Below are 54,439 nucleotides of genomic sequence, written 5' to 3'. Positions count from 1 at the left end.
CATGAGGCTGGTCGAGCGCGACGCGCCTTAGGTGCGGCGGTGCGCCTACACGGCCATCCGCGCTTCGCGGAACGATACCAGCTTGCTGCGGGTCTCGTCCCACAGCGCCAGCTTGACGCAGCGCAGGCTGTCGAGGAGCGTGACGCGGCCGATCTCACGCAATTCCGGATAGTCCCTCAGCACTTCCGGAAGCCGGTAGCACGGCACCTTGGCCGAAAGGTGGTGCACGTGGTGGACGCCGATATTGCCGGTGATCCAGTTCAGCACCGGCGGCAGGTCGTAATAGGACGAACCGTGCAGGGCAGCGTGCTGGAATTCCCACTCTGAGTCCTTTGTCCACTCCGTCTCCTCGAACTGATGCTGGACATAGAACAGCCAGATGCCGGCCGATCCGGCGAGGATGACGATCGGCAGATGCACGACCAGAAACGCGCCGGGGCCAACGAACCAGATAAGCAGCGCGGCGATGACGGCGATGGCGAGGTTGGTCGACATCGACGACACCCAGGGGGTGAAACCGCCCCGCATCATGCCCAAGGGCAGTCTCTGCTCGAACATGAAAATCCATATCGGGCCAAGGCCGAACATCACCAGCGGATGGCGATAGAGGCGATAGGCGAGCCGGCCTCGCCACGACAGTTGCCGGTATTCAGCGACGGTCAGTGTCTTGATGTCGCCGGTGCCGCGCTCGTCGAGATTGCCTGCGCTGGCGTGATGGGTTGCGTGGGCGCGGCGCCAGCAATCGTAGGGCGTCAGCGTTAGCACGCCAAGCACACGGCCGATCCAGTCGTCGGCATAGCGATTGGCAAAGAAGGAGCCGTGACCGCAATCGTGCTGGATCATGAAGATCCGCACCAGAAAGCCGGCGGCCGGAAGGATGAGGACCAGACCCCACCAATGGCCATAGGCATAGGCGGCCGAGGACAATGCCCACAGCGTGGCGAAAGGGATGAGGGTGATGGCGAGTTCGACGGCGCTGCGACGCCTGTCGGGCTTTTTATAGCGCGACAGGATTTTCAACCAGGCGCGCTTGCTGTTTGCCACAGCTTCGGGGGAAATCATGTTCATCATGAAACATAGGCGGAGCAGGGCGCTGCCGCAAGACGGAGATCACGCAAAGTTACTGCGGGTAAATGTCGCGCGATGCGACGAATCCCGGCCACAGTCGCCGGGCGCGTCGCCGGCAACGGCGCCTACCGACGGCGCCCGCCTGCGACCATGTTGGTTTCGATGCCATCCAGGCGGTCGAGCAATTTCTTCAGGCGGTCGGGAATATCCGTCTCCGTGCGGAATGCCGGCAGGGTGCGCAGGAAGCGCTTGGTGGTCTCATTGCCGAGCTGGCGCCGGATATCGACGGCGAGCGCGTCGTGCTTTTCGCCATTGGTGCGGGACATCTTCCAAAATCCTGTGTCGGCTTCGAAACTCTTCCACAGGAGGAATGGTTCCCGCATTGTAGTAGCCTGGCAAGCAAAGCCGTCGGATACGGTAAAGTTTGAATTAAAATCGAAAAGTCTCCGCTGTTCGCCCTCAAGCCGTGGCCAGCGGCTGCAGTATCGCTTGCCCCTTGATTTTTGGCCGCCAAACCTCGATATCGGGCGCAAATCCACACCATTCGAAAATGACGGGAAACGGCGATGAGCGACCAGGCAAAAGACGAACGCGCGCCCGATGAAGCCGAGAAGACCGAGGCTGCCGCGGAGCCAAGGGAAGGCGGCGTCGACAGCGACTATGAAGCGCTTGTGCGGCTTCTGAAGGAAAACGAAGAGCTGAAGGATCGCGCGCTGCGCGTCGCGGCCGACATGGAGAATTTGCGCCGCCGCACCGCCCGCGACGTGCACGATGCGCGCGCCTATGCGGTTGCCAACTTTGCCCGCGACATGCTTTCGGTGTCAGACAATCTGCGCCGCGCTCTGGATGCCATCCCGGAGGAGGCCAAGGCTTCGGACGATGCCGGTTTCAAGGCGCTGATCGACGGCGTCGAGATCACCGAGCGCGCCATGCTGTCGGCGCTTGAACGTCACGGCGTGAAGAAGCTTGAGCCCGAGGGCGAGAAATTCGATCCGAATTTCCACCAGGCGATGTTCGAGGTGCCCAATCCCGACGTACCGGCCAACACAGTCGTGCAGGTCGTGCAGCCCGGCTATTCGATCGGCGAGCGTGTGCTGCGGCCGGCCATGGTCGGCGTCGCCAAGGGCGGCCCCAAGCATGTGGCGAGCGAAGCGCCGGTGGAGCCGGGGCCGGTGAATGAGCAAGCTGAGAAGGATGCGTAAGTTAGGAGAGTAGGGGAATAGGCAGTACGGGAGTAGGGAATACCGCTACGTCGGGTAAAATAGAGCAGAGCACTTGCCTACTCCGGCCGTTGCCTTCTCTCCCCTACTCAGGCCGCAAACCGCTGCGCTTCTCCGCCATAATAATTGACGTAGCGGGCACCGATCTCCTTGACCGGCATCACCACGAACACGTCGACGGTCGAGAATTCACGGTCGATGACGCAGCCGTCGCCGATGCGCGCGCCGACGCGCAGATAGCCCTTGACCAGCGGCGGCATCGCGGCGATCGCCGCCTTGGTGTTGACGGCCTCGATCGGCATCAGGTCCATGGAACAATAGCGCCCGGCGACGGCGCGCACGTCCCAGGATGAATTCGTCCGGCAGTGGTGGGCAAGATAGGTCAACGCCTCGGCATGTGCCGCCGGCACGGTGCCGTGGAACGACGCGCAGCCGGTCATCACGCCGATGCCGTAATGGTTGATATAGGCCCAGATGCCTTGCCACAGCGCCTCGATGGTGCGCTTCGAGCGGTATTCCGGCAGAACGCAGGAGCGGCCGAGCTCGAGGAACCGCTGGCCGGGATGCCGCGCGATCAGCTTGGTCAGCTCGAATTCGCCTTCGGAATAGAAGCCGCCGGCCGCTGCGGCAATCTCCTGCCGCAGCAGGCGGTAGGTGCCGACGATGCGGCGATGCTCGGGGCCGGAAAGCGAAGTATCGAACACAAGCAGATGATCGCAGAGGGGATCGAAGCGATCGGCATCGCGGCGGTCCTGCATCTGGAACAGGTCCTTCCTGGCACCAAGCTCGTCGTAGAACACCCGGTAGCGCACTTCCTGCGCGGCAGCGATCTCGGCCTCGTTGCGGGCGAGCCGCACTTCGAGATTGCCGATGCGGCCGAGCGATGCGCCTTTTATGACGGCATCGGCGTTCCGGCCGACGAGCAAAGGCCCGCTGGCGTTCGGCCGAGCATCACATTCCGGCATGACTGTATGCACGAGTGATTCTCCTTCGAGCCATCCCTCTTGGCACGGGGATACGGTGTAGGTGCAACAGGATTGTGACAGTACCGTGATACGGCTCTGCGGGCAATACTTCGTCGGCTGGGTAATCTATCAACCGTCTATGTTGTGCCTCAGGCGGCCACTTGCCCCTCGACGGCATGAACCAGGGCATCGGGGTCGAGCGGCTTGGTGACGAAGCCGCTGGCACCGTGAGCGAGCACGGCGTGGCGGGTCTTTTCCTGGCTGTCGGCCGACAGCACCATGATCGGCACCGGCGGCACCGCGGTCTCCTCCTCATGGCGGCGGATGGCGGCGATGGCGTCCAGGCCGTCCATGACAGGCATGTGCAAGTCCATCAGCACCACGTCGTAGCGGTGCTTGTGGCCGGTGCTGATGACCGCCTCGACCGCGGCCTTGCCGTTGCCGACCACTTTCACGCGATGCCCGGCCTTCAGCAGCGTGGCGCGGGCCAGCATGGCATTGATGTCGTTGTCCTCGGCGATCAGCACCGACAGGCCCTGCTGGCGGGCGCCAATGGCATGCCCCGCCTGCGCGCCGCGCCTTTGCAGTTGCGGCTCGGCGATGACCGGCGCGTGGCTGGTCAAAAGCACGCGCAGCAGTGTCTCGCCGCGCACCGGCCTCGCCAGGAAGGTGGCGTAACCATTGGCACGGAATTCGCCAAGCATGCCGCGGTCGGTCGGCGCGATCAGCGTCACTGCCTCGCACTCGGCAAATCCGCTCTGGCGCAGGCGCCTGAGCAGCCTGCCGTCGCTTTGCTCCATGGCAGCATCGATCAGCAGCACGTCACAGCCCTCGGCGAAAGCGGTGGCCTGGGCGGCGGCGGTGGCCAGATCGACCGTGCCGCCATTGGCGCGAATGGTGCGGGCGATGGCTTCGGCCTCGACCGGGTTCTTCGACACGATCACCGCATGCCGGCCCGACAGCGGGTTCTCGCGGATCTGCGGCGCCTCGACGGCGGAAATAGCGGGAATCTCGAAGACGAATTCAGATCCCTGGCCAAGGCGGCTCGACACAGAGATGGTGCCGCCCATGGCGGTCACCAGGCGCTTGGAAATGGCAAGACCGAGGCCGGCACCGCCATGCGCACGGGTCGAGGTGCCGTCAGCCTGTTCAAAGTCCTCGAAGATACGCTCCATGTCCTCCTCGCGCAGACCGGGGCCGGTGTCGGTGATGGTGAAGCGGATGCGGTCGGTGATTTCGGTGCGGACGCGGGCGATGCTTGCCAGGACGCCGCCGCTGTCGGTGAACTTGACGGCGTTGCCGATGAGGTTGAGCAGCACCTGCCTGACCCTGCCGGGGTCGGCGGTGATCAGCTGCGGCACGTCGGGTTCGACATGACAGCCGAGGCCGATATCCTTGGCAAAAGCCCGCGCCGCCAAAAGCTCGACGACATTGTCGGCGATCTCACGCACCGACATCGGCTGCGGTTCGGGATCGAAGCGGCCGGCCTCGATCTTGGAGTAGTCGAGCAGGTCCTCGATTAGCGCCAGCAGCGCGCTGGCCGAGGTCGAGATGGCGCCGACATAGGTCCGCTGCTCGGGCGAAAGGCTGGTGTCGGCGAGAAGCCGGGCCATGCCCATGATGCCGTTCATCGGCGTGCGGATCTCGTGGCTGACGGTAGCGAGGAAACGCGATTTGGCCTGGCTCGCATATTCGGCCCGCTCGCGGGCGGTGATCAGCGAGGATTCGGCGCGCTTGCGGGCGGTGATGTCGCGGGCGATGGCGCGATGCGAAACGGCGCCGCTGTCCTTGTCGCGCACCGACAGCTCGATCCAAGAGAACCAGCGTGGACCGTCCGGCGTGCGAATGGCGACGTCGGTGGAACTCAGGCATTCATGGTCGGAAAAGGCGGCGTCGGGGACGATGCCGACATCGATGCCTAGTTCGGCCAGGGCCTTGCCGGCAAGCTCGCGCTGGTCGGTTTCGACAAGGTCGGCGAAAACCTTGTTGGCGTAGACAATGTGGCCGTCGCGGTCGCGGTGGACGACGAGATCGCCGAGTGCATCGATCAGACCGCGAAAGCGCTCCTCGCTCTCCTGCATCTCCCACATGCGGTCGGCCAGCGTCTCGATTTCGGCGCGGCTGCGGGCGGTGGTGGCATCGAGCAGGGCCACTGCGCGGCGCTCGGTGCGCCTGTTGCGCAGATGCATGGCGAGCCCGGCCATGGCTGTCGCCAAAAGGCCGATGGTGATGAAGATCGGCGCTCCGGTCAAATGCGACAGGCCCGCCAGCACGACGATGGCGACCAGCGTCAGGAAGGACAGGCCTTCGCGGTTGGCGTCGGGCAATTCCGGCGCCAGCGGTGGCGCGGCGACAAGCTGCCGTGCTGGCGTATCGGGGGCCGTCCCGTCGGCCCGTTCGGCTGGTTCCGCCGCTCTGATGCCGGGTTCCGCAATCATACGGAACTCCTGCCAGACAGAGCTTATCGAAGGTTGTGATTGATCGTTCGAATTTTAGCGGTCGCGCTCTTTTTCCCCAAGAGGCTCACATGTCCACCACCACACGGCCGCGGATCTTGCCCTCGACGATGTCATGCGCGGCGCCGATGATGCCGTCGAAGCCGATGCTCGTCGACAGACTGGCAAGCTTTGCGTGATCGAGATCGGTGCCGATGCGGCGCCAGGCCTCGAGGCGGACCGCCTTGGGCGCCATCACCGAATCGATGCCGAGCAGCGAGACACCGCGAAGGATGAAGGGGGCGACGCTGGCCGGCAGGTCCATGCCGCCGGCGAGGCCGCAAGCGGCGACGGCGCCGCCATAGGAGGTCATCGACAGAACGTTGGCCAGCGTGTGGCTGCCGACGGCATCGACGCCGCCGGCCCAGCGTTCCTTGGCGAGCGGTTTTGCCGGCTGCGCAAGCTCGTCGCGTGAAATCACTTCCGCGGCGCCGAGGTCGATCAGATAGGGGCTTTCGGCAGCGCGGCCGGTCGAGGCAATGACGTGATAGCCGAGGCTGGACAGGATCGAGATCGCGACCGAGCCGACGCCACCGGCAGCGCCGGTCACCACCACCGGACCACGATCGGGCACGATGCCGTGGCGCTCCAGCGCGATGACGCAAAGCATGGCGGTGTAGCCGGCGGTGCCGATCGCCATCGCATCGTGCGGGCTCATTCCGTCCGGCAGCGGCACCAGCCAGTCGCCTTTGACACGGGCGCGCCCGGCAAAGGCGCCGAAATGCGTCTCGCCGACGCCCCAGCCGTTCAATATGACCTTGTCACCCTTGCGCCAGTCAGGATTGGAGGACGAGATGACTGTGCCGGCGAAATCGATGCCCGGCACCAGCGGCCAGCGGCGGATTACCGGCGCCTTGCCGGTAATTGCAAGGCCGTCCTTGTAGTTCACCGTCGTCGCCTCGACCGCGACGGTGACGTCGCCCTCCATCAGGTCTGCCTCTGTAAGCTCGGTCACCGCGACCGACTGGTTTTTCTCGGCGTCGCGCGAAACGAGGATGGCTTTGAAGGTTTCGGGCATGTTTTCTCCTCGGGCTTGCAGATCAGAATGTGCGGCGCCAGGCGAGTGAGGTCAATCGCTCGACATTCCGCGCCGCCAACCAATGAGCTCATCGAAGACGACCAGCACGGCACCAACGGAAATGAAGGCATCGGCGAGGTTGAAGACGGCGAAGGACCAGACCGGCGTATGGAACAGGACATAGTCGATGACATGGCCGTAGATTGCGCGATCGATCAGGTTGCCGAGCGCGCCGCCAACGATCAGTGCGAAGCCGATGCGGGCAAGCAGGTGGCCGGGCGGCGTGCGGGCCGCAAGATAGAGCACGAAAGCGACCACCAGAACCGCGACGACCACCAGGCCGGTGTCGCCGAAGGACGAAAACAGCGAGAACGCGATGCCGGTGTTGTAGGTGCGGTACAGCGCCAGGAACGGCAGCAGGTCGAGCCGTTCCTGAAAGGCGAGGCCGGTTTCGACCAGGTATTTCAGCCACTGGTCGAGCGCTATCGCGGCGACGACCAGAAGAGCGTACGGCCTCCAGGACTTCATGGTTTGCAGTTTCACGGTTTGAGATGTCACGATCTGGCGTCCTCCGGGCCGAGCTTCAGCGCGTCGCGCCGGATCTCGAACAGCATGACGCCGGTGGCCACCGCAAGGTTGAGCGAATCGGCGCGGCCGGCCTGCGGTATCCGCAGCAGCTTGTCGCAGCTTGCGGCAAGCTCGTCAGGCAGGCCTTGCTGCTCGTTGCCCATCACCAAAAGCACCGGGCCTTTTGAAAAATCGACCGAGCGGTAGTCGACCGCACCCTTCAGATGAGTGCCGGCGACGAGGCCGGGAAAGCTCGTTCGCCAGGCGAGAAAAGCCTCGGGCGACGCCTTGGCGACGGGCACGGCGAAGATCGAGCCCATTGTGGCGCGCACCGTCTCGACCGAAAAGGGATCGGTGGTCTCGCCGACCAGGATGACGCCCCTGGCGCCGACAGCGTCGACCGTGCGGATGACGGTGCCGAGATTGCCGGGGTCGCGAACGCGGTCGAGTGCTACCCAGACATCGCTGTCCTCGACGCGGATGTCCTTCAGCGACAGCAATTTCTGCGAGAACACGCCGACGACCATTTGCGGATTGTCACGGCGGGTGATGGCGACCAGCACCTTTTCCGAGACTTCAAGTACCGTGCCGCCGGCGGCGACCGTGCGCGCCGCGACCTTTTCGACTGCCGCGTTGCCACGTCCGGCCTTGGCGAAGACCAATGTCCTGATCGACCAGCCGAGATCGAGCGCGTCGATGACCAGCTTCAGGCCTTCGGCCATGAAGGCATTCTGCTGGTCACGGAATTTCTTCAGCGCGAGCGCCTTGATGTCCTTGATCAGCGGGTTGGCGAGGCTGGTGACTTCCTTCACCTGCCCTGGCGCGCCTGCGTGCCGTTCGTACGCACTCATTCAGGCCACCCAGCGCGAGAACAGCGAGGTCGAAAGCGCCCGACCGGCAGATTTCTCGCGGATGATCAATTCGCCCGACTCGACCGTGCCGCCCATGCCGGCGAAGGTGTCGCGCATCAGGGCATGGATCGCGAAAAAAGAGGCGCGGATCGAATAGGCGGTCAGTACCACGGCGAGCGGCTTCGGCGTCAGGATCGCGCGGCAGATATCGGTCAGCGCCGGCAGGTCCTCGAACAACTGCCAGACCTCGCCTTTCGGTCCGCGGCCATAGGCGGGCGGGTCGAACAGGATGATGTCGTAGCGGCTGCCGCGGCGCTCCTCGCGTTCGGCGAATTTCACGGCATCGTCGACGATCCAGCGGATCGGCTTTTTCGATAGGCCCGCCATCTCCTGGTTTTCGCGTGCCCAGCCGATCGCCTTCTTGGAAGCATCGACATGGGTGACCTCGGCGCCGGCATGCGCCGCCACCAGGGAGGCAAGGCCGGTGTAACCGAACAGGTTCAGCACCTTCACCGGCCGTTTTGCCGCCGCGATCAGTCCGGCCATGTGGTCCCAGTGCGAGGCCTGCTCGGGAAAGACGCCGACATGGCGAAACGAAGTGAAGCGGCCGAGATAGTCGATGCCGTCATGCTTCATCGGCCAGGTCTCGCCGAGCGGCGTCTTGGGGAAGCGCCAGCGGCCGATGCCTTCCTCGTCGGTATCGCCGGTGAAGATGGCGTCGGCGCGTTCCCAGTCCCTGGCCGCCAATGCCTTTTGCCAGATCGCCTGGCCCTCCGGCCGAACGATGCGGTAGGGGCCGTATTGCTCGAGTTTTTCTCCGGCACCACTGTCTAGCAGCGCGTAGTCCTGATTGGGGCCGACTTCGAGGATCAGCGGCAGATGTTCGGCGGGCAGCGCGCCATCGCGGCGCGAGAGCATGCGCGGCGCGGCTTTTGGCTCGGACCGGTCTTGCGGTTTAGGCTCCGGACCGGCGGTTGGGCTGGCGTCGCGCCGCCGGACATGCTCCGCCCCGCCTTTTGCGGGCGGTCGGCTGTCGCGGCGTCTGTCGCGAAAAGGTTTCAAGAAGGCGCATCTCCGGACGGCGGCTTGGCCGCTTCTGCCACAGCACATTGACCGGCGCAACAAAAGGGCTGCCGACGTGCGCAGCCGGATCAGCCGCGCCTGATCGACAGCAGGCCGATTGCGAGCGCTATGAAACCAACGGCCTTGAAGCCGGTGACGACCATATGGCCGGTTTCCCAGCGGCTCCGGATGGTTTCGAAATTGCCTGGGATCGGTCCAGGTACCCAAGTGGCCAGGACATCGTTTGCCGGTTTGACCAGCGCAAACCACGCCCCAAGCGCTAGCAGGTAGAGCACGGTGGCGGCCAAGACCCACCAGAATGCCGGACGATCGCTGCGCAGCATCCAGGCGAGGAGGCCCGGACAGACGATTGCCGCCAGGTCCAGCGGTGCGCCGATAATCGCGAAGAATTGGAACTGAGCGTTAAAGACAGTGGTTTCACGCCAGAGCGAAGGCCGCCATCTGGTCAGCCGCGGCACCGATTCCAGCACATGGGCGAAAGACGGCCCAAGGCTGAGCGCCGCGACGATGGCGGTCAAAACCGACCAGAACAACAGAAAACCGCGTATATCCATAATGGCCAGACAACGGCGTCAGGGCGCAGACGTTCCGGTCGGCGATCGTCTTGCTTGCCGTCGAAAGGGCAGGCGCACTATCGTCCATTCAAATTGGGCATCCATCAAACCGGGTTGCGATCCATGTCCCGCGCCGAACGCCTGCTCGACCTGATCCAGATCCTGCGCCGGCATCGCCGGCCGGTCAGCGGCCGCAGCCTCGCGGACGAAATGGGTGTGTCGATCCGCACGCTCTATCGCGATATCGCCACGCTGCAGGGGCAGGGTGCGCCGATTGAGGGTGAGGCGGGGCTGGGTTACGTGCTCAGGCCAGGTTTCATGCTGCCGCCCTTGATGTTCACCGATGAGGAGATCGAGGCGATCGTTCTCGGTTCGCGCTGGGTGGCCAAGCAGCCGGACTGGCGGCTTGCGAACGCCGCCACCGACGCGCTGGCCAAGATCGCGGCGGTGCTGCCGGACGATTTGCGCGAGGAACTCGATGCCTCGACGCTGCTGGTCGGGTCGCGCACCGAGGTCACAGAAGGCATCGATCTCGGCGTGGTGCGGCAGGCCATCCGCGAGGAGCGCAAGCTGAGCTTTGTCTATCGCGACGCCGGCGGCGCTGCCTCCGAGCGCACCGTCTGGCCGTTCGCACTCGGCTTCTTCGACAAGGTGCGCGTCGTCGCGGCCTGGTGCGAGATGCGCCAGGATTTCAGGCACTTTCGCGCCGATCGGATATCCGGCCTCAACGCCACCGAGATGCGCTATCCGCGCCGCCGTCAGGTGCTGCTCAAAGAATGGCGGGCGACGCTCGACACGCCAAGCTAAGGCTGCTGCTCAGTTGAGACTGCTGCCAGAATCTGGCAGTGGCATACGCTATGCTCCTCCAGTCGAAACCATCTGGAGAGCAATTCATGACACCGCCCAATTTCGTCATCCTCTATGTCGACAAGCCTGAGCAAAGCGGCGCCTTCTATAGCGCGCTGCTTGGGCGGCAACCGGTCGAGACCTCGCCGACCTTCGTGCTGTTCGTGCTCGACAACGGCTTCAAGCTCGGCCTCTGGTCGCGTCACACCGTGGAGCCGGCTGCCGCGGCAGCGGGCGGCGGCGCCGAGATCGTCTTTGCGCTGGACACGCCGGGTGCCGTCGACGCCACCCATGCCGAGTGGGCCGGCCGCGGGCTGAAAATTCTGCAGACGCCGACCGACATGGATTTCGGCCGCACCTTCGTCGCGCTTGATCCCGACAGCCACCGGCTGCGGGTTTATTGGCAAAGGGAGTAGGGCAGTAGGGCAGTACGTGACAGGAAACATAGCTGGCGCGGCGCCGCACGATCAGTGCGGTTCCTACTCCCCTACTCCCCTTTCGCTTGCCCGATACACGGCAATGCCGGCGGCGAGGTCCTCGAGGGCTGCGCCGACCGACTTGAACAGCGTGATCTCGTCGTCGTTCTGCCGGCCTTTTTTCTGGCCGCGCGCCAGTTCATAGAGGTCGGCGACAATGGCTTCCGGCTTCAGAACGCCGGAGGCCAGCGGCTGGACGATATCGCCGGCTTCCTTGGTGGCGCCGGCGCGGGTGTCGACATAGACGCGGGCGCGTGCAATCGCGTCGTCGTCGCTTTCGCGCATCGCCGGCGTGAAGCCGCCGACCAGATCGACATGGGTGCCGGACTTCAAGAGTGCGCCCTTGATCAGTGGCATGGTGGTGATGGTCGCCGACGATACGATATCGGCCTTTCCGAGTTCGGCGTCGAGATCGCCTGCTGCTTCGGCCGCAAAACCCTCGGCACGCAATTTTGCCGCGACCTTTTCGGCATTCGACGACGTGCGGTTCCAGATGCGGATGTTCTTGATCGGACGCACCGCCGAATGAGCCTTTGCAAGGAATGGCGACAGCGCGCCGGCGCCGACCACCAGCAGCCGCGATGCATCCTCGCGGGCCAGATAGGAGGCAGCCAGCGCCGAGGCACAGGCCGTGCGCCACTGTGTCAGCCTCTGGCCATCGATCAAGGCCTGAGGCTCGCCTGTGGCGCCGTCGAGCAAGAGGTAAAGCCCCATCACCGCGGGCTTGCCGACAGCATTGTTGTCAGGCGACACGGTGACGATCTTGACGCCGATATGGCCATCGGCCGAGGTGCCGGCTGCGTTGAAGTCGGTCCAGGCCGGCATCAAAAGCAGCGTCGAGGCGGCGCCATCGGGCCGCTCGACAGTGTGATGGTGCCTGACCGGCTGCACGGCGCCATCGCGAAAGGCGGTGCGTAACGTCTCGACCAGCCCGGAAAAGGTCAGCGCGCGGTCGACCTCGGCGGCGGAAATGGTCAGCATGAAAGGCTCCGTGGAGGACTAGGCCGGTTGTGCCTCAGGCCCGAGCCGCGGCTCAGTTCGTCGGCTTCGGCAAGACTGGGCTCTGCGACGCGGTGGGCGCGCGGCTGACCGCGCAGGTTCTCGGCCTCGGCGCCGCGCTGGCGCGCCAGCTTGCGGTAGCGGCCCTGCTTGATCCAGGTCGCCAGGCTGCCGACGATCATGCCGATAGCCAGCGCCAGGAACAGGAAAATGAAGAGCGGCACGGTCAGCGTCAGCGCCGGATTGCCGGGATTGAACGGATCGAGTGTGAAGGCTACCGGTTCGCGGTTCGCGACGGCCAGCGCAATCAGGATGACGGCCAGCGGCACGAAAACCACGATGAGAATGAAGCGATTGAACATGTTTTTCCGTTCGGAAGAAAAGGCAGGAGCGGTGGCGCGTGCCGCGCCTATTTGCCTCCGTTCAGCCTTTCACGCAATTCCTTGCCGGTCTTGAAGAACGGTACCCATTTCTCCTCAACCTCCACGGATTCGCCGGTGCGCGGGTTGCGGCCGGTGCGGGCAGGGCGGTTTTTCACCGAAAACGCGCCGAAGCCGCGCAACTCGACCCGGTTGCCCTCGGCAAGCGCGTCGGTGATTTCATCGAAGATAGCGCTGACAATGTTTTCGACGTCGCGCAGGAAAAGATGCGGATTACGCGTGGCGATGATCTGAACAAGTTCGGATTTGATCATGAAAAGGCTCCCCGTGAAAGCAGTGCCGCCGAAATTATCAGAATGATTTTATTTGGTTTTTCACTCGTCCCAAGCGGTTCCTCAAGGGTGCCAGACGGAAACGAGACCGTCAAGAAACAAGCGGTCCGCTCCAATTTCGTGAAGGACGTCGCCGCCATGGCCGGGCAGGCCAAGCGCAGCGCCGACGGTCTGCGCCATCGCCTTGGAGAACAGGAAACCACCGCGTTTTTCCGTGTCCTTCCATTCCAGCACCTTGAGCTTGGCATCGACCCCCTTGCCTGCAAGCCAGTCGATCGCTTCGGCTTCACCGCCGACCGCGTCGATCAATCTGTTGGCGACCGCCTGCCGGCCGGTGAAGATCGACCCGTCTGCGAGCGCCAGCGCCTCCGGCTTGGTCATGTTGCGGCGCTCGGCGACGATGCCGACGAACCAGTCGTAGCTGTCGAGGATGAGCTTGCGGACCATGGCGCGCTCATCGTCATTGGTCGGCTTGAAGGGAGAAGGCGACGCCTTCAAGGGCGAGGATTTCACCTCCTCCAGCTTGACGCCGAGCTTGTCCATGAGGCCGCTGACGTCCGGGTACTGGATCAGCACGCCGATCGAGCCGACGATCGAGGATTTGCGTGCGACAATATGGTCGGCCGCGGTGGCGATCATGTAGCCCGCCGAAGCCGCGAGCGTGCCGACCTCGGCCACCACCGGCTTGTCGGCGGCGAGCTTGCGCACTGCCTCATAGATCGACTCGCCACCGACGGTGGTGCCGCCGGGTGAATCGATCGACAGGATCACAGCCTTGACGCGCGGCGACTGACGGATGGCCTCCAGCCGCTTGATCAGTTCTTCGTCTTCGGTGATGGTACCTTCGATCTTGACCTTGGCGATGTGGTCGACTGCCGCGCTGGTGAAGTCGTCACCATAGATCCACGCCGAAAAGGCGATCAGCCCGGCTGCGGCGACGATAATCGCCGCGGTACGCCAGAATGTCAGCTTGCGGCGCAAGCGGCGGCGGTCGATCAGGTCGTCGGCTCTCAATGCCATGGTCAGCCTCGTAGTCGGTGGGAGCAGATGCTTTTAAAGCAACCATTCGCGCCCGGCTACCGTTTCCTGACGGGCTTGCGACAAAGGCCTCAGGCATTCGCGGTAAGCCTCAACCTGTCGCGTTCCACAGGCTCTAACACTGTGCGCCTATATCTGGTATGAGGTACAGGCTGCGCTGGGGCCATTTTCGTTGTACAGGGGCGGCTGTCACATTTTTGCGGTTTTCCTCGGCTTTTGCTTGCTTGAGGGCGCCGGCATCCCACCTATAGGGCGGCCTGGCGGGCAGGGGTTTAGAAGAAGCAGTCATGTTAGCGGGACCAATCGAACCGACCAACACCGAGACGGAGTTGGCTCCCAAGGCCGCAGGCCGGGCGCGGGTCGACGCGTTTGACATTGCGCAGCGTCATTCGCGCCGGGTCCGGATCCTGAAGCTGGCCGTACCGCTGGTCGCCGCCGTGATCGCGGTCGCGTTTCCGGTCTATTCCTATCTCATGGCACCCGCTGCAATCGAGGTGCAGGCCGACGGCGGCGCCTTTGCCGATGGCAAGCTGGTGATGGCCAATCCCAAGCTCAACGGCTTCACCAAGCAAAACCTGCCCTATTCGATGACAGCGCTCCGCGCCATACAGGATGTCAGCAAACAGGGCATCATCGATCTGGAAGGTATCAAGGCCAAGCTGCCGATTGCGGCCGACAACACCGCCGCCATCGGTGCTGCGCACGGCACCTACGATCGCGACGGCAACACATTCAGCCTGACCAGCGACGTGACCGTGTCGACCACGGATGGCGTGCTGGCAAAATTTAAATCAGTCTATCTCGACATGGCCGAAGGCACTATGAAGACAAGCGAACCTGTCGATGTCAGCCGCGGCGGGTCGCGGATCAGGGCGGATTCGATGTCGGTCCAGGACAATGGCAAGGTCCTGATTTTCGAGAACAAGGTGCGCGTCGACATCGATCCCGCCAGTTTGAAGGCGGCAGAGGCAAAGAGCGGAGAGACCAATGCGGTTCAGTAGTTCGGCACGGCGCCTCGCCGCGATCTCGGCGTTAACGCTTGGGTTGCCCTTGGGGCTGACCTTCGGGACGGCGCCGTCGCTGGCGCAATCCAGTGCCACCAGCCAAATGTCCGGCCTCAGGCTGTCGGGCGACAAGCCTATCCAGATCGAAAGCGACAAGCTCGAGGTGCGCCAGGCGGAAAGCGTCGCCGTCTTCACCGGCAACGTCAACGTCGTCCAGGGTCCAACCGTGCTCAAGGCCGGCAAAATGACGGTCTATTACGTCAGGGATGCAGGCGCCGCCAAAGGCGCCCAGCCCGCGGGTGCCGCGGCAATGACCGGATCCGCCAACATCGACCATCTCGAGGTCGACGATAAGGTCTACATCAAATCGGACGATCAGGTTGCCACCGGCGACCGCGGCACCTTCGACATGAAGACCGAAGTGCTGGTGCTTTCGGGCAGCAAGGTCGTGCTCTCGCAAGGCGACAACGTGCTTGTCGGCTGCAAGCTTACCGTGCAGATGAAGAGCGGCCTTGCCCAGGTCGACGCTTGCGGCGGCCGCGTCATGATGTCGATCACGCCGCCGGCGAAGTCTGGAGCAGCGAAACCCTGATGACCGGCATATCGTCGCTGCTGGCGCGTCTTCCAGGGCGCGCCGCCAGCAAACTTGCGGCACCGGCCAGGGTCACCGTCGAAGCGGCAAAGTTCAAGGGAACCTTGATCGCCAAAGGGCTGACCAAAAGTTACAAGGGCCGCAAAGTCGTCAGCGGCGTGACGCTGGGCGTGCGCGCCGGCGAGGCGGTTGGGCTGCTCGGCCCCAACGGCGCCGGCAAGACGACCTGTTTCTACATGGTGACCGGCCTGGTGCCGGTCGATGAAGGCACCATCGAAATCGACGGTTTCGACGTCACATCGATGCCGATGTATCGCCGCGCCCGTCTCGGCATTGGCTACCTGCCGCAGGAAGCGTCAATTTTTCGCGGCCTGAATGTCGAGCAAAACATCCGGGCCGTGCTCGAAGTGGTCGAAAAGAGCCGCAAGGAGCGTGAGCGGCTGCTCGACGAATTGCTCGAGGAATTTCACATCAGCCATCTGCGCAAGGCTCCGTCGCTGTCGCTCTCCGGTGGTGAGCGGCGACGCCTCGAAATTGCCCGTGCGTTGGCAACCCGCCCTGCCTACATGCTGCTCGACGAACCGTTCGCCGGCATCGATCCGATCGCCGTCGCCGACATCCAGCAGCTCGTGCGCCATTTGACGGCACGTGGCATCGGCGTGCTGATCACCGACCACAATGTCCGCGAGACACTTGGCCTGATCGACCGCGCCTACATCATCCATGCCGGTCAGGTGCTGACCCATGGCCGGGCCGACGAGATAGTCGCAAATGCCGATGTGCGGCGGCTTTATCTCGGCGAGGGATTTACGCTCTAAGTGCGAAATTCCGGTTCGAGCGGGATTTCCGGCGTAGTCCAGCAGCTTTTTCTTCAATTTTCTGCCTGAAAACGTGTCGGCAGGCGAGTTTTACCGCTCCTCGCCTTGACAAGCAAAAGCCGGGCCAGTTTCTATGCTGGCCTGGAAAATTCCTTCCAGCAGTGCGGGTGTGTAGACGGAGCGTTTGAAACCGAACCATGGCGTTGGCGGCAAAACTACAGCTACGACAGTCGCAGTCGCTGGTGATGACGCCGCAGCTGATGCAGTCAATCCGCCTGCTGCAGTTCACCCATCTCGAGCTGGAACGCTTCATCGACGACGAGATCGAACGCAATCCACTGCTGGAACGTGCCGAACCGCAGGAGGACGCCGCCAGCGACCAGGCGCAGAAGGGCGACGCTGCACCAGAACCAGCTGCCGACGGCGACTGGTTCGAAGCGGAGACGGCGTGGAGCGCCGAGGCGATCTCGGAAAAGCTCGATACATCGCTGGAAAACCTGTTTCCCGATGATCCTGGTACGAGCGAGCGGCTGGGGCCCGACCTGACGGCGCAATGGAAATCGGCGTCCGGCAACGGTTCCACCTCTTCCTCCGACGGCTTTGACGTCGCGGACATGGCGGCGGCTGCCATCACGCTGCGCGACCATGTCGGCGAGCAGGTAGCGCTCGCCTTTGCCGATCCGGCGGCCCGCCTGATCGCCAGCGAGCTTGCCGACGGCCTCGACGAGGCCGGCTACATGCGTGCCGACATGGCCGAGATCGCGGCCCGCCTCGGCACGAACGCCACGGCGGTGGCAAGGGTCCTGGCGGTCTGCCAGACATTCGAGCCCGCCGGCATCTTCGCCCGCGACCTCGCCGAATGCCTGTTGCTGCAGCTTGCCGTGCGCGACCGGCTCGATCCGGCGATGAAGGCGCTGATCGCCAATCTCGAACTCCTGGCACGGCGCGATTTCCAGACGCTGAAGCGGATTTGCGGCGTCGACGAGGAGGATCTGCTCGACATGCTGGCCGAGATCCGGGCGCTCGACCCGCGGCCAGGAATGGCATTTTCGTGCGGTGCCAGCGACGCAGTCGTGGCCGACGTCGAGGTGCGCGCAGCCAATGACGGCAGCTGGACGGTCGAGCTCAATGCCGAGACGCTGCCGCGCGTGCTGGTCGATCACATCTATTTCGCCCAGGTCACGCCACATGCGAAAAACCAGGCGGAAAAGGATTTCCTCGCCGAATGCCTGCAGAACGCCAACTGGCTCACGCGCAGCCTCGACCAGCGGGCGAAGACCATTCTCAAGGTGGCCTCTGAGATCGTGCGCCAGCAGGACGCTTTTCTCGTCCACGGCGTGCGGCACCTGAAGCCGCTCAACCTGCGTACGGTGGCGGACGCCATCGGCATGCACGAATCAACGGTCAGCCGGGTCACGGCAAACAAATACATGCTGACGCCGCGCGGTGTGTTCGAGCTGCGCTATTTCTTCACCGCCTCGATCGCTTCGTCAGGTGGCGGCGATGCGCATTCGTCGGAAGCGGTGCGCGACCGCATAAAGCAGCTGATCGACGAGGAGAAAGCCGTCGATGTGCTTTCCGACGATGCCATCGTCGACATGCTGCGGGAAAGCGGCGTCGACATTGCCAGACGCACGGTGGCCAAATACCGGGAAGGCATGAACATACCCTCTTCGGTGCAGCGGCGGCGCGAAAAACGCGCTTTGGCCAGCGCCGGCCGTTGAGCTCCGACGGAATTTCCACAGCTTTCGCAGTTCATTGACAAGCGGCAACGAAGTGGCTAGAAGCCCGCCCGCATGAGACGGGCTAGCGAGTGGATTTGAGTTCGCCGATGCCCGCACGAGAGATGGTCCGTCACGACGTAGGCCACGGGACGGCCAAGAAGGCGGCTTGTGATCAACCGGAAAGTTCGGATCTAAAATCGGCGCAAGTGACGCCGCAAAAGCTTGTGCGCGCGGACCACGAGTATAAACTCGGGACAGTTTGAAGCCTGAGCAAGGAAGGTCAGTTTTCAGATGACACTGCGCATATCGGGAAAACACATGGATATCGGCGATGCGTTCCGTACGCGCATCAACGACCGTGTCGGGGAAGTGATCGGGAAATATTTCGATCGGGGCTTTTCAGGGCAAATCGTAGTCGTCAAATCGGGGTCGCGCTACACGGCCGATTGCATGATCCGGCTGGACTCCGGTGCTTCGCTGCAGGCGACCGGCGATGCCCAGGATCCAACGCTTGCCTTCGATACCGCGGCAGACCGTCTGGAAACACGACTCAGGCGCTACAAACGCCGGCTGAAGTCGCACAATTCAGGCAATAGCAACGGCGAGCTCACCGACGTCGCCTATACGGTGATGGCGCCGCTTACCGACGACGAGGAGGACATACCGGAGAATTTCGCGCCGGCCATCGTCGCCGAATCGACCATGACGCTGCGGACCATGTCGGTGGCGTCAGCGGTGATCGAACTCGACACCAAGGACAGCCCGGTCCTGGTCTTCCGCAATGCCGGAAACGACCATCTCAATATCGTCTATCGCCGGCCGGACGGGAATATCGGCTGGATCGACCCGTCCACGGCCAAGGTCGCGCAGGGGTAAAAACCAGCCGCACGCGAGCGTGGGGACTGGCGACGGCAGGCGAACAAGGGATTTCAAGCATGGATCTGAGCGATCTCGTCAGCGTTCCGGCAATCATGCCGGCGTTGAAGGCGAACTCCAAAAAGCAGCTGCTGCAATTGCTGTCCGAACGGGCGGCGGCGATTTCCGGCATTCCGGAGCGAGAGGTGTTCGACACCATCCTGCAACGCGAGCGCCTCGGCTCGACCGGCGTCGGCAACGGCATCGCTATTCCGCACGGCAAGCTGGCTGGGGTGAAGCGGATCGCCGGTGTCTTTGCCCGGCTGGAGACACCGGTGGACTTCGAGGCCCTCGATGATCAGCCGGTCGACCTGGTGTTTCTGCTTTTGGCTCCCGAAGGTGCCGGCGCCGACCATCTCAAGGCGCTGTCGCGCATCGCGCGGGTGCTGCGCGATGCCGACACGGTTGCCAAGATCAGAGGCACGCGCGACGCCGTAGCCATCCACGCGCTGCTGTCGGACACGCAGGCCTCGCACGCCGCCTGAGGTTTTGATTAAATCCCTTGAAGGGCCGCCGTGTGCGGCCCTGTCCGTCTCCAACCAGATCGCCGCGCCATATTTGTCAGTTGATGGCGCCGTTGTCAGTGGATAACGACGTTAGTGGATAGCGACCGGGGTCAGATCGTTTTCCAGCGCGCCAGCCAGTGCCCGATCGCGAGCGTCCGAAAGCAGGATCGGCTGGCCATTGGCGGCAAACAGGGCCCACAGTTCCAGCCCGGGCGCGATTTCGCCGAGGCCCGGGAAACGGCCGCGCAGATCGTCGCTCGACACTTTCCTGAGATAGGCGACCGAACCTTCGCCGAGATGGGCGAATTCGCCGCTGGTCATGATGATATTTTCGTTAGTTCTGGTCATTTCAAGCCTCCTTGCCGCGAGACGCCGCTCAAGGCCATCCCGCATGAGAGCTATCGGCAAAAATCAGTCTTTCACCGATATGTTTATTTTTCGTACCAGCCGTTCGGACTCCGGCCGATCGAGATCGATCGACAGAAGGCCGTTCTTCAATTCCGCCGCAATCACCCGCATGCCGTCGGCCAGCACGAAACAGCGCTGGAACTGGCGCGCAGCGATGCCGCGGTGGAGAAATTCGCGCTCGGTGTCGTCGTTCTGACGGCCGCGCACGACCAACTGGTTCTCCTCCGTTGTGACATCGAGATCGCTTTCCGCGAAACCGGCGACGGCGAGCGTGATACGCAGCCTTTCGGTTTTGCCGTCGGCACCGCTGAGGCGCTCGATGTTGTAGGGAGGATAGCTGTCACCGGACTTTGCCAAGCGCTCCAGCGTCTTTTCCATGGAATCGAAACCGAGGAGAAGCGGGCTGGAAAAAGGCGTCATTCGGCTCATGTTACAGTGTCCTCTCAAGAGCGACATAAAGTGGAAAAACCCGGATGGCATTTTTCCCGATGGTCTTGATATGGTCCGCCGCCCGGCAGACTTCAAGCCGTCACACGTCCCGCCCAAAAAGACTTGCCAAAACAAGGAATTGAAATGCCCCAATCCCGCAGGATCATCATCGACACTGACCCCGGCCAGGACGATGCCGTTGCCATATTGCTGGCGCTGGGCAGCGCCGAGCTGGAGATCGTCGGCATCACCGCGGTGGCCGGCAACGTGCCGCTGAAACTTACCGAAAAAAACGCCCGCAAGATCTGCGAACTGGCCGGCCGGACGGACGTCCAGGTCTATGCAGGTGCCATCCGGCCACTGGCGCGCGAACTCGTCACCGCCGAGGAAGTGCATGGCAAGACCGGCCTCAATGGACCGCAACTGCCCGAACCAAAGATGAAGCTGCAGGACGAGTATGCGGTCGATTTCATCGTCGAGACGCTGATGAGGGAGGAGAGCGGCACGATCACGCTGTGCGCGCTCGGACCGCTCACCAATGTTGCGCTGGCGCTGATCCGCGAGCCCAAGATCGGCCCGCGCATCAAGGAGATCGTGCTGATGGGCGGCGGCTTCTTCGAGGGCGGCAACGTCACGCCGACCGCCGAGTTCAACATCTATGTCGACCCGCATGCCGCCGACGTCGTGTTCAAATCCGGCATTCCGATCGTAATGATGCCGCTCGACGTCACCCACAAGGCGCTGACCACCGCCAAGCGCACGAAGGCCTTCCGCAAGCTCGGCACCCGGGTCGGCACGGCCACCGCGGACATGCTGGAATTCTTCGAACGGTTCGACGAGGAAAAATACGGCACCGACGGCGGCCCGCTGCACGATCCTTGCGTCATCGCCTATCTGTTGAAGCCGAAGCTGTTCAAGGGCCGCAACTGCAATGTCAGCGTGGAAACCGCCTCGGAGCTCACCATGGGCATGACGGTGATCGACTGGTGGGGAGTGACCAAGCGGCCGAAGAACGCCATGGTGATGCGTGACATCGACCACGATGCGTTTTTCGCGCTGTTGCTGGAAAGGCTGGGGCGGCTTTAGCGCCGTCTTTCATTCCCCCTTGATGGGTTGGGCGGAGTGCAGTCATTGCCAAGCTGGAACACCCCTCATCCAACCGAGCTTCGCTCGGCCACCTTCTCCACAACGCGAGAAGGGAAAGGTGCCGTTACTTCGCCTTGGAAAATGCCAGCCACAGGCCGCCGCCGACCAGGAAGCTGCCGCTGATCCGCGACAGCAGCTTGACGCGGCCGGCCGACAGCAGGCGCCCGGCGCGGCCGGCGGCCAGCGCGTAGGTCGAATCCGAGACGGCGGCGAAGATCATCGCGGTGAGACCCATGACGCCGATCTGTAACGCATAATTGCCTTCAGGCGCAATGAACTGCGGAAAGAAGGCGCCGAAGAACACCAGCGTCTTCGGATTGCTGATCGCCACCAGCAGGCCCTGCAAAAAGAAGCCGCCGCGCGGTCTTTTTGCCGATCCGTCGGCGTTCAGCTTGCCTTTCGAGCGGAACATCTGCACGCCCATCCAGATCAGGTAGGCAGCGCCGATCAGCCTGACCAATTCGAACCAGTGGCCCATGCCGGCGATCAGCGAAGTCAATCCGATGCCGACGATGGCGATCATGATGGCTAGCCCGGCCTGGGTGCCGGCGACGTTGGCGAGGCCGGCGCGGGAGCCATGGCGTATGCTGTTGGCGATGATCAGCGTGACCGTCGGTCCAGGCACCAGGACGATGACGATGCAGGCGACGACGTAGGTGGCGTAGAGTTCCAGCGACATTTTTCCCTCCGCAGAATGCCGCTCGTGCGGCGTGCTGTCGCGATCAATGCATGGCGATGAGCTGCGTGCAAGTCGGCGAGGCGCCGACAATGCGGAGCTGATTTCAGCAGGCGCCGGCCTGCCATGGCAGCGTTGCCTCATAGGCGGCAGCCGCCCTCAGCACGGAGAGGTCACCGCGCGGCCGCCCGATCAATTGCATGCCCATTGGCCTGCCCCTGGAGTCGAAGCCCGCCGGCACATTGATCGCCGGGCAGCCGCCCAGCGTGGCGAGCGCTGAGACCTGCATCCAGCGGTGATAGCTGTCCATGGCACGCCCGGCCACTTCCCTTGGCCAGAGGGTGGCGACGTCGAAGGGAAAGACCTGTGCGGCTGGCAGCGCAATCAGGTCGAAACGCTCGAAGAGCGATAGCAGCATTCGATGCCAGGACGAGCGCCTCACAGTTGCGGCATGGATTTGCGGCGCGGTGAGGCGAAGCGCATGTTCCACCTCCCACACGGCCTCCGCCTTCAGCAGACTGCGTTTCAAGGGATCATCGTAGTGCACCTTGAGCGCACAACCGCTGCTCGCCTGCCGAAGCGTTACAAAGGCCTGCCACAGCGCTTCGAAGTCGAATTCCGGCGTCAGCGGCTCGGCCTCGAAGGACACATCCGCGAACCGGCCGAGTGCTGCCTCGCAAAGCTGTAGAATGCCTGCTTCAACCGGCAGATGACCGTCGAGATCGCCGAGCCAGGCGATACGCCCGCCGGCCGCCGGCGTTTCCACCCCTTGGAGAAACGAGCCTGGCTTATCATGCGACAGCGGCGCGCGAGGATGATAGCCGGCCTGCACGTCGAGCAGCAGCGCCATGTCGCGCACGTTACGCCCCATCGGCCCTTCGACGCCCATTTGCGCATGAAACACATCAAGGTCAGGGCCAGCCGGCACCAATCCCTGCGACGGGCGGAACCCATAGACATTGTTGTAGGCAGCGGGATTGCGCAACGAGCCGCCAAAATCGCTGCCATCGGCAACGGGAACCATGTCGAGCGCCAGCGCGACCGCCGCGCCGCCGCTCGAGCCGCCGGCGGTCAGCGTCGGGTCGAATGCGTTGAGCGTCTGGCCGAACACGGTGTTGTAGGTGTTGGAGCCGAGCCCGAATTCGGGAACGTTGGTCTTGCCTATGATGATGGCGCCGGCCTTGCGGACGCGCTCGACGAAGAAGTCGTCTTCCTCAGGCACGAAATCGGCGAAGATCGGCGAGCCGAAGGTGGTTCTCAGGCCTTTTGTCAGCGCAAGATCCTTAATCGCGATCGGCAGGCCGAACAGCGATCCGGTATCTCCTCCTCGCGCCAGATGGGCGTCAGCGCTGTCTGCCACGCGCAGGATGTCGGCATGTTCGCGCAATGAAACGATAGCGTTGACCAGCGGGTTCACCGCCTCGATCCTGTCGAGGAATGCCGCGACCACTTCGCGTACCGAAAGTTGCCGGCGCCTGATCCTGTTGGCCAGTTCCACGGCGGACAGGCGGCAGATGTCGCCGGCGGGCGGCACCGCATGCTTCGTTGTCGGGCGCGCGGCTGTCATCCCGCTTTAGCCTGCGGATTTCTGCAGGGCGGCATCGACGTCCCTGGCCAGCGGGATGGCCGGCTGTGCACCGGCTTTCAGGCAGGCCAGCGAACCGGCTGCGGCAGCGCGGGCAAGCGCCTGGTCGAGCGGCAGGCCGGCTGCCAGCCCGGCTGCAAAATAGCCGCAGAACGTGTCGCCGGCGCCGACCGTGTCGAGCGGGGTGATCTTCAGCGCCGGAACCATCAGAAGATCGTCCGGCGTTGCTGCCAAAACGCCGTCCGGGCCAAGCGTGACGACGATGGTGCGGCCGGTTCTCGAGGCATAGTCGCGCATCCGCGCCGGGCGGTCGCGGCCACTCAACGACAGCGCCTCGCCATAGAGGTCGAACTCGGTTTCGTTGGCGACGAGATAGTCGGCCTTGCCGAGGAAGCCGGCGGCGTCGCTATGGAAAGGGGCGGTGTTGAGCACGGTGACCGCGCCGGCCGTCCTTGCCGCGTCAAGCGCCGTCTCGACCGTTTGCAGCGGGACTTCCAACTGCAACAGCACGACATCGCCGTTTTTCAGGAAAGCCTTGGAAAGGTCACCCGGCACGACCGAATCGTTGGCGCCCGGCACAACGGCGATCACGTTCTCGCCGTCGGCGCCGACCATGATCAACGCGGTACCGGTCGAGGCAAAAGTCTCGCCGACGCCGGACAGGTCGATCTTGCCCTCGCGCAGCAGCGCCAGAGCCTCGCCGGCGAAGCTGTCCTTGCCGACTGCGCCGACCATGCGCACCTTGGCCCCGGCGCGGGCGGCGGCCAGCGCCTGGTTCGCGCCCTTGCCGCCGGGGGCAGTAGCGAAACCGGAGCCGCGCACCGTCTCGCCGGGACCGGGCAAGCGGTCGACACTGGCGATGAGGTCGAGATTGATGGAGCCGATGACGACGATCAAGAAGTGCCTCCCGCTAACGCATGCGGGAAGCTACTCCGTAAGATCGCTGCTTGTCACCCTAGCGGTCCTGACATCGCTCCTATCGTTCCATTCTTTGGCTATTCACGAAGAGACCTGTCCCGCCTCCCAGCCGAGGATGGCGCGTTTGCGGGTCAGGCCCCAATGGTAGCCGGTGAGCGCACCGGACTTGCCGAGAGCCCGGTGGCACGGGACGACGAAGGACATCGGATTGGCGCCGACCGCGGCACCGACAGCCCGGCTGGCGCTCGGTGCGCCGATGCGCGCGGCGATCGAGGAATAGGTGCAGGCCTGGCCCATCGGAATACGCAGCAAGGCTTCCCAGACGCGGACCTGGAAGTCGGTGCCGATCATGACGACGCGGAGCGGCTGGTCGGCGCGCCACAGCGTCGGATCGAAAATGCGCGCGGCATAGGGCGCCGTTGCAGCCATGTCCTCGACATAGCTAGCGTTCGGCCAGCGGCTGGACATGTCGGCAAAGGCCGCACGCTCGCCGCCCGGGTCGTTGAAGGCGAGGCCGGCGAGGCCGCGGTCAGTCACCATGATCAGGGCGATGCCGAAAGGCGAGATATGGTAGCCGTAGCGGATGGTGAGCCCGGCGCCGCGCGTCTTGTAATCGCCCGGCGACATCGCTTCGTGAGTGACGAACAAATCGTGCAGCCGGCCTGGGCCGGACATGCCGAGTTCGAACGAAGTTTCCAGCAGCGGCATGCCGGCATCCAGCAGTTTGCGCGCATGATCGAGGGTGACGGCCTGCAGAAAAGCCTTGGGCGACAGGCCGGCCCAGCGGGTGAACAGCTTCTGCAGCCCGGTCGGCGTCTCGCCGACCTCCTCGGCCAGCACTTCCAACGAAGGCTGGTCGCGATAGTCGAGGCTGATCTTTTCGATGGCACGACGGACGATTTCGTAGTCGCCGCCTTCAGGCGTGATGTCTTTCTGAAGGATTGCTGTCGTTTTGAGAGGCATTTGGGCGTTCATGGCAGTATCTCCTTGAGTGCGAATATCGTCCTTCGCGGCGCCGATCACCACCCGAAACTTGCTTTCCCGCGGCATGTACCCAGATAGAGCTGGGCTTTGAATGGGGAGGACGGTCGTGGCTGGTGAAAAAGTAAACCTGACCGGGGCAAAGGAGACTTTGCTTTTGACACTTTACGGCAAGGCGCTGGAGAGCCGGCTGCCCAATTCGCTGCTCAGGGACTACTTTGCCGACAAGGCGGTGCGCAACATCGACTATGATTTCTCACGGCTCAAGGTCGACAACAATCTCGGCATCGGTCTAGCAATCAGGGCAAAGACGCTGGACGTCTGCGTTCAGGACTTTCTCGCCCGAAATCCTGACGCCATCGTGCTGCATCTGGGGTGTGGGCTCGACACGCGCATATTCCGTATCGACCCGCCAGCCGGCGTGGACTGGTTCGACGTCGACTATCCCGAAGTCATCGACCTCAGGCGCAGGCTCTATCCCGTGCGGGATCGCTACCACCTGATCGCTTCGTCGCTCACCGAACCTGGATGGCTGAACGAAGTACCTCGGGATCGCCCGGCCATAGTCGTGGCGGAAGGCCTGACTCCCTACCTGGCCGCCGAGGACGGGCAGCAACTGTTTTCTCGTTTGGTGGGACATCTTTCGAGCGGCGAACTGGTTTTCGATGCCTATAGTCGCCTGGGCCTGAAGATCATTCGCCTCAATTCCTCCTTCCGCGCCACCGGCGCCGAGGTCCATTGGAGCATTGAGAACCCGCATGAATTGGAGCGAGCCGTTCCGAAGCTGCGGTTCATCGAGGACATCCCTGCCTATAAGCCGGAACATGCCGCTCGCATGCGCTGGCTCGCGAAACTGTTTGTTCGCTTTTGGAAATACATTCCAGCATTGCGCAAGATCGGCAGGCTGTTGCGCTATCGGTTCTGAAACGCTGGCTCAGCGCGCCTTGGCGGTCGCCAGAGCGCGCGAAAATGCGGTGGCAAAACTCTCGCGGTCGTCGGGGTTGAGAAAGGCGCCGATCGAGACGGTTTTTCCTTGCGCCTCGACCGCCATTCTGGTGATGCCGATCTCGGCGTGGCGGGCGATCGAAAAGCGTGCCCAGAACGGATTGAAGCGGTGTGATTCCGATTTGCCTGACGGGGCAGTCTTGCGGATATCGAGGCTGGTGCGCGACACCGACACCTCCTCGCGAGCCCGGGCGGCGCGATAATTCGCACGGAAGGCGATATAGACGCCGATCACGTCGAGGCCGAAGAAGCCGAACACCGGCCAGGCGCCGCGCGACAGAAAAAACGCTCCGGTCACCAGCCACCCGAACAGCAGTGCGCCCATCAGGATGGCAAAGCCGGTCTTGCCCAGCGACCGGTGCGGTGTCAGCAGCGCCTGGAAGAATGGCTCGTCGGCCTGAAATGAGGCGTTTGTGTCGCTCATTGGGGAATATTATAGGAAGGCAATGACAAGCCCCAAGCCCAAAAACTCTTCCGCGCTCAAAAAAGACCTGCTGCCCGGCCGCCGCGATGACTCGAACGCCAAGCCGCGTCCGCGGCCGGCGAGATCGCGGGCGCTTTACAGCCCGGCCGAGGTGCATGAGATTTTTCGCCGTTTTTCCGTTCAGCGGCCGGAGCCGAGAGGCGAACTCGAACATATCAACCCCTTCACGCTGCTGGTGGCAGTGGTGCTTTCGGCTCAGGCAACGGACGCCGGCGTCAATAAGGCGACGCGGGCGCTGTTCAAAATTGCCGACACGCCGCAAAAGATGCTGGCGCTGGGCGAGGCCAAGCTCGGCGACCATATCCGCACCATCGGGCTATGGCGCAACAAGGCCAAGAACGTCATCGCGCTGTCCGAGGCGCTGATCCGTGACCATAGCGGCGAGGTGCCTGAGGATCGCGATCAACTGGTCGAGCTGCCGGGTGTCGGCCGCAAGACCGCCAATGTCGTGCTCAACGTCGCCTTCGGCCAGCACACGATGGCAGTCGACACGCACATCTTCCGCATCGGTAACAGGCTCGGCCTGGCGCCGGGCAAGACGCCGGAACAGGTAGAGCAAGGTTTCCTGAAGATCATTCCGGATGAATATATCCGGCATGCGCATCATTGGCTGATCCTGCACGGCCGCTATGTCTGCAAGGCACGCAAGCCGGATTGCCCGGCCTGCGTCATCGCCGATATCTGCAAGGCCAAGGAAAAGACGACCAGCGTGCCTGCACCACTGGTCGAGATCGGGCCGCTCGGGCCAGTGGAAGCAGCTCAGGACCGAGCAGCGGCAACCACTGCCCGCTAGCTGAATCTAAAGTTCCTTTTATGCGGCGACATCCATGTTCAGGAACTCTCCTCGACGAACACCTCTTCGCGCTTCTTCTTGACCGCGGGGAGAAAGACGATGACGAGCACGGCGAGCGCGATGAGGAGCAGGCTGGCGCTGATCGGCCGCATCACGAAGGTGCTTGGGTCGCCGCGCGAGAGGATCATGGCGCGGCGCAGGTTTTCCTCAAGCAGCGGGCCGAGCACGAAGCCGAGCAGCAGCGGCGCAGGTTCGCAGCGCAGCTTGGTCAGGAGGTAGCCCAGCAAGCCGAAGAAGGCGACGGCATAGAGGTCGTAGACATTGGTGTTGACGCTGTAAACGCCGATCGAGCAGAACGCCATGATGATCGGGAAGAGCACGTAGTAGGGGATGGTAAGGAGTTTCACCCAGAGCCCGATCAGCGGCAGGTTCAAGACAATCAACATCAGATTGCCGATCCACATCGAGGTGATGATCCCCCAAAACAGCGCGGGCTGTTCGATGGCGACATTGGGGCCGGGCACGATGCCCTGGATGATCATCGCGCCGATCATCAGCGCCATTACCGGGTTGGCCGGAATACCGAGCGTCAGCATTGGGATGAAGGAGGTTTGGGCGCCGGCATTGTTGGCCGATTCCGGTCCGGCGACGCCTTCGATGGCGCCCTTGCCGAATTCCCCCGGGTTTTTCGAGACGCGCTTTTCGACGGTGTAGGACGCAAAGGCGGCAAGGATCGCGCCGCCTCCGGGCAGGATACCGAGCGCCGAACCGATGATCGTTCCGCGCACGATGGGAGCCGCCATGCGGCGAAAATCTTCTTTACCCGGCATAAGGCCGGAGATACTTCGGATCAGCACGGAACGCTCATGCTCGTTTTCGAGGTTGCGCAATATCTCGGCGACGCCGAAGACGCCGACCGCCACCGCGACGAAATTCAGCCCGTCGGCATATTCGCGGATACCGAGTGTGAAGCGGGGCGTACCGGTGTAGATATCGGTGCCGACAAGTCCCAGCAGCAGGCCGAGCACGACCATAGCCAGCGCCTTGACGACCGAGCCGTGGGCGAGCGCGACGGACGAGACCAGGCCGACGATCATCAGCGAAAAATACTCGGCCGCGCCGAATCTCAGCGCTATCGCCGTCAGCGGTGGGGCAAAGATGGCGACGAGGAAGGTCGACACCGTGCCGGCAAAGAACGAGCCTATCGCCGCGGTCGCCAGGGCTGCTCCGGCGCGGCCGTTCCTGGCCATCTGATAGCCGTCGATTGCGGTGACGGCCGACGAGGATTCGCCGGGCATGTTGATGAGAATGGCGGTGGTCGAGCCGCCATACTGCGCGCCGTAATAGATACCGGCGAGCATGATGAGAGAGGAAACCGGGTCGCCAATCTGGAAGGTGATCGGCAACAGCATGGCGATGGTTGCGGTGGCACCGATGCCGGGCAGGACGCCAATCAGCGTGCCGAGAAGGACGCCGATCAGGCAGAAGCCGAGGTTTGCCAAAGATGTGGCTGTCGAAAAGCCGAGTGCGAGGTTGCTGAGGAGTTCCATTTCATCTCCTCACAACGATAGGGGCAACCACGGGCCGAAACGCCGGAACGGCAGGCCGAGGGCGTAGCTGAAAACGACGAATGCGAACAGCGTCAGGCCGGCCGACAGCACGAGTGCGGTCAGCGGCCTCATGCGGCCGCTACCGAACGATGCGATCAGCGCCGTCAGGAAGATCGACGGGATGAAGCCGAGGCCGCGCACCGTCAGGCCGAAGAAGATCGGAGCAGGCAGGATAAACAGCATGCCGCGCCACGCGATGTAACCGATCGGCTCGCTCTCGAAACGCACCGCTTGGACAAGGATGGCGGCGCCAAGCAGGATCAGCACGATCGCCAGCACCAGCGGGAAATAGCCCGGCCCCATGCGAAAGGCGGTGCCGATTTCGAGGCCCAGCGACTGCAGCGCGAAAAAGGCGCCAATAAAGACCAACAGCGCGGCGCATATGCCGTTGGTCCTGTCGATTGCGAAAGGTTTCATTGCGTCCTCCCGGCTCGCCTCATGGGCGTGCCGATGCCGGTGTAAAAAAACGGGGCGCTGGCGGCGCCCCGTTAAAACCTTAGTCGGCGTACTGGCCGGCCGCTTCGATGATCGGCTTCCAGCGCGCGATCTCACTTTCCAGCTTGGCTTTGAGCGCGGCCGGCGTGGCATCGGCCTCCGGCGACGGCTTGGTGCCGAGTTCGGCAAATCGGGCGACGACATTCTGGTCCTTCAGCGCCACCTGCAGCGATTTCGAAAGGCGTTCGGTGATCTCGGCCGGTGTGCCCTTGGGGGCATAGATGCCGTGCCAGATGCCGACCTGCACCTGGGGAAGGCCGGCTTCTATCGTCGTCGGCACGTCCGGCAGCACATCGAGGCGTTGTGGCGAGGTTACGGCATAGGCCTTGATAGTGCCGCCCTGGATCTGCTTGGTGGTATTGGTCGTCTGGTCGCACATGATATCGACCTGGCCGCCGAGAAGATCGGTCATGGCCGGGGCAGTGCCCTTGTAGGGTACGGTGACCAGCGGCGTGCCGATGGCGCTCATGAACAGCATGCCGCACAGATGCGAGGCGGCACCGATCCCGGCATTGGCAACGGTGATGCTGTCCTTGTTGGCCTTGGCATAGTCGACCAGCCCCTTCAGATCGGTCGGCTCGAGGTCCTTGCGGCCGACGATGGTCATCGGCACCTCGGTGACGAGGCCGACATATTCGAAGCCGTTCAGTGTGTCGTAGGCGAGCTTTCTATAGAGCGTAGCACTGGTAGCCATGCCGATGTGATGGAGGAGCAGCGTGTAGCCGTCAGGCTCGGCATTTGCGACGCGGCCGGCGCCGAGCGTGCCGCCGGCGCCGCCGACATTCTCGACGGTGACCTGCTGGCCGAGGTCTTTCGACATAGCTTCCGCGACAAGACGCGTGACGGTGTCGGTCGGGCCACCGGCCGAAAACGGCACGACAATGGTGATGGTGCGTTCGGGGTAGGTCTGCGCGCCAGCGGCCGACGGATAAAGCATGGCGGCCGCAGCGGCAGCCAACGCGGCGATGAGTTTTCGCATCGTGTTTCCTCCCAGGATATGATTGCCAACCGCTGCGCGGGTTCCTCTAAAACCGACTGTAGATAGAGCAATAACTAGCGCAACCCGACAAATGACAATCGCGCTCAAACGGCAAACCGCACGTTTCTCTGCGCAAATGAGTGGCAAGGTTGGGCCGTGCGATGCCCTTCCTCCAACCTATTCTAGTAGCCGTAGCCGCGCGCCATCGCCGCCGCGAACACCGGGATCAATAGGAAGATCGATGCCTCGGTGCGGACATAGGTGCGAACGGACGCCAGCTCCGCCGCAGGAACCTGGTAGCCGGGACTGATGCTCGCCTGCGTGTTCCAGGATAGGAAACGGATGGTCGGGATAATCGACAACAGGCCGACAATGGCGAAAGCGGCAATCTTTGCCCAGAACATCCAATTGTAGACGTAGAATTCCCAGCCTTTCAGACCATAGACGACGCGGCCGATGCCAACGACGATGATCAGCATGGCAATAATGCCGTAGTGGCGGTCGATGCCGACGAGCCGCTTCAGCGTCGCGGCGGACAAGTCGCTGCGGATCAGGACGAATTCGGCGCCGATGATGCCTGCCAACGAAAACACCAGCAGATGATGGAAGATGGCAAGCACAAGGTCGGTGGTGTCCATGCTGGATTCCCTCTGTCGGACGGCAGCGCCGAAACCCAACGCGCCTGAACCAATACCGGAGAAAAACTAACACCGCCTGGCAGGATTCACATCAGCCTGGAAGATGATCTACACAGCCTTGGCTCTTGTTTTTCACAACGGATTGGATTTCCCGTCTCGTGCGTGTCGCTGTCCCCCTTTTGGAAGACCTGCGTTAGGCACCGGCAACACAAACGAGACATGACCATGGCCAGTCCGCATACAATTGTCGCCCCAGTGCTTGAGACCTCGCGCACGGTCCTGCGGCCGCACCGGCTTGACGATTTCGACGCCTATGTCGCTATGTGGGCCGATCCCGTCGTCACCCGCTTTATCGGCGGGAAGCCGCGCACGCGGGAGGAAAGCTGGATGCGCTTCTTACGCCACGCCGGCCTGTGGTCGCTTCTGGGCTACGGCTTCTGGGCGATCGAGGATAAGGCGACCGGCTGCTTCATCGGCGAGGCCGGCTTTCACGATCTGAAACGCGACATGACGCCGTCGATCGAGGGCATTCCGGAGACCGGCTGGGCTCTGGTTTCGGGCGCGCATGGCCACGGGTTGGCCAGCGAAGTCGTCGCACGGGTGCTTGCCTGGGGCGACGAAACGTTCGGCGCCGCGACGACCGTCTGCATCATCGATCCGGAGAACACCGGATCGCTAAACGTCGCGGCAAAATGTGGTTATGGCGAAGTGCTTCGAACCGTCTACCAAGGCAAGCCGACCATCCTGCTGGAGCGGCAGCCCTGACGGACACCGTCTGGCCTCTGCCTGCCACGTCGTCCGGCGTCAAGTTCGCCTGCCTGAAGATCGCACAGTCCGATTGTGCCGCATGCGGCGTGTTCTGTCTTTGACAGGAGGACGCAAACTCTGCATGAATTTTATCGAGCGGGTCTGAAATCAGGCCACGTTTCTGGCAGGCACCGGAGGAGGTGTCGCGATTTGGAGGAATCCCATGCTGAACAGACGCCGATTCTTGATGAGCACCGCGGCAGCAGGTGCTGCCGGACTCACGGCATCGCATTTTGTCCCCGCCTTTGCGCAGGACGCGCCGCAGCTGCAGATTTTCGTGCCGGCGGCGCCGGGCGGCGGCTGGGACCAGACGGCGCGCGCCATGGACCAGGTGCTGCGCAGCGAAAAACTGATTTCCGGGTCGCAGATCACCAATGTCGGCGGCGCCGGCGGTACTGTCGGCCTGCCGCAATTCGTCAACCAATGGAAGGGCAAGGGCAATGCGCTGATGGTGGCCGGCATGGTCATGGTAGGCGCCATCATCGCCAACAAGGCGGCCAACAACCTTACCGAGGTCACGCCGATCGCCCGCCTCACCGGTGAGTTCGAGGCGCTTGTGGTGCCGGCCGCCTCGCCGTTCAAGACGGCCGCGGACTTTGTCGCGGCTCTCAAGGCTGACCCGACGCAGGTTCCGGTTGCTGGCGGTTCGGCCGGCGGCTCGGACCATATATTGTTCGGCCTCATCGCCAAGACCGTTGGTGTTCCGGCCACCAATCTTTCCTATGTGCCGTTCGCCGGCGGCGGCGAGGCGCTTTCGGCGCTGCTCGGCAACCAGGTCGCGGCCGGCATCTCCGGCTACGGCGAGTTCGCCGAACAGGTCAAGGCGGGTGCGCTGCGGCTGCTGGCCATCTCCGCGGACAAACGCCAGGAGGGGATCGATGCGCCGACGATGAAGGAAGCAGGCATCGATGTCGAGCTGTTCAACTGGCGTGGCGTCTTCGCACCGCCCGGCGTCTCGGACGCCGACAAGGCAGCAATGATCAAGCTGATCGAGACCATGGCCAAGAGCGACGCCTGGGCCACCGAATGCAAGAACCGCAACTGGACGCAGATCCTGCTCACCGGTGACGATTATGCGAAATTCGTCGCAGAAGACACGGCCCGCATCGGGACGATACTCAAGGACCTCGGTCTGGCGTGATGCTCTCGGCAAGGGGTGGCAGCCTGCGCCAACCCTTGCCGACTTTCGCCAGCCGCATGGACATACGCGGCGCCGGAGGTGAAACTACGCCGAGATCGGCCGGGTGAGACCGGTCCAAGGAGAACCGGGCCCAAGGGACCGACATTGGGAGGACGATGATGAGCACCAGCGACCAGCCGGCGCCGCCGCGCCTTGCAGTGCCCGAACTGCTGATCGGCGTCGGGCTCCTCGCCTGTGCGGGTGCGGTTGCCTGGCAGACGCTGGCAATCCCGGTGTCGCCGCTCTATTCCAAGGTCGGTCCGACCGTCTTTCCCTACATCACCATGACCGGCATGGTGATCCTGTCGCTGCTGCTCATCATTGCCGCCTTGCGGGGCGGCTGGCAGCCGGAGGACGAAAAGGCGACGCCGACCGACTGGAAGGCGATGGGCATCGTCGCCCTCGGACTGATCGCCAACCTCGTGCTGATCCAGCCGCTCGGCTTTACCGCGGCATCTGTCATCATGTTCGTTCTCATCTGCCACGGTTTCGGCAGCCGGCGCCCGCTGCGTGACGTGCTGCTCGGGCTGATCCTGGCGCTTGCCGCCTATTTCGGCTTTGCCAGGGCGCTCGGCGTCAATATCGGCGCCGGCTTCATCGAAAACCAGCTGAACGCGATCGTCGATTCGCTTGTCACCATGCTGAGGGGCTGACGCCATGGAAACGCTCGGCCATCTCGCGCACGGATTTTCGGTCGCCTTCTCGCCGATCAATCTCATATGGTGCCTGGTCGGCACCACGCTTGGGACTGCGATCGGCGTGCTGCCCGGCCTCGGACCGGCACTGACCATAGCGCTGCTGTTGCCGATCACCTATCAGGTGGCGCCGGAGGCATCCTTCATCCTGTTTGCCGGTATCTATTACGGCGCCATGTATGGCGGCTCGACGACATCGATCCTGCTCAACACGCCTGGCGAAAGCGCCACCATCGTCACCGCGCTCGAGGGCAACAGGATGGCCCGCTCCGGCCGTGGCGGTGCGGCCCTGGCGACCTCGGCGATTGGTTCCTTCGTCGCCGGCACGCTGGGCACGATCGGCGTTGCCTTTCTGGCGCCGATCGTCGTCAAATTTGCGCTGGCCTTCGGCCCGGCCGAATATTTCTCGCTGATGGTGCTGGCCTTCATCACGGTTTCGGCGGTGCTCGGCTCGTCGTCGGTACGCGGCCTGACCAGCCTGTTCGCCGGCTTCGTCGTCGGCATGATAGGCGTCGACCTGCAGACGGGGCAGCCGCGCTTCACCTTCGGCATGAGCGAATTGCTGGATGGCGTCGACGTCATCGTCGTCGCCGTTGGCCTGTTCGCCGTTGGCGAGACGCTTTACATGGCCTCGCGCCGCTATGCCGGCAAGGACGACATCGTGCCGTTGAAAGGGTCGCTCTACATGACCGCGGCCGAATGGTCGCGCTCGTGGAGGCCATGGCTGCGCGGCTCCCTGATCGGCTTCCCGATCGGCGCCATGCCGGCCGGCGGTGCCGAAATCCCGACCTTCCTCTCCTATGCCATCGAGAAGAAACTCTCCAGACACAAGGACGAGTTCGGCACCGTCGGTGCCATCGAGGGCGTTGCCGGACCGGAAGCAGCCAACAATGCATCCGCGGCCGGCGTGCTGGTGCCGATGCTGACGCTCGGCCTGCCGACCTCGGCGACGGCCGCAATCATGCTGTCGGCATTCCAGAGCTACGGTATCAATCCGGGGCCGCTGCTGCTGACGACGCAGGCCGACCTAGTGTGGGGGCTGATCGCCAGCCTGTTCATCGCCAACGTCATCCTCGTCGTCCTTAACCTGCCGCTAATCGGGCTTTGGGTGCGATTGCTGAAGATCCCGGCGCCGCAGCTGTATGCCGGCATCCTGGTGTTCGCAACAGTCGGCACCTACGGCATCTCGCAATCGCCGATCGACCTCGTCATCCTCTATCTGCTCGGTGCCGCCGGTTTCCTGATGCGGCGTTTCGATTTTCCGACCGCGCCGGTTATCATCGGCATGATTCTCGGGCCGCTTGCCGAAACGCAGTTCCGCCGCGCGATGACCATCTCGAACGGCGATTGGACGGTGTTCTACAAGCATCCGCTGTCGCTGACGTTGCTGACGCTGGCCTTCATCGGGCTGGTTGGACCGCATATCTGGGCCTACATCGAGCACAGACGCATGCGGGGACCGGAGCACGTGCCGGGCGATGCCTGAGCTGTTCGTGACGTCATGACAGACCTGCTTTCCGGCATCCGCATCCTTGACCTGACCAATGTGTTGGCCGGCCCCTATTGCGCCTACCAGCTGGCATTGCTCGGGGCCGACGTCATCAAGGTTGAGACGCCGCAAGGCGGCGATCTGGCGCGCCAGCTCGGCGCCTCTCCGGAGCTCAACCGGGCGGGCATGGGCGCTTCGTTCCTGGCGCAGAATGCCGGCAAACGCTCGGTGGCGCTCGATCTCAAGCAGGAGGCCGACCGCGAACGCTTCCTCGATCTGGTCGCTTCGGCCGACGCGCTGGTCGAGAATTTCCGCCCCGGCGTAATGGACCGGCTGGGGCTTGGCCATGCCAGGCTGAAAGAGGTCCGGCCAAGCCTTGTCTATTGTGCGATATCGGGCTTCGGCCAGACCGGGCCGATGCGCGACAATCCAGCCTACGACCAGATCATCCAGGGTCTTTCCGGGATTATGAGCATCACCGGTACACCGGAAACGGCGCCGCTGCGTGTTGGCTATCCGGTCGCCGATACGCTTGGCGGGCTGGTCGGGGCGTTCGCCATTACCGCCGCGCTGGTCAAGCAGAAGACGACAGGCGAGGGCGCGTTCCTCGACGTCTCGATGCTCGAATGCACGCTTTCTGCGCTCGGCTGGCCGGTGTCGAACTATCTGACGGCGGACGTCGAGCCGCAGCCGATGGGCAATGAAAATATGACGGCCGCACCGTCTGGCGCGTTTCGCACCGGCGACGGCTTGCTCAACATCGCAGCCAACAAGCAGGAGCAGTTCGTCACACTGTGCCGGTTGATCGGTCGGCCGGAGTTGGCGTCGGATGTCCGCTTTGCCGAGCGAGAAACGCGCAAGCAGAACCGCATTGCATTGAAAGCGCTGATCGAGGATGCCTTGACGAGCGGCTCGGCCGCCGCCTGGGAGGAGACGTTCAATCGCGCCGGCGTGCCGGCAGGCCGGGTGCTGACAATCCCGCAGATACTGCAGGAGCGACAGGTGATCGAGCGCGGCATGACGGCGCGGTTCCCGGCTGTGTCCGGGATGGACCAGCCGCTGACCGTGGTGCGCTGCGGCTTCATGGTCGATGGCGAGGCACCTTTGCCGAGCAGGCCGCCGCCGGCGCTCGGCGAGCATATGGGCGAGGTTTTTGCCGGCCTGCCGCCGCGTGCCAGGAAAAGAGCGAAGGCATGAGCGGAACGCAAAACAAGACTGGTCGCGCACGCGGCGAGGAATGGTGGCAGACCGGCATCATCGAGATGCGCCCCGGCGTCATCCGCCTGCGCGGCTATGAAATCCAGGATCTGATCGGCCGCGTCAGCTTTCCGGCAATGATCTGGCTGATGCTGCGCGGCGAACTGCCAAGCGAGGAGCAGGCGGCGCTGCTTGGCATCGCGCTGGGTGCTGCCGTCGACCATGGGCCGCAGGCGCCGTCGATCGCCATCGCCCGCATGGCGATCACCTGCGGCGTCGGCATCAACAGCGCCATGGCATCAGCCGTCAACGTGCTTGGCGATGTGCATGGCGGCGCCGGCGAACAGGCGCTTTCCTTCTACGGAGACATCGCTGCCGAACTGGACGCCGGCATGCCGCTTGCGGACGCCGTGTCGGCGCGGCTCGATCGTTTCCTTGCCGGGGAAAACGGCTATGTGCCCGGGCTCGGCCATCGTTTCCATCCGGTCGACCCGCGGGCGCCCCGCCTCATCGAGTTAACCCGCGACTTTGCCGCGCGCGGCATCGTCAGCGGGCGCTTCGCCGACATCGCCGAGGCGATCGAGGCCGAGGTGGCGCGGCGCAAGGGCAAAAAAATCCCGCTCAATATCGACGGCGCCACGGCCGTCATCTACGGCGAGCTCGGCTTCCCGCCGCCGCTGACGCGCGGCCTTTTCGTGCTGTCACGCTCGGTCGGCATCCTCGCACATGCGTGGGAACAGTCGCAGGAAAGCGACCGCAACAAGGGGCCGCTGCCGCGCGAATGGCTGTGGGCCTATACCGGCATGCCGGTGCGATCTTTGCCCGAGGGCGACGGCGGCAAGTGAGATTTCGGTTCAAGTGACGGCGGCAGGCGCTGTGGCCAATTCCATCCCGATCCAGTCGTGATAGCCTCGATCCTTTACTGAGCGTGATCTTTTCCGAAAGCCGGATTCTTTTTTTTGGAACTATACTCCAGCTCGGGAATCCTGACGTTCCTCACCAGCGTCGAGAGATCCGGCTCGTCGATGAGCACCGCCGCGTCGGCCGGCGCCAGCCACGCACGCTGACGCGTCTTGGATTCTTCCCAGTCGGCAAGTTCCTCGGTTACCTCCAGCAAATAGACGACGACGTCGACACGGACGAAGCGGTTCGCCAGCCGCTTCCAGTAGCAATAGGTGCCGGCCGGCTGTTTCAGTGTCTTGCCGAGAACGCCGGCTTCTTCCTGTGCTTCGATGGTGGCCGCCTTGCGGCCGCTCTTGCCCTTCATCGGCCAGCCCTTCGGTACGATGAAGCGCCTCGTCGTTCGCGATGTGACCAGCATCACCTCGACGTCGCCATGCTCGTTCAGCCGAAACGGAATCGCCGCGACCTGGCGAATCCGGTCGCCCTTCCTTGCCTTGCGTACGACCTTCTTCTTGCTGGCTGCCATTCGATAATCCAGTCGAGGCGGTGCCCAAACGGCAAGGGCAGCGTTGCAAAGTCGGCCGCTTTCAATGGGCCGCAAGCGGAGCGGTTTCACAATATATAAGTCGGCTAAATAAATGAAAGGGCCGGTCGTCAGCGGCAGGTGCTGACAAAGCCGCTCCCCGACGGCAGCAACTGGCAAGTTGGCCTCATCTGCGGCACCTCCTGCCGCTCCGGTGTTGGGATTTGGCGATCCTGGGCACGGTACTGCTGTTGCTGCTGCTGGTATTGCTGCCGCCGCAGCCTGTTCTCCAACATCTGCAACTGGTCCTGCTGGATCAACACGTTGCGGTCGGCGGGACTGACGACCTGTGCCGATGCAGCAGGATTTACGCCCGACAGCATCGCCGAAGTCAGCATTGCCGACCCTAAAAACGTCAATAGACGAAGCCGTGACATCCATTCATTCCCGCACAAAACCGATCTTTCCTTAATATAGGGCTTTTGTCCGGCGACACCATGGCCGCCGCTGACTTGAAGCGGATTGGAAGAGGCATTTCGGCTTCGGATGCTCGTCGCGTCAATCGACTTCGCGCAGCCGGTATCCGACGCCGGTCTCGGTGGTGATATAGCGGGGCTGGTCGGGCGTTTTTTCGATCTTTTGCCTGATCTGCCGGACGTAGACTCTGAGATATTGAACGTCGGTGGAATCGCCCCAGACCTGCTTCAGCAGGAATTGGTGGGTGAGAACCTTGCCGGCATGTTGTACGAGGATGCGGAGGATGTCGTATTCCTTCGGCGAGAGCTTTATCTCCTTGTCCTCGACCTTGACGATGCGCTTCACCAGATCGACGGAGAGGTCGCCGGTCTGGAACACCGGTCTCTCACCCTGCTGCTGGAACTTGTGGCGAAGCGCGACGCGGATGCGTGCGACAAGCTCGTTCATACCGAATGGCTTGGTTACATAATCGTCGGCGCCGAGTTCGAGGGCCGAGACGATGCCGGCCTCATCAGTGCGGCTGGAAAGAATAACCACGGGAATGTCCAGGCCATCATCCCGCCATTTGCGGAGCAGCTCATGCCCGCTCATGTCGGGCAGGCCGAGATCGAGCAGCACAAGGTCTGGCTTTTCCGTCTCGATGAGTTCAATCGCCGCCCTGGCGTTCGGCGCCTCGCTGATCGCATAGCCTTGGCTGCCAAGCCCGACGCGAAGCAGTTTCCGGATCGGCGGTTCGTCGTCGACCACCAATATCCTGACGTCCAGGCTCGTCATGGCAGATCGTCCATATTTTGATGGCCCGCCTCGGGTTCGCCGAGATTGGGCAGTTCCGCCGGCACCAGCTGCATCTTGATCGTGAAAACCGCCCCCGAGCGGTCGGACCTGTTTGCCGCCGAGAGCGTCCCGCCCATCGCTTCGATGAAGCCGCGGCAAATCGACAGGCCGAGCCCGGTGCCGGCACGCACCTGGTCACCCTTGCGCACACGGTAGAAAGTGTCGAAAACGCGCTCCAGGTCCGCTGGCGGAATGCCTGGTCCCTCGTCCATGATCTGCAGGATGATGAAGCCGTTATCGGCCCAGGCCTGCAGGCGGATCGTCGAACCTGGCGGCGCGTATTTTGCAGCATTATCAAGGAGGTTGAACAGCACCTGTTCGAACAGAACGGGGTCGACCCGCAACATCGGCAGATCCGATGGGATGTCGATCTCGGTCTTATGCTCGCGGACGATTTTGCGGGCCCGATGCAGAGCTGAGCCGACAATGTCGCCGAGATAGTGAAAGGCGTAGTTCGGCTCCATCGTGCCGGATTCGATCTTGGTCATATCGAGCAGATTGGCAATAAAGCGGTTAAGCCTCTCCGCCTCATCGAGCACGGTCGACAGCAGTTCCGTCCGGTCCTGCTCGGGAAGCGCGGCCTCGAAGTCCCTGAGTGTTCCGGCCGCGCCCATGATGGCGGCAAGCGGCGTTTTCAAATCGTGGGAAATGGAGGTGAGCAAGGCCGAGCGCAGACGGTCTGCCTCGGCCGCAAGCTTGGCCCGGTCAACGTCGGCGACGAGCTGGATGCGCTCGATGGCGACCGCCGCCTGGTCGGCGAGCGCATCGAGCAGACGCTGCTGCTCGGGTGTCAGCAGCGGACCTTGCTTATCGTTGTCGAGGCCGACAACGCCCACCGCCGTGCGTCCGGTTCGCAAGGGCAGATAGAGGCGTTTTGCTCCGGGCAGCGTGTCGGCGCCGCGCCCCGCGGCGCGGTTATGCTCCCAGGCCCAGCGGGCTGCTGCAATGTCGGCCTCGGCCAGCGTGTCGTCGGGTGGGTAGCCGGCTTTGACCGCAATTGTACCGTCCTCCGGCAGAAGCAGCACCACGCGCAGCTTCAGCATCGAGGCGATCTGGAAGGCAGTCGCCCAGAGAACGTCGTCGAGCGTGCCAGCACCGGCGAGCTTCTTTGAGAAGAGATAAATATCTTCAGTGGCGCGTGCCCGCGAGCGCGCAGCGACCGCCTGACGCTGCACGCGCGCTGTTAGATTGCTGGCAATGACCGCAACAACTAGGAAGACAGCCAGCGCAACGATGCTCTCCGGATCCTCGATCGTCAGCGTGTAGCGTGGTTCCAGGAAGAAATAGTTGAAGGCAATGGCGCTGATGAGGCAGGCATACAAAGCCGGCCAGAGACCGCCGGTCACAGCCGACGTCAGGACCCCAATGAGAAAGATGACCGCCAGGTTGCGGACGTCGAGAAACTGGTCGAGAAGGACGGCGAAGGCGAGCGAGCCAACAACATAGGCCGTGGCCCTGAGATAGGGCCAGATCTCGAACTGCCACTGCTCGTCCGCCGCCTTGACGGTCCTCGACGTCGCCTCGGCGTTGCGTTCGTTTCCCGAAATGACATGGACGCTGATGTCGCCGGCATTGCGGATGAGATCGTAAGTGAGCGAGCCTTCGATCAATTCCCGCCAGCGCGATCGGGTCGGCCTGCCGATCACGATATGGGTGAAGTTGTTCGCCGTCGCATGCCGAACGATGTCTTGCGCGACGTTCTGACCCGGAATGGTCGTCACCTCGGCACCGAGCTGCTCGGCAAGGCGCAGCTGCGTCGCCAGCCGATCCTTGTCCTCCTCGGGCATGGCAGCTGAACGAGGGGTATCGACATGAAGCGCCGTCCAAGGGGCGCGGAGCCGGTCGGCCAACCTCCGCGCATAACGTACACGGGCCGCCCCGCCCGGACGCGCATCGACGCAGACGAGAACCCTTTCCCCCGCCGCCCAGGGCCCGGGTATCGCGTGGGCCTGCATATGGGTCAGCAACTGCTCGTCGACCCGCTGGGCAGTGCGGCGGAGCGCCAATTCCCGGAGCGCCGTCAGATTGCCCGGCGAGAAATAGTTCTCGATGGCGCGCTGGGCGGTGCTGGGGATGTAGACCTTGCCTTCCTCAAGCCGCTTGATCAGATCGTCGGGGGTGAGGTCGATGATCTCGATGTCGTCGGCCTGGTCGATTATGGAGTCGGGGACAGTTTCCCGCACCCTGACGCGGGTGATCTGCGCCACGACATCGTTCAGGCTCTCGACGTGCTGGATATTCAGGGTCGTATAGACATCGATGCCGTGCGTCAGGATTTCCTGGACGTCGAGGTAGCGCTTGGGGTGACGGCTGCCGGCGACGTTGGTGTGGGCGAGTTCGTCGACCAGAACCAGCGCCGGGTGCCGGGCGAGGATGGCGTCGAGATCCATCTCCTCAAGGATCCGCCCCTTGTAATCGATCTCAAGGCGAGGAATGACCTCGTAGCCTTCGACCAGCGTCTGGGTTTCTTTGCGGCCGTGCGTCTCGACGATGCCGATTACTACGTCGACCCCGTCGGCCAGCCTGGCGCGGCCCGACATCAGCATCTCGTAGGTCTTGCCGACACCGGGGGCGGCGCCGAGAAATATCCTCAGGCGACCGCGCTCCTCTCGCTCGGCATGCTCGAGCAGCGCGTCGGGAGAGGGCCTGGTTTCGGCGGTGCGGCTGTCGTCTGGCATAAGGGTCAATCATGAACGGCGCCGGCTTCGGTGTCGATCCCGGCGCCGGTTCCTTTACCGTTTCATCGCATCGTCCAGCGCAAGGTTGAGGGCCAGCACATTGACTACCGGCTCGCCGATGAATCCCAATTCGCGATCCTCGACATGGCTGTCGACAAGCGATTTGATCCTGGATTCATCGACGCCCCTGGCCTTGGCCACCCTGGCGACCTGAAAATAGGCCGCGTCGGGGCTGATATGCGGATCGAGGCCGCTGCCGGACGTGGTGACCAGATCTATCGGTACCGGCTGGTTCGGGTTTTCCGTCCTCAGCCTTTCGGCGTCAACCTTGATGCGGTCGATCAGCTTGGGATTGGTCGGGCCGAGATTCGAGCCGCCCGAGGCGGCGGCATTGTAGCCGTCGCCGGCAGCCGAGAGACGGCCATGGAAGTAGCGGTCGCTTTCGAAAGCCTGGCCGATCAGCTCGGAACCGACGAGCTTGCCGTCCTTCTCGATCAGGCTGCCATTGGCCTGGCGCGAAAACAGCGCCTGGGCAATGCCGGTCATGCCGATCGGATAGACCAAACCCGTCAGAATGGTGAAGAAGACGATCATGACGATTGCGGGCCTGATTTGATTGAGCATCGACGTGGTTCCTTAGGCGAGACCGAGAGCGGTGATGGCCATGTCGATCACCTTGATGCCGACGAAGGGGACGACGACGCCGCCGAGGCCATAGACAATGAGATTGCGGCTGAGCAGCGCACTGGCGCCGACCGCGCGGTATTTGACACCCCTCAGCGACAGCGGGATCAGCGCGATGATGATCAGCGCGTTGAAGATGATGGCCGAGAGGATAGCGCTCTGCGGCGTCGCCAGATGCATGACGTTGAGCGCTTGCAGCGGCCCGGCAGTTTGGCCCGGGGCGATGTAGAAGACGGCGAATATTGCCGGGATGATGGCAAAATACTTGGCTACGTCGTTGGCGATGGAGAAGGTGGTCAGCGAGCCACGCGTCATCAGCAGCGCCTTGCCGATTTCGACGATCTCGATCAGCTTGGTCGGATCGCTGTCGAGATCGACCATGTTGCCGGCCTCGCGCGCCGCGACCGTGCCGGTGTTCATGGCAACGCCGACATCGGCCTGCGCGAGGGCCGGCGCATCGTTAGTGCCATCGCCGCACATCGCGACAAGTTTGCCTTTGGCCTGCTCGTCGCGGATCAGCTTCAACTTGTCCTCGGGCGTCGCTTGGGCAAGGAAGTCGTCGACGCCGGCTTCCGCCGCGATCGCCGCCGCGGTCATCGGATTATCGCCGGTGATCATCACCGTGCGGATGCCCATGCGGCGCAATTCGGCAAAGCGTTCTGCGATGCCGCCCTTGACGACGTCCTTCAGATGGACGACGCCGAGGAGGCGCCCGTCGCGCTCGACCGCGAGTGGAGTGCCACCCGATTTGGCAATCTCGTCGGCGATCGCCTGAAGGTCGCGGACGGTGTCGTTGCGCGTACGGCCTGTGGCAACCGTCGAGAGGTTGACGTGGGCAAGTACCGCATCGACTGCGCCCTTGCGGACCGAGGAGCCTTCCAGATCGACGCCGCTCATGCGGGTTTGCGCGGTGAAGGGCACGAAAGTCGCGTGCAGGCTTGCCATGTCGCGGGCGCGGATGGCGTATTTTTCCTTCTCCAGGACGACGATCGAGCGGCCTTCCGGCGTTTCGTCGGCAAGCGAGGCAAGCTGGGCCGCGTCGGCCAGTTCCTGTTCGGTGACGCCCTTGACCGGACGGAATGCCGTCGCCTGGCGGTTGCCCAGCGTGATGGTTCCGGTCTTGTCGAGCAGCAGCGTGTCGACATCGCCGGCCGCCTCGACGGCGCGGCCCGACATGGCCAGCACGTTGAAGCGCACCAGGCGGTCCATGCCGGCAATGCCGATCGCCGACAGCAGGGCGCCAATTGTGGTCGGGATCAGGGTAACGAACAGGGCGACCAGCACCGTCACCGAGATATAACCGCCCGAATACGAGGCGAAGCTCGGGATCGTCGCCGTGGCCAGCACGAAGATCAGCGTCATGCCGACGAGCAGGATATTGAGCGCGATCTCGTTGGGTGTCTTCTGGCGCTCGGCGCCCTCGACCAACGAGATCATGCGGTCGAGGAACGTATGGCCGGCAGCCGCGGTGATGCGCACGCGGATCCAGTCGGACAAGACCTGGGTGCCGCCGGTCACCGCCGAACGGTCGCCGCCGGATTCGCGGATGACCGGTGCGGATTCGCCGGTGATGGCCGCCTCGTTGACCGACGCCACGCCTTCGACCACCTCGCCGTCCGAGGGGATGATGTCGCCGGCTTCGACAAGCACGATGTCGCCGACCTTCAGGCTGGTGCCGGGCACCAGTTTGAACTTGCTGCGGTCGCCATCGTTCAACAGCTTGGCCTGCGTCTCGGTTCGCGCCCGGCGCAGCGAGTCTGCCTGCGCCTTGCCGCGACCTTCGGCCACCGCTTCGGCGAAATTGGCGAAGAGCACGGTGAACCACAGCCAAATGATGATCTGCAGCGTGAAGCCAAGATCGCCGCCGCTGGTAGCGAGATCCTTGACGAACAGCACGGTGGTGAGCGCCGAGACGACGGCGACGACAAACATCACCGGGTTTCGCATCAAGGTGCGCGGGTTCAGTTTTCTGAAGGAACCGCCGATAGCGGGCCACAGAATGCGGGTATCCATGATGCTCACGGATTTCGACGGGCTCATTTGGTAGCTCCAGTGTCGATTTTGTTGACCGGTCGATCGTGTGCCGAACGAAGGTGCGGCGGCCCGTAAGCCAGCAGCCAGATCATGATCAAGGCTGCCGCAATAGCGAGGAATGTGGACAGCGTCGGGAAAGGAGGGGGCGTTTTCTCCCCCTCCGGCTCGGGGCGATGCCGGACCTTCCGAGGTATGATCTTGAACCAGGGCATGGCCGTTTCAGAATGTCTGACCGTGAATCATCGCCAGGTGCTCGACGATCGGTCCGACCGCCAGGGCCGGGAAGAAGGTCAGGCCGCCGACGATCAGGATGACACCGGCCAGCAGGCCGACGAACAGCGGACCGTCCGTCGGGAAGGTGCCGGCGGAGGCAGGGACGGTCTTCTTCGCAACTAGCGAGCCAGCAATCGCCAACGCCGGAATAATGACCAGGAACCGGCCCATCAGCATGCCGATGCCGAGCGTTACGTTGTACCAGGGCGTGTTGCCGCTGAGGCCGCCAAAGGCGGAGCCATTGTTCGCCGCGGCCGAGGTGTAGGCATAGAGAACCTCGGAGAAGCCGTGCGGGCCGGCATTGGCGATGGAAGCAACGCCGGTCGGCAGCACCACCGCGATAGCGGTGAAGATCAGCATTGCAAGCGGCAGGCAGAGCACGGCCAGCATAGCCATCTTGACCTCCTTGGCCTCGATCTTCTTGCCGAGATATTCGGGCGTGCGTCCGACCATCAGCCCGGCGACGAAAACGGCAATGACGATGAACATCAGGATACCGTAGAAGCCCGCGCCGACGCCGCCGACAATGACCTCGCCGAGCTGCATATTGATGATGGGGATCATGCCGCCGAGTGCGGTGAAGCTGTCATGCATGGCGTTGACCGCGCCGCAGGACGCGGCGGTGGTGATGACGGCAAACAGCGCCGACAGAGCGATGCCGAAACGGCTCTCCTTGCCCTCCATGTTGCCGCCGTCGACGCCCAGCGCATGGACCAGCGGATTGCCTGCGGCTTCCGCCCAGTAGCAGACGGCAACGCCGGCGATGAACAGCACGCCCATAGCCGACAGAATTGCCCAGCCCTGGCGCTGGTTGCCTACCATGCGGCCGAAGACATTGGTCAACGCCGCGCCGAGGGCGAAGATCGTCACCATCTGGATCAGGTTGGAAATTGCATCGGGATTTTCGAAGGGATGCGCTGCATTGGCGTTGAAGAAGCCGCCGCCATTGGTGCCAAGCATTTTGATAGCGATCTGCGAAGCGACAGGCCCGACTGCGATGGTCTGCTGCGCACCTTCGAGCGTCGTCGCGTTGACGTAGGCAGCGAGCGTCTGCGGCATGCCGAGATAGACATAGACCAGAGTCAGGACGATGCAGAACGGCAAAAGCAGATAGAGCGTGCAGCGGGTCATATCGACCCAGAAATTGCCGATCGATTTGCCTGAGGCCCTGGCAAAGCCGCGGATCAATGCGACCGCAATGGCGATGCCGGTCGCCGCCGACAGAAAATTCTGCACGGTCAAGCCGGCCATCTGCACGAGATAGGACATCGTGCTTTCGCCGCCGTAGTTCTGCCAGTTGGTGTTGGTCATGAAGCTGGCGGCGGTGTTGAAGGCCAGCCCAGGTTCGACGGCGGTCATGCCGGCCGGATTGTAGGGCAGGCCGCCTTGCAGCCGTTGCAGCACATAGAGCACCAGGAAGCCGGCCAGGTTAAAGAACAGCAGGGCCGCCGCATAGGAGGTCCAGTGCTGCTCCTCGCGCTCGCTGGTCCCTGATATGCGGTAGAGTCCGCGCTCGAGCGGGGCCAGAATTGACGACAGGAATATGCGCTCGCCGCTGAAAACGCGATACATGTAGCCGCCGAGCGGCTTGGCCAGCAGAGCGACGATCCCGCAATAGACGAGGATCTGCAGCCATCCGTTGATCGTCATGGGTTGGCTCCTTGCCAGCGGAGATCAGAAGCGTTCCGGGCGAACGAGGGCGTATGTCAGGTAGGCGAGAAGAAACAAGGTCACGGCGCCGCCGAGGATATAGTCGAAAAGCATGTTGCGATCCCCTAAACTTACAGCTTGTCGCAGGCTTTGATGTAGCCAAAGCATAGAGCAAAGAACGTGATTCCAATCGCGACAACAACTATGTCCACCGCGCATTTTCCTTATGTTGTATTTATTGTTTACTTTACCAAACTACCAAAATCGGTCGCCGCATCATATCAGCGGCCGGAAACATCGCTTCGGCGAATATGGATCAAAGTGCCATAAAGGGTCGAGACGGGACGCGGAGCAAAGAAATCAAAATCCCATAAGGATTTCGCCGCCTCGGCGCTGGCCACAGCTCAGGAGGGATGTGCACACCGGCGCGCGAAGCTGCCGGGGCTCAGTCCGCGCGGGTGTAGATCACCGCGTAATCGTCCGCATAGGCCCGCTTCCAGCCCAGTTCGTCGAAGAACGGAATGCGGCTGTCGTCGGCAGTCAACAATGCCCAGCCTATCGTATATTTCTCGAGTTGGGCTTTCAGGATCGGCTTGCCCCGGCTGTGCCCAGTCTGCTCATCCGTTTCCGTAAAGCCATTCAGGAAGAGCTGATCCGCGCGGCCGTCGATAAACGTCCTGATGCCATGGAAGATCAGCGTACCGCCGAAATCGTAGGAGTTCAGCAGATTGCCCGACAGATTATGGGATTGGGCGAAGGCCAGTGCGTCCCTGGCCGAGGTCTTCTGGCTCGGCGCGACCGGATAGGTCGTGAAGGCGGCAGCCGCCAAAACCAGCAAAACGGCAAGTCCAGCGCAAATCCTGGAAAATTGCCGTGCGAAAAATTGTTCAAGTCCGTCGCGCTTTTCCGCCGCCCATTTCTCGGTTGAAAGCGCTGGATATTGTTGCGCGACCTCCACGGCAAGGACCACCGGGACAAGAAGAAAGAACAAGTACATGAACCGTATGTGGGTGAGATAGGCGTGCAGCGTGAAGACAAGGAACAGCGCCTTGGCCCAGCCAATGCGCAATCTCGACACGAGCAGCCCGAAAAACGCCACCAGCAGGGCCACCTCCTGGAGGGTGTGCCGCGAGGCGTCGAAGGGTTGCCACTCCGCAATGTAAGGCACCGCCTCATTGCCATAGGCCACCGTGAACGTGGCGAGTATGGCCTTGACGCCATAGGGATTGAACAGGCTGACCAGCGGGCAAAGCAGCCCGAAAGCGATCCACTTGGCCAGCAGCCGGGGGTTCGACAAGCGCGTGCGCATGACGAGATCGAGGCCGGCGAAGGCGGCGATGACGAAACCGAAGGTGAAGGTGGCATGGAGATTGGTCCACAGGCAAAGCAGCGTCAGCAGCCACAAAGGCGGCGCTTTCTCGTTGCGTGCGGCCTGGAAAAGACCGGCGGTCCAGATGACGATGATGGGCAAGGTAAAGATGTGCGGCCGGGCGACATAGATTGGCCCGATCAAAAGCGCGAGAACCAGCGTCAGTCCTATCGCCAGCGTCGGCTTCAACCACGCGCTGAGATACCACGACGTCAAGAAGATCGTGAGCGCGATTACTGCAGTCGCCAGCAGCACCACGCCGTTCCAGCCGCCGGCTTCAAAGGCAATTGCAAGGAGAAGCTGACTAAGCCATTCCTTAGCGATCCATGGCTGGCCGGCAAAAGTGTAGGAGTAGACGTCGACGGTGGGGAATGTGCGGCTTGCCAGCATATCCATGCCGACCTTGATGTGCCACCAGCTATCAGGATCCTGCAGGAGGGACGTGGCAAAGGCGAGGAGCGCCGCCGCTATCACGACCGCCGCCAGCAGGCAAAATACCAACCTCACATGCCGTATATCGCCTATCGACGGCTTCGCCTCACCAGATATCCCGCGCATATGGCATCCCTGAGCCGCGATAGCGGAAGGGATAGGCCGAATTTGTTAGAAAACCGATAAGCTGCAGGATTGCAGCCACACCCCTGTACCGCCCGTCCGACCGACTCGGCGGCTCAGCCCTCGGCCTTGAAGTTCTTGGCTTCCTTCTCGACCTTCTGGCTGTCCTTGCCGTGCTTGCGCATCAGATCCTTCGCCTGCTTCGGCGAAACGTCGGTGGTTTCGGCCAGGCGCAGCGCTTCCTTTTCATCCGCATCGCGCGTCTTGCGGTCGGCCATTGCGGTTTTCTTGTCAGCCATTACGACGCTCTTATGCTTTCGGCGATTTCGTTCAGCACCTTGCGGTCGGTGCCGTGGCGCTTGATCAGCGTGCGTGCCTGATCCGGGGTGATGCCCGCTTCCTCGGCGAAGTGACGTACCTCGTAGTCTTCGCCGCCCGCCACTCGTGAGCGGTCGCGACTGTCGGTCTTGGTTTTGTCGTCGGCCATGGCAGCTCTCCTCATCTCGACGAGAGCATAACGGGCAAGATTTCAGCGAGTTCCTTCGAGCGTGTCGCTCAATTACCGCCTTCGGGCATGACCCGGCATGAGCAGCGGTTTTGTTCAAAGCAAGGGCTTGGTGCCAGGACGGCCTTCATGCACAAACAGGCTGGCCTCTTTGGCGCTGCCAACCGCCCGCCACTGCTCCTGGCGCAGCCTGATGTTCGTTCCAGATTATTTTATTGGGACCGATGGTCGAACACGACGCCCATGGTCCTACCAACGGCCGTCATGACGATAAGCTCGACCAGATCGTCGTCACTGTTGCCGCAGGCCGGGGCCGTCCTGCGAACGATGTCCAGCATCGCCCTCGTCGATATGGTGTCGCCGGCACCGAACCGTGAAAGCGCAGATGAAACAAGCTCTTGGGCCGTCAAGTCGGCGACAGTCACCCTCTGCACCACGTTCATTGGCTTCCTCCCACCATGAACTCTCTCCGGGGAGAATGATACGCCGAACGTCGCGTTTCGCCAGCAAAATGGTGGTCCTACCAGCGCGTGGGCAGCGACCGAAATCGGCGCTTTGCGTGAGGCAATCCGGGTGCGAGGCGGCAAGCGCTTTTTGTGGCATGCCACCTCGCCAAACACCGATCCTGACGGTCGGGACGGGTCTCAATTTTATTTACCTGGCGGTCTGACGCTTGGCATCGTGGTCTGCTCGGTTGCGGCCGAAGTTGGCGCAGCAAGAACCACGGTGCGGGCAGGACCAGGACGGTTCGTCGTTTCACGGAAACGCCGAGCCGGTCTGTCCTTTTTTGTTTGACGCAATTCCGGACGGAAAACCGTTCACACGTTTTCCTGGAATTGCTTGTCTTGTGACTCTAGGCGGCTAGGTCGCTCGGAAGCTTGCCGCCATTCTCGGCCAGCTTTTTCATCAGTGCGTCGTGCAGCCACAGATTCATCGTTACAGTGTCGTTCATATCGCCGGTGTAGTTCAGCTCGTGGGCCAGCTCCTTGCGCTGCCGGAGCCAGGGTTGCAGCCGGCCGGATCGGGTAGGCGCCGTCGACGCGCAATGGGCGAGGGAACGGTCAGCAGCCAGTTTTGCTGACGCGGACCAGAAAAATCATCTAGATTCGTGTTCGCAATTCGCTGAGAGGAACGAAGCCATGACAGCAGTCTCGCATCCGACAGGCTCGAACGTTCGCCGGTTTGGGCAGAGGACGATCCGTCGGTCAAATGGCCGGCGCTTTCGCGGTTTGCGGCGGGCAGGGCACTACCCAGTCCTCGGTCATTGTCTACGAGATCGAGCCCGGCAAGCGGCTCGGCTGGCAACACCCACGCCACCGAAGAGACGCTTTCTTTGCGGCGGCGATGTTCACGCAGACATTCGATAACATCATGCTGCCGCCGAAACGAGAATCACCAGGCCTGCGGATTGCGGACTCGGAGCTGAGATGAGCGCGCGCGCGGCCGGCAAGCGGTTTGGCGTCGTTACGCGCTCGCGTCATGGGCGGACCAGCTGATGGCGCCCGTGAAGGTCGACCCCGCCAATGTGCGCGAGTTCAGGGATGCCGAAAGCTTCCATGCCTGGCTTGGCGAGCATCACGACAGCGAGGACGAAGTCTGGATCAAGATCCATAAGCTCGATTCGGGGCTGCCGTCGATCACGCCGAAGCAAGCCATCGACGTGGCGTTGTGCTGGGGCTGGATCGACGCGGTGCGCAAGGCGTTCGACGGCAAAAGCTATCTGCAGCGCTACACCCCCCGCGGCAAGAAGAGCACCTGGAGCCAGATCAATGTCGACAATGTCGCCCGGCTGATCGAGGAGGGCCGGATGACCGAGCACGGGCTGAGGCAGGTCGATGCGGCCAAGGCCGACGGCCGCTGGGCGCGCGCCTACAAGAGCGGCAAGGAGATGAAGATCCCCGACGACCTCCAGGCGGCAATAGACGCCGAGCCCAGGGCGAAAGAGATGCTGGCAAAGCTCAGCGGGCAAAACCGCTTCGCGCTCGCCTTCCGCATCCACAACATGAAGACCGAAGCCGGGCGCAAGAAGAAGATCGCGGCGTTCGTGGCGATGCTGAAGCGCGGCGAGACCATCTATCCGCAACGAAATCGCGATTCTGGATAAACATTTGGCCGCGTTTGTGTGCTGCGTCTTGTGCTTGTCCCTTGCGGCGACTCCCAAAATGCGGCCGGCTCAGGCCCATCTCCGATCCTGGCGATGTCGCAGACGATTGTTTTCGACGAGCGTCGCCCGGCACTTCGACACCATCTCTCATTCGTTTAGTGGATGCAGGAAAAAGTCTCGTCCTCACAGTCGGCATAGTATATTAGCAGGCGCTGTTATGAGGTTTTTGCCCGTTCAGGAGCCGACTGGCACGTGGGCCGTGTTTGATGCGACCGTGGACGTGCCTGCGGATTTCGCTGGCAGTTGCCTTATCGGCTTGCCGCGGCAGCGGGCGGAGTGGCTCGCAGCAAGAGCCAATCGAGATGCTGCAAAAGGCACTTCGATTTGCCGGTTGCCAGTTGCCGGACCGGCACAAGCCGCGGTTCTTAGACTTAGACCGATCGGAGAGATTCGATGATGCACGAAAGGGCAATGGCGGCTGCGTTGGCAGCCAGGAACCAGGAAGCAGACATTCGTGGTGTCTTCGACATCACCAACAAAACCGATGCGCCAATGGGCTCTCGCCGATTGGGCGAGGCTATCCACTTTGTCGCCAATGCACCCATCGTTGGCTATGATGTTCACGCCGCCGTCATCAGATATGGCCCACTCGGAACCCCCGGCCTCAGAGCTACAGATTGCGCACAGCTGTGGGAGAAGTTCGGCGAGGCCTTGCTGGAACACTGACGGGCAGGCCTTTGGCGCGTATGGCACCACGATTGTGCAGGACTTCCTTAGGGAGAACGACATGGAAGCCTGGCGGGTGATATTGCAATTAAATTAGGGTGAGCGCATATTTTTTGCCGGCTGGACTCGCAACCGGCCAGGCCCGGCGGCCGGCTGCCGACGGGCCGTCAAGCCGGCGACAAATGGTGCCGCAGGCCCGACGGTCCCCTTGGCAAGATCGCCGGAACCAGGGCATGATGCGGCGGCAAAACGGGTTTGGGGGAATGATATGCCTAAGGTTTCGGAGCTTTTTTTCAAGACAGCCATCGTCTTTCTTATTCTGGGAATTGCAGCTGGCCTGCAGATGGCAATTTCAGGCGATCACGGCGCGTTTCCGGCTCACGCGCACATCAACCTGCTGGGATGGGTCACCAGTGCAATATTCGGCGGCTATTATGCGCTGAACCCGGCGAAGGCTGCCCGCAGGACGGCGATGATCCACTACGGCGTGTACAATCTCGGCCTGGTCGTGATGCTGCCGGCGCTTTACCTGATGCTGCAGGGAAATCCGGCGCTCGAGCCGATCGTCGCCACCGGCTCAATGATTGTCGCTGCCGCCGTGCTGATCTTTGCCTTCGTGGTTTTCTCCGGCGAAACAGAGCGCTCAGTCTCGGGAATACCAGCGGTCCCGCGGTAGACGGGGCGGCGATAGTGCCGAGCCTATCAATGCCCGTGCTTCTGGTGAAGCGCGGGCCGATTGGTTGTAGGCTGATCTGAGGCAAGAGTGCGGGGAGATGAAAGCCGCTCAGTAGCCTTCGCGCGCCCCTCTGCCTGCCATGCTGCTTATCGCGGCCTTCATTTTGGCGTTGTGCCTGCGTCCCCAGGAAGGTGAAAATATCGACACTTCTTGGATCTTCGCCGAAACGACTGCCTTGTGCTTTTGGGGCGCGACGCCCAGCGAGCGCAGGTGCGACGTTGATGCAGCCTTGTTGTTGGCGACGCAGCATGACGGGGTCATCGTCAAACGACGGTAGAGCGCGCGGACCTACTGTTGCGCGAGCCGGTCCCCGAGCGTGTTTGCTTCGGCCAATCTTGCCAGCGATTGTTCGACTTTCTGCGCCGAGGCGTCTGTGCGCTTGATGTGCCGTATCATTTGCTGCCTCAGCAGCGCGAGCCTTGCGACGCGATATTCGTCGCCGTATCTCGCAGTTTCAAGGTGGAGGGTCGCGAGCATCATGGGTCAATTCTTCCGATCGATCTTCGTCATGCGTTCCCGGGCCTCAATCACGCGTTTTTGCTCAGACCGTATGCGGTCGCACAACGCGAGATTGACGGCGACACAGCCATCGTTCAACAACAGTTCATTCGCACGCTTCAGCGAGCGCTCGGCCCGTTTAACGCGCAGCCTGGCATTGGCCAGTTCGAAGCTAAAAATATCAATCATCATCATACCGCTTCGTTTGCGGTCCCTTCGATTGTTAACCGGCGTCGATCCCATTTGTTCCGACTGCACGCGGCGCAGCGCCAGGAAGGAGCTTGTCTTTCGCCCGTGCTGGGCCGTTCGCGATGGCGGGGCATGCTAGGTGGGCGGGCTGGTGCAAGGCGAAGGTGTGAAGGCCTGGCCCGTAATCACGTTCTGTTCACTCTGGCTAATGTAAGCTGGCCGCCTAGAATTCGCCGCGAAGCTGTTTGACGCGGAGCTTCACGCCAGGCTTGACCCACTGCGCCGCGAGCACAGCCATGTGGTCACCGTGGCTCGAGTGTCAGCAGATGTGGTAAGGGTGAGTGTCGGCGAGTAGCAGAGGTCCAGCAACAATGACTTTGAGGCGAACCAGAGCTTACGGCACATCCGGCTTGGTTCTAGCGGTTTGCACTGTGTTTGCTTGGCAGAACGCCGCTGCCGCTCAAAATTGCGACGCCGCCGCGACGCCTGGCGTCAATTGGCAAGAGTGTGACAAGAAGCTTCTCATCCTAGACGGACAGGACCTGAGCGGGGCGAACCTGTTCGGTGTTGATTTCACTTCGACCGACCTCAGGAACACCAATCTCCGTGCGGCAAATCTTGAGAAGGCAACGCTTGTGCGTGCTTCCCTGGCCGACTCGACCGCCAAAGGCGCCCGGTTCGACAGAATCGAGGGCTACAGGACCGACTTCAGCCGTATGGACGCGCAGGGCGCTG

Annotated in this window: 60 protein-coding genes and 2 pseudogenes; 23 read left to right on the top strand and 39 right to left on the bottom strand. The window is 62.7% G+C overall.

Annotated elements, in window-relative coordinates; translation table 11 throughout:
• Nucleotides 1–45: 45 nt before the first annotated feature.
• Together NKJ84_RS11970 and NKJ84_RS11965 are read right to left on the bottom strand one after the other, a co-directional pair.
• A complete protein-coding gene (locus NKJ84_RS11970; RefSeq protein ID WP_254816802.1) occupies nt 46–1,068 on the bottom strand; it encodes a fatty acid desaturase in 1,023 nt (340 codons plus the stop codon).
• A gap of 125 nt (nt 1,069–1,193) precedes the next feature.
• Complete coding sequence (locus tag NKJ84_RS11965) at nt 1,194–1,394, bottom strand: hypothetical protein (protein WP_254816803.1); 201 nt, start codon at nt 1,392–1,394, stop codon at nt 1,194–1,196.
• A 240-nt stretch (nt 1,395–1,634) separates the two neighbouring features.
• Between NKJ84_RS11965 and grpE the strand changes: the two genes are divergently transcribed.
• Nucleotides 1,635–2,270 (top strand): nucleotide exchange factor GrpE, encoded by a 636-nt coding sequence (gene grpE / locus NKJ84_RS11960; protein ID WP_352506612.1) that lies wholly within the window; start codon nt 1,635–1,637, stop codon nt 2,268–2,270.
• A 107-nt stretch (nt 2,271–2,377) separates the two neighbouring features.
• Here the strand turns inward: grpE and olsB are convergent, their stop codons facing one another.
• The 7 genes from olsB to NKJ84_RS11925 form a co-directional block, all read right to left on the bottom strand.
• Nucleotides 2,378–3,253 carry a l-ornithine N(alpha)-acyltransferase gene (olsB, locus tag NKJ84_RS11955; protein WP_023675251.1) on the bottom strand — a complete coding sequence of 292 codons (876 nt, stop codon included), beginning with the start codon at nt 3,251–3,253 and terminating at the stop codon, nt 2,378–2,380.
• A 149-nt stretch (nt 3,254–3,402) separates the two neighbouring features.
• A complete protein-coding gene (locus NKJ84_RS11950; RefSeq protein WP_352506611.1) occupies nt 3,403–5,691 on the bottom strand; it encodes a hybrid sensor histidine kinase/response regulator in 2,289 nt (762 codons plus the stop codon).
• Nucleotides 5,692–5,776: 85 nt separating this feature from the next.
• A complete protein-coding gene (acuI, locus tag NKJ84_RS11945; RefSeq protein ID WP_352506610.1) occupies nt 5,777–6,766 on the bottom strand; it encodes an acrylyl-CoA reductase (NADPH) in 990 nt (329 codons plus the stop codon).
• Nucleotides 6,767–6,817: 51 nt separating this feature from the next.
• Nucleotides 6,818–7,294 (bottom strand): signal peptidase II, encoded by a 477-nt coding sequence (gene lspA, locus NKJ84_RS11940; protein WP_352506692.1) that lies wholly within the window; start codon nt 7,292–7,294, stop codon nt 6,818–6,820.
• A gap of 26 nt (nt 7,295–7,320) precedes the next feature.
• On the bottom strand, nt 7,321–8,184 hold the full coding sequence (locus NKJ84_RS11935) for a TrmH family RNA methyltransferase (protein ID WP_352476400.1): 864 nt from the start codon (nt 8,182–8,184) through the stop codon (nt 7,321–7,323).
• Nucleotides 8,185–9,246, bottom strand: a complete 1,062-nt coding sequence (locus NKJ84_RS11930) for an RsmD family RNA methyltransferase (protein ID WP_352506609.1) — start codon at nt 9,244–9,246, stop codon at nt 8,185–8,187.
• Nucleotides 9,247–9,335: 89 nt separating this feature from the next.
• Nucleotides 9,336–9,821 (bottom strand): anthrone oxygenase family protein, encoded by a 486-nt coding sequence (locus NKJ84_RS11925; protein WP_352506608.1) that lies wholly within the window; start codon nt 9,819–9,821, stop codon nt 9,336–9,338.
• Nucleotides 9,822–9,944: 123 nt separating this feature from the next.
• Between NKJ84_RS11925 and NKJ84_RS11920 the strand changes: the two genes are divergently transcribed.
• Nucleotides 9,945–10,628: a helix-turn-helix transcriptional regulator gene (locus tag NKJ84_RS11920; RefSeq protein ID WP_352506607.1), complete on the top strand. Its 684-nt coding sequence runs from the start codon at nt 9,945–9,947 to the stop codon at nt 10,626–10,628.
• An 86-nt stretch (nt 10,629–10,714) separates the two neighbouring features.
• A complete protein-coding gene (locus NKJ84_RS11915; protein ID WP_352506606.1) occupies nt 10,715–11,083 on the top strand; it encodes a VOC family protein in 369 nt (122 codons plus the stop codon).
• Between the two features lie 63 nt (nt 11,084–11,146).
• On the opposite strand, the gene lhpI is transcribed toward NKJ84_RS11915, so the two are convergent.
• The 4 genes and pseudogenes from lhpI to sppA all read right to left on the bottom strand — a co-directional run bounded on the left by lhpI (nt 11,147) and on the right by sppA (nt 13,874).
• On the bottom strand, nt 11,147–12,124 hold the full coding sequence (lhpI, locus tag NKJ84_RS11910) for a bifunctional Delta(1)-pyrroline-2-carboxylate/Delta(1)-piperideine-2-carboxylate reductase (RefSeq protein WP_352506605.1): 978 nt from the start codon (nt 12,122–12,124) through the stop codon (nt 11,147–11,149).
• A 52-nt stretch (nt 12,125–12,176) separates the two neighbouring features.
• A pseudogene (locus tag NKJ84_RS11905) lies at nt 12,177–12,504 on the bottom strand (DUF1049 domain-containing protein).
• 47 nt (nt 12,505–12,551) lie between these two features.
• Nucleotides 12,552–12,836: an integration host factor subunit beta gene (locus NKJ84_RS11900; protein ID WP_023675261.1), complete on the bottom strand. Its 285-nt coding sequence runs from the start codon at nt 12,834–12,836 to the stop codon at nt 12,552–12,554.
• Between the two features lie 81 nt (nt 12,837–12,917).
• Nucleotides 12,918–13,874 carry a signal peptide peptidase SppA gene (gene sppA / locus NKJ84_RS11895; RefSeq protein ID WP_352506604.1) on the bottom strand — a complete coding sequence of 319 codons (957 nt, stop codon included), beginning with the start codon at nt 13,872–13,874 and terminating at the stop codon, nt 12,918–12,920.
• Between the two features lie 305 nt (nt 13,875–14,179).
• On the opposite strand from sppA, the gene lptC reads away from it, so the two are divergent.
• The 6 genes from lptC (at nt 14,180) to ptsN (ending at nt 19,430) form a co-directional block, all read left to right on the top strand.
• Nucleotides 14,180–14,893, top strand: a complete 714-nt coding sequence (gene lptC / locus NKJ84_RS11890) for an LPS export ABC transporter periplasmic protein LptC (RefSeq protein WP_352506603.1) — start codon at nt 14,180–14,182, stop codon at nt 14,891–14,893.
• A complete protein-coding gene (locus tag NKJ84_RS11885) occupies nt 14,880–15,488 on the top strand; it encodes an LptA/OstA family protein (protein WP_254816816.1) in 609 nt (202 codons plus the stop codon). Before lptC ends, NKJ84_RS11885 begins: the two co-directional genes overlap by 14 nt.
• Nucleotides 15,488–16,306 carry an LPS export ABC transporter ATP-binding protein gene (gene lptB, locus NKJ84_RS11880; protein ID WP_023718959.1) on the top strand — a complete coding sequence of 273 codons (819 nt, stop codon included), beginning with the start codon at nt 15,488–15,490 and terminating at the stop codon, nt 16,304–16,306. The genes NKJ84_RS11885 and lptB overlap by 1 nt, the downstream gene beginning before the upstream one ends.
• 197 nt (nt 16,307–16,503) lie before the next feature.
• Nucleotides 16,504–18,030 (top strand): RNA polymerase factor sigma-54, encoded by a 1,527-nt coding sequence (rpoN, locus tag NKJ84_RS11875; RefSeq protein WP_352506602.1) that lies wholly within the window; start codon nt 16,504–16,506, stop codon nt 18,028–18,030.
• A gap of 291 nt (nt 18,031–18,321) precedes the next feature.
• Nucleotides 18,322–18,906 carry a ribosome hibernation-promoting factor, HPF/YfiA family gene (gene hpf / locus NKJ84_RS11870; RefSeq protein WP_352506601.1) on the top strand — a complete coding sequence of 195 codons (585 nt, stop codon included), beginning with the start codon at nt 18,322–18,324 and terminating at the stop codon, nt 18,904–18,906.
• A 59-nt stretch (nt 18,907–18,965) separates the two neighbouring features.
• Nucleotides 18,966–19,430 carry a PTS IIA-like nitrogen regulatory protein PtsN gene (gene ptsN, locus NKJ84_RS11865; RefSeq protein ID WP_023675268.1) on the top strand — a complete coding sequence of 155 codons (465 nt, stop codon included), beginning with the start codon at nt 18,966–18,968 and terminating at the stop codon, nt 19,428–19,430.
• A 111-nt stretch (nt 19,431–19,541) separates the two neighbouring features.
• Here ptsN and NKJ84_RS11860 read toward each other — a convergent pair whose 3' ends face one another.
• Both NKJ84_RS11860 and NKJ84_RS11855 read right to left on the bottom strand, forming a co-directional pair.
• Nucleotides 19,542–19,799, bottom strand: a complete 258-nt coding sequence (locus tag NKJ84_RS11860; protein WP_023675269.1) for a BQ00720 family protein — start codon at nt 19,797–19,799, stop codon at nt 19,542–19,544.
• 63 nt (nt 19,800–19,862) lie between these two features.
• Entirely contained in the window at nt 19,863–20,288 is a 426-nt protein-coding gene (locus NKJ84_RS11855) for an Hsp20 family protein (RefSeq protein WP_023675270.1), read from the bottom strand.
• A gap of 144 nt (nt 20,289–20,432) precedes the next feature.
• On the opposite strand from NKJ84_RS11855, the gene NKJ84_RS11850 reads away from it, so the two are divergent.
• A complete protein-coding gene (locus NKJ84_RS11850) occupies nt 20,433–21,374 on the top strand; it encodes a nucleoside hydrolase (protein WP_352506600.1) in 942 nt (313 codons plus the stop codon).
• Nucleotides 21,375–21,498: 124 nt separating this feature from the next.
• Here NKJ84_RS11850 and NKJ84_RS11845 read toward each other — a convergent pair whose 3' ends face one another.
• The 4 genes from NKJ84_RS11845 to NKJ84_RS11830 form a co-directional block, all read right to left on the bottom strand.
• The gene (locus tag NKJ84_RS11845; protein WP_352506599.1) at nt 21,499–22,113 is read right to left on the bottom strand and encodes a LysE family translocator; all 615 of its coding nucleotides are present in this window, start codon (nt 22,111–22,113) and stop codon (nt 21,499–21,501) included.
• 103 nt (nt 22,114–22,216) lie between these two features.
• A complete protein-coding gene (locus tag NKJ84_RS11840; protein WP_352506598.1) occupies nt 22,217–23,677 on the bottom strand; it encodes an amidase in 1,461 nt (486 codons plus the stop codon).
• 6 nt (nt 23,678–23,683) lie between these two features.
• On the bottom strand, nt 23,684–24,592 hold the full coding sequence (locus NKJ84_RS11835) for a ribokinase (protein ID WP_352506597.1): 909 nt from the start codon (nt 24,590–24,592) through the stop codon (nt 23,684–23,686).
• 102 nt (nt 24,593–24,694) lie between these two features.
• Complete coding sequence (locus NKJ84_RS11830; protein WP_254816823.1) at nt 24,695–25,588, bottom strand: methylated-DNA--[protein]-cysteine S-methyltransferase; 894 nt, start codon at nt 25,586–25,588, stop codon at nt 24,695–24,697.
• Nucleotides 25,589–25,703: 115 nt separating this feature from the next.
• On the opposite strand from NKJ84_RS11830, the gene NKJ84_RS11825 reads away from it, so the two are divergent.
• Nucleotides 25,704–26,519, top strand: coding sequence for a class I SAM-dependent methyltransferase (locus NKJ84_RS11825; RefSeq protein WP_352506596.1), 816 nt, complete (start codon nt 25,704–25,706; stop codon nt 26,517–26,519).
• Nucleotides 26,520–26,528: 9 nt separating this feature from the next.
• Here NKJ84_RS11825 and NKJ84_RS11820 read toward each other — a convergent pair whose 3' ends face one another.
• Nucleotides 26,529–27,023 (bottom strand): DUF2244 domain-containing protein, encoded by a 495-nt coding sequence (locus NKJ84_RS11820; RefSeq protein ID WP_352506595.1) that lies wholly within the window; start codon nt 27,021–27,023, stop codon nt 26,529–26,531.
• A gap of 22 nt (nt 27,024–27,045) precedes the next feature.
• Between NKJ84_RS11820 and nth the strand changes: the two genes are divergently transcribed.
• Entirely contained in the window at nt 27,046–27,876 is an 831-nt protein-coding gene (gene nth, locus NKJ84_RS11815; RefSeq protein ID WP_352506594.1) for an endonuclease III, read from the top strand.
• A 38-nt stretch (nt 27,877–27,914) separates the two neighbouring features.
• Here the strand turns inward: nth and NKJ84_RS11810 are convergent, their stop codons facing one another.
• The 4 genes from NKJ84_RS11810 to NKJ84_RS11795 form a co-directional block, all read right to left on the bottom strand.
• Nucleotides 27,915–29,426, bottom strand: a complete 1,512-nt coding sequence (locus tag NKJ84_RS11810; RefSeq protein WP_352506593.1) for a tripartite tricarboxylate transporter permease — start codon at nt 29,424–29,426, stop codon at nt 27,915–27,917.
• Between the two features lie 9 nt (nt 29,427–29,435).
• Nucleotides 29,436–29,903, bottom strand: coding sequence for a tripartite tricarboxylate transporter TctB family protein (locus NKJ84_RS11805; protein WP_352476416.1), 468 nt, complete (start codon nt 29,901–29,903; stop codon nt 29,436–29,438).
• Nucleotides 29,904–29,982: 79 nt separating this feature from the next.
• The gene (locus tag NKJ84_RS11800; RefSeq protein WP_352506592.1) at nt 29,983–30,960 is read right to left on the bottom strand and encodes a tripartite tricarboxylate transporter substrate-binding protein; all 978 of its coding nucleotides are present in this window, start codon (nt 30,958–30,960) and stop codon (nt 29,983–29,985) included.
• Nucleotides 30,961–31,142: 182 nt separating this feature from the next.
• Nucleotides 31,143–31,598, bottom strand: coding sequence for a DUF2214 family protein (locus NKJ84_RS11795; RefSeq protein WP_352506591.1), 456 nt, complete (start codon nt 31,596–31,598; stop codon nt 31,143–31,145).
• Between the two features lie 225 nt (nt 31,599–31,823).
• On the opposite strand from NKJ84_RS11795, the gene NKJ84_RS11790 reads away from it, so the two are divergent.
• From NKJ84_RS11790 to NKJ84_RS11765, 6 genes are all read left to right on the top strand, one after another.
• Nucleotides 31,824–32,363, top strand: coding sequence for a GNAT family N-acetyltransferase (locus tag NKJ84_RS11790; protein ID WP_352506590.1), 540 nt, complete (start codon nt 31,824–31,826; stop codon nt 32,361–32,363).
• A 205-nt stretch (nt 32,364–32,568) separates the two neighbouring features.
• Nucleotides 32,569–33,546 (top strand): Bug family tripartite tricarboxylate transporter substrate binding protein, encoded by a 978-nt coding sequence (locus NKJ84_RS11785; RefSeq protein ID WP_352506589.1) that lies wholly within the window; start codon nt 32,569–32,571, stop codon nt 33,544–33,546.
• A 158-nt stretch (nt 33,547–33,704) separates the two neighbouring features.
• Nucleotides 33,705–34,238 (top strand): tripartite tricarboxylate transporter TctB family protein, encoded by a 534-nt coding sequence (locus NKJ84_RS11780; protein ID WP_352506588.1) that lies wholly within the window; start codon nt 33,705–33,707, stop codon nt 34,236–34,238.
• 4 nt (nt 34,239–34,242) lie between these two features.
• Nucleotides 34,243–35,766, top strand: a complete 1,524-nt coding sequence (locus tag NKJ84_RS11775; RefSeq protein WP_254816834.1) for a tripartite tricarboxylate transporter permease — start codon at nt 34,243–34,245, stop codon at nt 35,764–35,766.
• A 15-nt stretch (nt 35,767–35,781) separates the two neighbouring features.
• Nucleotides 35,782–36,966 carry a CaiB/BaiF CoA transferase family protein gene (locus NKJ84_RS11770; RefSeq protein ID WP_352506587.1) on the top strand — a complete coding sequence of 395 codons (1,185 nt, stop codon included), beginning with the start codon at nt 35,782–35,784 and terminating at the stop codon, nt 36,964–36,966.
• Nucleotides 36,963–37,811: a citryl-CoA lyase gene (locus NKJ84_RS11765; protein WP_352506586.1), complete on the top strand. Its 849-nt coding sequence runs from the start codon at nt 36,963–36,965 to the stop codon at nt 37,809–37,811. Before NKJ84_RS11770 ends, NKJ84_RS11765 begins: the two co-directional genes overlap by 4 nt.
• A 74-nt stretch (nt 37,812–37,885) precedes the next feature.
• Here NKJ84_RS11765 and NKJ84_RS11760 read toward each other — a convergent pair whose 3' ends face one another.
• The 13 genes and pseudogenes from NKJ84_RS11760 to NKJ84_RS11700 form a co-directional block, all read right to left on the bottom strand.
• Nucleotides 37,886–38,395, bottom strand: a complete 510-nt coding sequence (locus NKJ84_RS11760; RefSeq protein ID WP_352506585.1) for an NUDIX hydrolase — start codon at nt 38,393–38,395, stop codon at nt 37,886–37,888.
• Between the two features lie 128 nt (nt 38,396–38,523).
• Nucleotides 38,524–38,829, bottom strand: a complete 306-nt coding sequence (locus NKJ84_RS11755; RefSeq protein ID WP_352506584.1) for a hypothetical protein — start codon at nt 38,827–38,829, stop codon at nt 38,524–38,526.
• A 121-nt stretch (nt 38,830–38,950) separates the two neighbouring features.
• Nucleotides 38,951–39,643: a response regulator transcription factor gene (locus tag NKJ84_RS11750; protein ID WP_352506583.1), complete on the bottom strand. Its 693-nt coding sequence runs from the start codon at nt 39,641–39,643 to the stop codon at nt 38,951–38,953.
• Nucleotides 39,640–42,381 (bottom strand): DUF4118 domain-containing protein, encoded by a 2,742-nt coding sequence (locus NKJ84_RS11745; RefSeq protein ID WP_352506582.1) that lies wholly within the window; start codon nt 42,379–42,381, stop codon nt 39,640–39,642. The genes NKJ84_RS11750 and NKJ84_RS11745 overlap by 4 nt, the downstream gene beginning before the upstream one ends.
• 54 nt (nt 42,382–42,435) lie before the next feature.
• On the bottom strand, nt 42,436–43,005 hold the full coding sequence (gene kdpC / locus NKJ84_RS11740) for a potassium-transporting ATPase subunit KdpC (RefSeq protein WP_352506581.1): 570 nt from the start codon (nt 43,003–43,005) through the stop codon (nt 42,436–42,438).
• Between the two features lie 12 nt (nt 43,006–43,017).
• Nucleotides 43,018–45,105 carry a potassium-transporting ATPase subunit KdpB gene (kdpB, locus tag NKJ84_RS11735; RefSeq protein WP_352506580.1) on the bottom strand — a complete coding sequence of 696 codons (2,088 nt, stop codon included), beginning with the start codon at nt 45,103–45,105 and terminating at the stop codon, nt 43,018–43,020.
• 213 nt (nt 45,106–45,318) lie between these two features.
• Complete coding sequence (kdpA, locus tag NKJ84_RS11730; RefSeq protein WP_352506579.1) at nt 45,319–47,022, bottom strand: potassium-transporting ATPase subunit KdpA; 1,704 nt, start codon at nt 47,020–47,022, stop codon at nt 45,319–45,321.
• A gap of 24 nt (nt 47,023–47,046) precedes the next feature.
• Nucleotides 47,047–47,136: a K(+)-transporting ATPase subunit F gene (locus tag NKJ84_RS11725; RefSeq protein WP_023675300.1), complete on the bottom strand. Its 90-nt coding sequence runs from the start codon at nt 47,134–47,136 to the stop codon at nt 47,047–47,049.
• 331 nt (nt 47,137–47,467) lie between these two features.
• On the bottom strand, nt 47,468–48,949 hold the full coding sequence (locus NKJ84_RS11720) for a hypothetical protein (RefSeq protein WP_352506578.1): 1,482 nt from the start codon (nt 48,947–48,949) through the stop codon (nt 47,468–47,470).
• 113 nt (nt 48,950–49,062) lie between these two features.
• Nucleotides 49,063–49,245, bottom strand: coding sequence for a hypothetical protein (locus NKJ84_RS11715; protein WP_352506577.1), 183 nt, complete (start codon nt 49,243–49,245; stop codon nt 49,063–49,065).
• Nucleotides 49,245–49,433 (bottom strand): DUF3606 domain-containing protein, encoded by a 189-nt coding sequence (locus NKJ84_RS11710; protein ID WP_292657372.1) that lies wholly within the window; start codon nt 49,431–49,433, stop codon nt 49,245–49,247. The genes NKJ84_RS11715 and NKJ84_RS11710 overlap by 1 nt, the downstream gene beginning before the upstream one ends.
• Nucleotides 49,434–49,663: 230 nt before the next feature.
• On the bottom strand, nt 49,664–49,894 hold the full coding sequence (locus NKJ84_RS11705) for a hypothetical protein (protein WP_254816847.1): 231 nt from the start codon (nt 49,892–49,894) through the stop codon (nt 49,664–49,666).
• Nucleotides 49,895–50,304: 410 nt separating this feature from the next.
• Nucleotides 50,305–50,451 (bottom strand): annotated as a pseudogene (locus NKJ84_RS11700) (DUF3597 family protein); the annotation flags it as partial.
• 209 nt (nt 50,452–50,660) lie between these two features.
• Between NKJ84_RS11700 and NKJ84_RS11695 the strand changes: the two are divergent.
• From NKJ84_RS11695 to NKJ84_RS11680, 4 genes are all read left to right on the top strand, one after another.
• A complete protein-coding gene (locus tag NKJ84_RS11695) occupies nt 50,661–50,882 on the top strand; it encodes a cupin domain-containing protein (RefSeq protein ID WP_352506576.1) in 222 nt (73 codons plus the stop codon).
• Between the two features lie 64 nt (nt 50,883–50,946).
• On the top strand, nt 50,947–51,555 hold the full coding sequence (locus NKJ84_RS11690; protein WP_352506575.1) for a YdeI/OmpD-associated family protein: 609 nt from the start codon (nt 50,947–50,949) through the stop codon (nt 51,553–51,555).
• A gap of 471 nt (nt 51,556–52,026) precedes the next feature.
• A complete protein-coding gene (locus tag NKJ84_RS11685; protein ID WP_352506574.1) occupies nt 52,027–52,281 on the top strand; it encodes a hypothetical protein in 255 nt (84 codons plus the stop codon).
• A gap of 268 nt (nt 52,282–52,549) precedes the next feature.
• Nucleotides 52,550–52,957 (top strand): hypothetical protein, encoded by a 408-nt coding sequence (locus NKJ84_RS11680; RefSeq protein ID WP_352506573.1) that lies wholly within the window; start codon nt 52,550–52,552, stop codon nt 52,955–52,957.
• A gap of 348 nt (nt 52,958–53,305) precedes the next feature.
• On the opposite strand, the gene NKJ84_RS11675 is transcribed toward NKJ84_RS11680, so the two are convergent.
• Complete coding sequence (locus tag NKJ84_RS11675; protein WP_254816854.1) at nt 53,306–53,497, bottom strand: hypothetical protein; 192 nt, start codon at nt 53,495–53,497, stop codon at nt 53,306–53,308.
• A 3-nt stretch (nt 53,498–53,500) separates the two neighbouring features.
• On the bottom strand, nt 53,501–53,710 hold the full coding sequence (locus NKJ84_RS11670) for a hypothetical protein (protein WP_254816855.1): 210 nt from the start codon (nt 53,708–53,710) through the stop codon (nt 53,501–53,503).
• Between the two features lie 365 nt (nt 53,711–54,075).
• Between NKJ84_RS11670 and NKJ84_RS11665 the strand changes: the two genes are divergently transcribed.
• On the top strand, nt 54,076–54,439 hold a 364-nt coding region (locus tag NKJ84_RS11665), incomplete at its 3' end, for a pentapeptide repeat-containing protein (RefSeq protein ID WP_352506691.1).

The sequence above is a fragment of the Mesorhizobium sp. M0048 genome (assembly GCF_040323405.1).
Classification (GTDB): domain Bacteria; phylum Pseudomonadota; class Alphaproteobacteria; order Rhizobiales; family Rhizobiaceae; genus Mesorhizobium.
This window is presented reverse-complemented; position numbering and strand designations above follow the sequence as displayed.

Coding starts and splice junctions, on each gene's coding strand:
- NKJ84_RS11970 (WP_254816802.1), bottom strand. CDS start 1,068: ATGAACATGATTTCCCCCGAAGCTGTGGCAAACAGCAAGCGCGCCTGG.
- NKJ84_RS11965 (WP_254816803.1), bottom strand. CDS start 1,394: ATGTCCCGCACCAATGGCGAAAAGCACGACGCGCTCGCCGTCGATATC.
- grpE (WP_352506612.1), top strand. CDS start 1,635: ATGAGCGACCAGGCAAAAGACGAACGCGCGCCCGATGAAGCCGAGAAG.
- olsB (WP_023675251.1), bottom strand. CDS start 3,253: ATGCCGGAATGTGATGCTCGGCCGAACGCCAGCGGGCCTTTGCTCGTC.
- NKJ84_RS11950 (WP_352506611.1), bottom strand. CDS start 5,691: ATGATTGCGGAACCCGGCATCAGAGCGGCGGAACCAGCCGAACGGGCC.
- acuI (WP_352506610.1), bottom strand. CDS start 6,766: ATGCCCGAAACCTTCAAAGCCATCCTCGTTTCGCGCGACGCCGAGAAA.
- lspA (WP_352506692.1), bottom strand. CDS start 7,294: ATGAAGTCCTGGAGGCCGTACGCTCTTCTGGTCGTCGCCGCGATAGCG.
- NKJ84_RS11935 (WP_352476400.1), bottom strand. CDS start 8,184: ATGAGTGCGTACGAACGGCACGCAGGCGCGCCAGGGCAGGTGAAGGAA.
- NKJ84_RS11925 (WP_352506608.1), bottom strand. CDS start 9,821: ATGGATATACGCGGTTTTCTGTTGTTCTGGTCGGTTTTGACCGCCATC.
- NKJ84_RS11920 (WP_352506607.1), top strand. CDS start 9,945: ATGTCCCGCGCCGAACGCCTGCTCGACCTGATCCAGATCCTGCGCCGG.
- NKJ84_RS11915 (WP_352506606.1), top strand. CDS start 10,715: ATGACACCGCCCAATTTCGTCATCCTCTATGTCGACAAGCCTGAGCAA.
- lhpI (WP_352506605.1), bottom strand. CDS start 12,124: ATGCTGACCATTTCCGCCGCCGAGGTCGACCGCGCGCTGACCTTTTCC.
- NKJ84_RS11900 (WP_023675261.1), bottom strand. CDS start 12,836: ATGATCAAATCCGAACTTGTTCAGATCATCGCCACGCGTAATCCGCAT.
- sppA (WP_352506604.1), bottom strand. CDS start 13,874: ATGGCATTGAGAGCCGACGACCTGATCGACCGCCGCCGCTTGCGCCGC.
- lptC (WP_352506603.1), top strand. CDS start 14,180: ATGTTAGCGGGACCAATCGAACCGACCAACACCGAGACGGAGTTGGCT.
- NKJ84_RS11885 (WP_254816816.1), top strand. CDS start 14,880: ATGCGGTTCAGTAGTTCGGCACGGCGCCTCGCCGCGATCTCGGCGTTA.
- lptB (WP_023718959.1), top strand. CDS start 15,488: ATGACCGGCATATCGTCGCTGCTGGCGCGTCTTCCAGGGCGCGCCGCC.
- rpoN (WP_352506602.1), top strand. CDS start 16,504: ATGGCGTTGGCGGCAAAACTACAGCTACGACAGTCGCAGTCGCTGGTG.
- hpf (WP_352506601.1), top strand. CDS start 18,322: ATGACACTGCGCATATCGGGAAAACACATGGATATCGGCGATGCGTTC.
- ptsN (WP_023675268.1), top strand. CDS start 18,966: ATGGATCTGAGCGATCTCGTCAGCGTTCCGGCAATCATGCCGGCGTTG.
- NKJ84_RS11860 (WP_023675269.1), bottom strand. CDS start 19,799: ATGACCAGAACTAACGAAAATATCATCATGACCAGCGGCGAATTCGCC.
- NKJ84_RS11855 (WP_023675270.1), bottom strand. CDS start 20,288: ATGAGCCGAATGACGCCTTTTTCCAGCCCGCTTCTCCTCGGTTTCGAT.
- NKJ84_RS11850 (WP_352506600.1), top strand. CDS start 20,433: ATGCCCCAATCCCGCAGGATCATCATCGACACTGACCCCGGCCAGGAC.
- NKJ84_RS11845 (WP_352506599.1), bottom strand. CDS start 22,113: ATGTCGCTGGAACTCTACGCCACCTACGTCGTCGCCTGCATCGTCATC.
- NKJ84_RS11840 (WP_352506598.1), bottom strand. CDS start 23,677: ATGACAGCCGCGCGCCCGACAACGAAGCATGCGGTGCCGCCCGCCGGC.
- NKJ84_RS11830 (WP_254816823.1), bottom strand. CDS start 25,588: ATGAACGCCCAAATGCCTCTCAAAACGACAGCAATCCTTCAGAAAGAC.
- NKJ84_RS11820 (WP_352506595.1), bottom strand. CDS start 27,023: ATGAGCGACACAAACGCCTCATTTCAGGCCGACGAGCCATTCTTCCAG.
- nth (WP_352506594.1), top strand. CDS start 27,046: ATGACAAGCCCCAAGCCCAAAAACTCTTCCGCGCTCAAAAAAGACCTG.
- NKJ84_RS11810 (WP_352506593.1), bottom strand. CDS start 29,426: ATGGAACTCCTCAGCAACCTCGCACTCGGCTTTTCGACAGCCACATCT.
- NKJ84_RS11805 (WP_352476416.1), bottom strand. CDS start 29,903: ATGAAACCTTTCGCAATCGACAGGACCAACGGCATATGCGCCGCGCTG.
- NKJ84_RS11800 (WP_352506592.1), bottom strand. CDS start 30,960: ATGCGAAAACTCATCGCCGCGTTGGCTGCCGCTGCGGCCGCCATGCTT.
- NKJ84_RS11795 (WP_352506591.1), bottom strand. CDS start 31,598: ATGGACACCACCGACCTTGTGCTTGCCATCTTCCATCATCTGCTGGTG.
- NKJ84_RS11790 (WP_352506590.1), top strand. CDS start 31,824: ATGGCCAGTCCGCATACAATTGTCGCCCCAGTGCTTGAGACCTCGCGC.
- NKJ84_RS11785 (WP_352506589.1), top strand. CDS start 32,569: ATGCTGAACAGACGCCGATTCTTGATGAGCACCGCGGCAGCAGGTGCT.
- NKJ84_RS11780 (WP_352506588.1), top strand. CDS start 33,705: ATGAGCACCAGCGACCAGCCGGCGCCGCCGCGCCTTGCAGTGCCCGAA.
- NKJ84_RS11775 (WP_254816834.1), top strand. CDS start 34,243: ATGGAAACGCTCGGCCATCTCGCGCACGGATTTTCGGTCGCCTTCTCG.
- NKJ84_RS11770 (WP_352506587.1), top strand. CDS start 35,782: ATGACAGACCTGCTTTCCGGCATCCGCATCCTTGACCTGACCAATGTG.
- NKJ84_RS11765 (WP_352506586.1), top strand. CDS start 36,963: ATGAGCGGAACGCAAAACAAGACTGGTCGCGCACGCGGCGAGGAATGG.
- NKJ84_RS11760 (WP_352506585.1), bottom strand. CDS start 38,395: ATGGCAGCCAGCAAGAAGAAGGTCGTACGCAAGGCAAGGAAGGGCGAC.
- NKJ84_RS11755 (WP_352506584.1), bottom strand. CDS start 38,829: ATGTCACGGCTTCGTCTATTGACGTTTTTAGGGTCGGCAATGCTGACT.
- NKJ84_RS11750 (WP_352506583.1), bottom strand. CDS start 39,643: ATGACGAGCCTGGACGTCAGGATATTGGTGGTCGACGACGAACCGCCG.
- NKJ84_RS11745 (WP_352506582.1), bottom strand. CDS start 42,381: ATGCCAGACGACAGCCGCACCGCCGAAACCAGGCCCTCTCCCGACGCG.
- kdpC (WP_352506581.1), bottom strand. CDS start 43,005: ATGCTCAATCAAATCAGGCCCGCAATCGTCATGATCGTCTTCTTCACC.
- kdpB (WP_352506580.1), bottom strand. CDS start 45,105: ATGAGCCCGTCGAAATCCGTGAGCATCATGGATACCCGCATTCTGTGG.
- kdpA (WP_352506579.1), bottom strand. CDS start 47,022: ATGACGATCAACGGATGGCTGCAGATCCTCGTCTATTGCGGGATCGTC.
- NKJ84_RS11725 (WP_023675300.1), bottom strand. CDS start 47,136: ATGCTTTTCGACTATATCCTCGGCGGCGCCGTGACCTTGTTTCTTCTC.
- NKJ84_RS11720 (WP_352506578.1), bottom strand. CDS start 48,949: ATGCGCGGGATATCTGGTGAGGCGAAGCCGTCGATAGGCGATATACGG.
- NKJ84_RS11715 (WP_352506577.1), bottom strand. CDS start 49,245: ATGGCTGACAAGAAAACCGCAATGGCCGACCGCAAGACGCGCGATGCG.
- NKJ84_RS11710 (WP_292657372.1), bottom strand. CDS start 49,433: ATGGCCGACGACAAAACCAAGACCGACAGTCGCGACCGCTCACGAGTG.
- NKJ84_RS11705 (WP_254816847.1), bottom strand. CDS start 49,894: ATGAACGTGGTGCAGAGGGTGACTGTCGCCGACTTGACGGCCCAAGAG.
- NKJ84_RS11695 (WP_352506576.1), top strand. CDS start 50,661: ATGGCCGGCGCTTTCGCGGTTTGCGGCGGGCAGGGCACTACCCAGTCC.
- NKJ84_RS11690 (WP_352506575.1), top strand. CDS start 50,947: ATGGCGCCCGTGAAGGTCGACCCCGCCAATGTGCGCGAGTTCAGGGAT.
- NKJ84_RS11685 (WP_352506574.1), top strand. CDS start 52,027: ATGGCGGCTGCGTTGGCAGCCAGGAACCAGGAAGCAGACATTCGTGGT.
- NKJ84_RS11680 (WP_352506573.1), top strand. CDS start 52,550: ATGCCTAAGGTTTCGGAGCTTTTTTTCAAGACAGCCATCGTCTTTCTT.
- NKJ84_RS11675 (WP_254816854.1), bottom strand. CDS start 53,497: ATGATGCTCGCGACCCTCCACCTTGAAACTGCGAGATACGGCGACGAA.
- NKJ84_RS11670 (WP_254816855.1), bottom strand. CDS start 53,710: ATGATGATGATTGATATTTTTAGCTTCGAACTGGCCAATGCCAGGCTG.